The sequence below is a fragment of the Microcoleus sp. T2B6 genome (assembly GCF_036700475.1).
Taxonomy (GTDB): Bacteria; Cyanobacteriota; Cyanobacteriia; order Cyanobacteriales; family Microcoleaceae; genus Microcoleus.
Map to the genome: position 1 here is coordinate 124,337 of NZ_JAUBOZ010000001.1, position 57,671 is coordinate 182,007.

The 57,671-nt window shown below is 45.1% G+C and carries 39 protein-coding genes and 1 tRNA gene (1 of these 40 cut by a window edge); 31 read left to right on the plus strand and 9 right to left on the minus strand.

All coding sequences use genetic code 11. The features are described from left to right. Positions 1-12 precede the first annotated feature (12 nt). From QUA00_RS00560 to QUA00_RS00570, 3 genes are all read left to right on the plus strand, one after another. Complete coding sequence (locus QUA00_RS00560; protein WP_333408360.1) at positions 13-11,115, plus strand: peptidoglycan DD-metalloendopeptidase family protein; 11,103 nt, start codon at positions 13-15, stop codon at positions 11,113-11,115. A gap of 280 nt (positions 11,116-11,395) precedes the next feature. Beyond that, positions 11,396-12,235, plus strand: a complete 840-nt coding sequence (locus QUA00_RS00565; RefSeq protein WP_333408361.1) for a hypothetical protein — start codon at positions 11,396-11,398, stop codon at positions 12,233-12,235. After that, entirely contained in the window at positions 12,232-12,441 is a 210-nt protein-coding gene (locus tag QUA00_RS00570; RefSeq protein WP_333408362.1) for a hypothetical protein, read from the plus strand. Before QUA00_RS00565 ends, QUA00_RS00570 begins: the two co-directional genes overlap by 4 nt. A 136-nt stretch (positions 12,442-12,577) precedes the next feature. Here QUA00_RS00570 and QUA00_RS00575 read toward each other — a convergent pair whose 3' ends face one another. Continuing rightward, on the minus strand, positions 12,578-12,817 hold the full coding sequence (locus tag QUA00_RS00575; protein WP_333408363.1) for a hypothetical protein: 240 nt from the start codon (positions 12,815-12,817) through the stop codon (positions 12,578-12,580). 229 nt (positions 12,818-13,046) lie between these two features. Between QUA00_RS00575 and QUA00_RS00580 the strand changes: the two genes are divergently transcribed. Both QUA00_RS00580 and QUA00_RS00585 read left to right on the plus strand, forming a co-directional pair. Next, entirely contained in the window at positions 13,047-13,490 is a 444-nt protein-coding gene (locus tag QUA00_RS00580; RefSeq protein WP_333408364.1) for a retroviral-like aspartic protease family protein, read from the plus strand. A 319-nt stretch (positions 13,491-13,809) separates the two neighbouring features. Continuing rightward, complete coding sequence (locus tag QUA00_RS00585) at positions 13,810-14,859, plus strand: GNAT family N-acetyltransferase (protein ID WP_333308895.1); 1,050 nt, start codon at positions 13,810-13,812, stop codon at positions 14,857-14,859. 333 nt (positions 14,860-15,192) lie between these two features. Here QUA00_RS00585 and QUA00_RS00590 read toward each other — a convergent pair whose 3' ends face one another. After that, complete coding sequence (locus QUA00_RS00590) at positions 15,193-15,753, minus strand: type II toxin-antitoxin system Phd/YefM family antitoxin (protein ID WP_333408365.1); 561 nt, start codon at positions 15,751-15,753, stop codon at positions 15,193-15,195. Between the two features lie 90 nt (positions 15,754-15,843). On the opposite strand from QUA00_RS00590, the gene metH reads away from it, so the two are divergent. Beyond that, on the plus strand, positions 15,844-19,596 hold the full coding sequence (gene metH / locus QUA00_RS00595; protein WP_333408366.1) for a methionine synthase: 3,753 nt from the start codon (positions 15,844-15,846) through the stop codon (positions 19,594-19,596). Between the two features lie 185 nt (positions 19,597-19,781). Here the strand turns inward: metH and QUA00_RS00600 are convergent, their stop codons facing one another. Together QUA00_RS00600 and QUA00_RS00605 are read right to left on the minus strand one after the other, a co-directional pair. After that, positions 19,782-20,405, minus strand: a complete 624-nt coding sequence (locus QUA00_RS00600) for a hypothetical protein (RefSeq protein ID WP_333103096.1) — start codon at positions 20,403-20,405, stop codon at positions 19,782-19,784. Positions 20,406-20,674: 269 nt separating this feature from the next. Next, a complete protein-coding gene (locus tag QUA00_RS00605; RefSeq protein ID WP_172184303.1) occupies positions 20,675-21,001 on the minus strand; it encodes a YbjQ family protein in 327 nt (108 codons plus the stop codon). A gap of 150 nt (positions 21,002-21,151) precedes the next feature. Between QUA00_RS00605 and QUA00_RS00610 the strand changes: the two genes are divergently transcribed. The 5 genes from QUA00_RS00610 (at position 21,152) to QUA00_RS00630 (ending at position 25,983) form a co-directional block, all read left to right on the plus strand. After that, entirely contained in the window at positions 21,152-22,252 is a 1,101-nt protein-coding gene (locus QUA00_RS00610; RefSeq protein ID WP_333408367.1) for a tetratricopeptide repeat protein, read from the plus strand. Between the two features lie 461 nt (positions 22,253-22,713). Then, complete coding sequence (gene crtO / locus QUA00_RS00615; protein WP_333103099.1) at positions 22,714-24,411, plus strand: beta-carotene ketolase CrtO; 1,698 nt, start codon at positions 22,714-22,716, stop codon at positions 24,409-24,411. A 165-nt stretch (positions 24,412-24,576) separates the two neighbouring features. Then, entirely contained in the window at positions 24,577-24,768 is a 192-nt protein-coding gene (locus QUA00_RS00620; protein WP_333103100.1) for a hypothetical protein, read from the plus strand. Further along, positions 24,756-25,064, plus strand: coding sequence for a type II toxin-antitoxin system RelE/ParE family toxin (locus QUA00_RS00625; RefSeq protein ID WP_333103102.1), 309 nt, complete (start codon positions 24,756-24,758; stop codon positions 25,062-25,064). The genes QUA00_RS00620 and QUA00_RS00625 overlap by 13 nt, the downstream gene beginning before the upstream one ends. A 73-nt stretch (positions 25,065-25,137) precedes the next feature. After that, positions 25,138-25,983: a hypothetical protein gene (locus QUA00_RS00630; RefSeq protein WP_333103104.1), complete on the plus strand. Its 846-nt coding sequence runs from the start codon at positions 25,138-25,140 to the stop codon at positions 25,981-25,983. A gap of 40 nt (positions 25,984-26,023) precedes the next feature. Here the strand turns inward: QUA00_RS00630 and QUA00_RS00635 are convergent, their stop codons facing one another. Then, the gene (locus QUA00_RS00635; protein ID WP_333103105.1) at positions 26,024-26,818 is read right to left on the minus strand and encodes a HEAT repeat domain-containing protein; all 795 of its coding nucleotides are present in this window, start codon (positions 26,816-26,818) and stop codon (positions 26,024-26,026) included. Positions 26,819-26,845: 27 nt separating this feature from the next. Continuing rightward, positions 26,846-27,175 carry a polymorphic toxin type 34 domain-containing protein gene (locus QUA00_RS00640; RefSeq protein WP_333103129.1) on the minus strand — a complete coding sequence of 110 codons (330 nt, stop codon included), beginning with the start codon at positions 27,173-27,175 and terminating at the stop codon, positions 26,846-26,848. 215 nt (positions 27,176-27,390) lie between these two features. On the opposite strand from QUA00_RS00640, the gene QUA00_RS00645 reads away from it, so the two are divergent. From QUA00_RS00645 to QUA00_RS00660, 4 genes are all read left to right on the plus strand, one after another. After that, on the plus strand, positions 27,391-28,491 hold the full coding sequence (locus QUA00_RS00645; protein ID WP_333144194.1) for a saccharopine dehydrogenase NADP-binding domain-containing protein: 1,101 nt from the start codon (positions 27,391-27,393) through the stop codon (positions 28,489-28,491). 387 nt (positions 28,492-28,878) lie between these two features. Then, positions 28,879-29,229, plus strand: a complete 351-nt coding sequence (locus QUA00_RS00650; RefSeq protein WP_333308909.1) for a hypothetical protein — start codon at positions 28,879-28,881, stop codon at positions 29,227-29,229. Positions 29,230-29,516: 287 nt separating this feature from the next. Beyond that, positions 29,517-30,038 (plus strand): hypothetical protein, encoded by a 522-nt coding sequence (locus QUA00_RS00655; protein ID WP_333281901.1) that lies wholly within the window; start codon positions 29,517-29,519, stop codon positions 30,036-30,038. 699 nt (positions 30,039-30,737) lie between these two features. Beyond that, a complete protein-coding gene (locus QUA00_RS00660; protein ID WP_445252014.1) occupies positions 30,738-32,063 on the plus strand; it encodes a hypothetical protein in 1,326 nt (441 codons plus the stop codon). Between the two features lie 308 nt (positions 32,064-32,371). On the opposite strand, the gene QUA00_RS00665 is transcribed toward QUA00_RS00660, so the two are convergent. Then, positions 32,372-32,692 (minus strand): hypothetical protein, encoded by a 321-nt coding sequence (locus tag QUA00_RS00665; protein ID WP_333408368.1) that lies wholly within the window; start codon positions 32,690-32,692, stop codon positions 32,372-32,374. Between the two features lie 112 nt (positions 32,693-32,804). Between QUA00_RS00665 and QUA00_RS00670 the strand changes: the two genes are divergently transcribed. The 11 genes from QUA00_RS00670 to QUA00_RS00720 all read left to right on the plus strand — a co-directional run bounded on the left by QUA00_RS00670 (position 32,805) and on the right by QUA00_RS00720 (position 46,501). Further along, positions 32,805-33,698: an ion channel gene (locus QUA00_RS00670; RefSeq protein WP_333408369.1), complete on the plus strand. Its 894-nt coding sequence runs from the start codon at positions 32,805-32,807 to the stop codon at positions 33,696-33,698. A 58-nt stretch (positions 33,699-33,756) separates the two neighbouring features. Next, positions 33,757-34,104, plus strand: coding sequence for a DUF433 domain-containing protein (locus QUA00_RS00675; protein ID WP_333144188.1), 348 nt, complete (start codon positions 33,757-33,759; stop codon positions 34,102-34,104). A 3-nt stretch (positions 34,105-34,107) separates the two neighbouring features. After that, positions 34,108-34,449: a DUF5615 family PIN-like protein gene (locus tag QUA00_RS00680; RefSeq protein WP_333291079.1), complete on the plus strand. Its 342-nt coding sequence runs from the start codon at positions 34,108-34,110 to the stop codon at positions 34,447-34,449. 6 nt (positions 34,450-34,455) lie between these two features. After that, complete coding sequence (locus tag QUA00_RS00685) at positions 34,456-34,701, plus strand: DUF433 domain-containing protein (protein WP_445305711.1); 246 nt, start codon at positions 34,456-34,458, stop codon at positions 34,699-34,701. A gap of 45 nt (positions 34,702-34,746) precedes the next feature. Then, positions 34,747-35,922: an exonuclease SbcCD subunit D gene (locus QUA00_RS00690; RefSeq protein WP_333144186.1), complete on the plus strand. Its 1,176-nt coding sequence runs from the start codon at positions 34,747-34,749 to the stop codon at positions 35,920-35,922. A gap of 247 nt (positions 35,923-36,169) precedes the next feature. Beyond that, positions 36,170-39,211 carry an SMC family ATPase gene (locus tag QUA00_RS00695; RefSeq protein WP_333408370.1) on the plus strand — a complete coding sequence of 1,014 codons (3,042 nt, stop codon included), beginning with the start codon at positions 36,170-36,172 and terminating at the stop codon, positions 39,209-39,211. A gap of 157 nt (positions 39,212-39,368) precedes the next feature. Next, positions 39,369-39,788: a XisH family protein gene (locus QUA00_RS00700; protein WP_333240538.1), complete on the plus strand. Its 420-nt coding sequence runs from the start codon at positions 39,369-39,371 to the stop codon at positions 39,786-39,788. Continuing rightward, positions 39,776-40,108, plus strand: a complete 333-nt coding sequence (locus QUA00_RS00705) for a XisI protein (RefSeq protein WP_333103116.1) — start codon at positions 39,776-39,778, stop codon at positions 40,106-40,108. Before QUA00_RS00700 ends, QUA00_RS00705 begins: the two co-directional genes overlap by 13 nt. A 113-nt stretch (positions 40,109-40,221) precedes the next feature. After that, positions 40,222-41,391: a pyridoxal phosphate-dependent aminotransferase gene (locus QUA00_RS00710; protein WP_333408371.1), complete on the plus strand. Its 1,170-nt coding sequence runs from the start codon at positions 40,222-40,224 to the stop codon at positions 41,389-41,391. A gap of 16 nt (positions 41,392-41,407) precedes the next feature. Next, complete coding sequence (locus tag QUA00_RS00715; RefSeq protein ID WP_333408372.1) at positions 41,408-43,306, plus strand: aminopeptidase P family protein; 1,899 nt, start codon at positions 41,408-41,410, stop codon at positions 43,304-43,306. A gap of 363 nt (positions 43,307-43,669) precedes the next feature. Then, positions 43,670-46,501 (plus strand): hypothetical protein, encoded by a 2,832-nt coding sequence (locus QUA00_RS00720; protein WP_333408373.1) that lies wholly within the window; start codon positions 43,670-43,672, stop codon positions 46,499-46,501. Between the two features lie 525 nt (positions 46,502-47,026). Here QUA00_RS00720 and QUA00_RS00725 read toward each other — a convergent pair. Both QUA00_RS00725 and QUA00_RS00730 read right to left on the minus strand, forming a co-directional pair. Beyond that, positions 47,027-47,099 (minus strand) — tRNA-Thr (locus tag QUA00_RS00725). A 139-nt stretch (positions 47,100-47,238) separates the two neighbouring features. Continuing rightward, positions 47,239-49,395, minus strand: a complete 2,157-nt coding sequence (locus QUA00_RS00730; protein ID WP_333408374.1) for a WD40 domain-containing protein — start codon at positions 49,393-49,395, stop codon at positions 47,239-47,241. Positions 49,396-49,777: 382 nt separating this feature from the next. Here QUA00_RS00730 and QUA00_RS00735 point away from each other — a divergent pair, with 382 nt between their 5' ends. The 5 genes from QUA00_RS00735 to QUA00_RS00755 all read left to right on the plus strand — a co-directional run. Next, positions 49,778-50,935, plus strand: coding sequence for a sulfate ABC transporter substrate-binding protein (locus QUA00_RS00735; RefSeq protein WP_333408375.1), 1,158 nt, complete (start codon positions 49,778-49,780; stop codon positions 50,933-50,935). Between the two features lie 241 nt (positions 50,936-51,176). Beyond that, a complete protein-coding gene (gene cysT / locus QUA00_RS00740; RefSeq protein ID WP_333408376.1) occupies positions 51,177-52,037 on the plus strand; it encodes a sulfate ABC transporter permease subunit CysT in 861 nt (286 codons plus the stop codon). Beyond that, complete coding sequence (gene cysW / locus QUA00_RS00745; protein WP_333408377.1) at positions 52,027-52,905, plus strand: sulfate ABC transporter permease subunit CysW; 879 nt, start codon at positions 52,027-52,029, stop codon at positions 52,903-52,905. Before cysT ends, cysW begins: the two co-directional genes overlap by 11 nt. Before the next feature lie 194 nt (positions 52,906-53,099). After that, positions 53,100-53,459: an NIL domain-containing protein gene (locus QUA00_RS00750; RefSeq protein ID WP_333408378.1), complete on the plus strand. Its 360-nt coding sequence runs from the start codon at positions 53,100-53,102 to the stop codon at positions 53,457-53,459. Between the two features lie 992 nt (positions 53,460-54,451). After that, positions 54,452-57,671 carry the 5' portion of an SdrD B-like domain-containing protein gene (locus QUA00_RS00755; protein ID WP_333144178.1) on the plus strand. Its footprint extends 2,135 nt past the window's final position, so 3,220 of the gene's 5,355 nt are visible here — the first part of the coding sequence; the start codon lies at positions 54,452-54,454; the stop codon falls past the right edge of the window.

The following is a 57,671-nucleotide window of genomic DNA, read 5'->3' on the forward strand; positions in this document are numbered from 1 at the left end:
GTGACACCACTGGTGACAATTGAAGAGGAAAAAAAGGCGATCGCGCCGACAGCCGCGACTCACTCTGTTTCCGTTTCCGAACCGAAAGCCACGACAATTGAAAGTAAACAAGAGCCGATCGCAACTTCTGTTTCTCCCTCAATCAAAGATGCTGGGGCTTCAGAGCCTACTGTGATGACAGCCGTGGAAACTGAAACGAAAATAGAGGCGATCGCACCGACTTCCACTAATCATGAACTCAATATAAATAAAGATGCGACAACTTCAGAAACGAAGGCAACAGCATCAACTTTAATAGGACTTACCCACGGGAACCCAGAAACCGGGGTTTTCTACGAAAATACTTCGTTGCAGCCCGCAGATTTGATAAAAAACCCGGTTTCTTCGATCGAAGTGCCTAATTCATTTTTAACTGAACCTCAAACAAAAACTAATACAAATCTGTCAACTGTCGAAACTACTAACGCTCAAAATCCAGTTATTCTCCCAACTCAAGAAGTCGCTAAATCAGAATTAGATATTCCTACAACTAACTCATTGTCGAATATCACACCTGGAGTATGGACTGTTGGCGAAACGGGTCAAGTCAGCTTTGATTTCCTCGTTGATGGCGGTCTTTATGAGGGAGAAATTGCGATCGTTAATTTATCGGGAATGGAGCAATATCCGCCGAATTCTGATGCTTTTAGACAAGAAGCAGTTAAACGTGCTTTAAGCAGTTCAGAATTGGGTCATATTGCGATTCGCGATCGCCTGGAAGGTGCGAGATTTAGCGGTGAATTTGGCGAACCAAATGTTAATCATGGTCAATACCAAGGTATCAAAACTTTTGCGATGCCACCAGGGGCTAAATTTGCAGTGATGTTAGTTCCTAATGGCACTGTGCAAGAGATATCGGAATCTCCCAGTCTTTGGCAGGATAAAACTCCCCTGTTTTCGATTCCAGCAGCTAATGCCGACAGTCAAGTAATGCTGGCTGATTTCACTGGAAAAGGTAATACTTTTGCTTGGGAAGATATACCAGGAAACCAGGCCGATCGCGATTTTAATGACTTAATTTTTGCGATCTATGGCGCGACGACCAACGTACCAGAACTCGCAGGAAATGTCAATGCCAATACTCAATGGCTGGAGTCAAAAGTCGGCCAGGAAATTTTAACTCAGTCTTTAGTTAACGATCAGCCTCCTGCGATTAAACCCGTTGCAGATGTTGCCTTGACTCCCGCACAACCAACCCGCACAATTGACCTTAGTCAAGTATTTATTGACCAGGAAACTAGCACTTTAAAATATGAAGTAGTTGATGGTAATAGTGCCTCGTTAGCTGTCAGTTTAGATGTAGATAAATTGCAACTGACAGGATTGCCACAATCAGGTGTTACTGATGTCATAATTCGGGCAACGGATGCAACAGGTAATTCTGTCATTCACAACTTTTCAGTTACTAATAGCAATCTCAGTACGGATTCCATTGCTGCTGTCAATACTGCCCTGACAGATTTAACGAAAGTCATTAATCAAAATTCGGCAAATTTCAGCGAAGGTTTGATCAGCGAAGCAGCCACAGAATCCCTGATCAATCTCACAACTTTATTAGAGCAATATCCCGATGCCCTGCCGCTGTTCAATAAACCAGATTCTCTGGCTAAGCTTGGCATAAGCGACAGCAATATTCCCACTCTCCGACAATTACTGCAAAGTCCAGAGGTGGGAGCGGAATTCGGGCTATCAGTGTCTTTAGGGGAAGCTTTAAGCCAGCCTGATTCCAGGGGATTTGATGAGTTTTTGCTGAATGCTGATGAGGCTATTTCTCTGCTGCCCTCTGATGCTAAGCAGCCGAAAGTTGGATTTATTGACTTTACGGAGGGAGAACACGTTCAGCGAGTTACTTCTGCATTTTCCTCGATTAATTCTCTGGCTAAGTACGACACTTTTACCGTCAATCGGGGGGATTGGGCTGAGCAATTGAGGCGGTTTGTAGATGGGGTGAAAGCAAATGGTGAAAATCGGGCGATCGCCAATCTCAGTTTCGATTTATCCCAATTAGATGATATCGGCATTACCACTCGTTACGAACTCACTCCTGAAGAACAAGCAGCGATTCAATATGCCCGCGAAAATAATGTTTTGCTAGTTGTTTCAGCAGGCAATACGGGCGGGGTAATGTCGGCTTTGGGAGCGGCTAGCAAGATATTTGATAACATTATTACTGTCGGTGCTGTCAATCAATTTGAGTCTAAAACTGACTATTCTGCCTACGGTGACGGACTCGATTTAATGGCTCCTGGGGGCTCGTGGGCGAACGATCCTAATGCTTTTGTCGGCACTTCGCGATCGGCATCCTATGTCACAGCCGCAGCTTCTTTAGTTTGGGCGGCAAATCCAGCATTAAGTTTGACACAAGTCAAGCAATTGCTGATAGATACAGCAGCGGATTTGAATACACCTGGATGGGATAAAGAAACTGGGGCGGGTTTGGTAGATGTGAAAAGTGCGATCGATCGCGCTTTGTCAATGGAACCAACTCCAGCCCCCGTAAAATCAGGGGTTCAGGTAAGTTTATTCAGCGGGGAAGGTCGCGTAGAGACTTTAGCAAGAGCGGCATCTGAGCCAACTCAAAAGGCGATTTCTGACTTAGAAAAAGCTCAGCAAGATTTACTCGAACAGTGGCAAATCTTAGCAGATTTGGGTAATCCGTCTCTCAACTTGTCAGATTTAGAAGCTGACACGATCACGAAAATTGCTGATGCTTTGAATAAGTATCAACAAGTGAGCACTGATGCTGGGATTACTGATGCTCACAACCAACAAAGAGTCGAAGAATTAGCCCTCGCCACGAGTCACTATCAAATTGAAAACGAGCGACTACAAAATCTTTTGGCACAGCAAAAGGAACTTGAGGATAGGTTAGCTAAACTTGGGGCAAATAAATCTGCTTTAGAGACAGAAACTCAAAAAATGTTAGAGGGAATTCAAGCACAAGTTGCCAAAGCTGAGTCAGATTTGGCTAAAGCTAAAGCTAAATTGCTCAATCCTTTTGCGAATGTTGGTGATAATTTGCAGACAGATCCCGCACCTTGGCGCGAAGCTGCAAATAAACAAGAGGAATTTGCCTCTAATTTCCTAGAACAAGCTGCGATTCAAAATGCAGAAGCGACGAGATTTAGTGCGATTTCTAATAACATTAATCCCCTCCGCTGGCAACCTGTGGGTTCAGAAAAAGGCAGATGCGGCCGCCGGCGAGAAATTTGGGGTATGGCAAATGACCCGAACTTGTTAAAACAGAAAAATAAATCGCAATGGCTATCCCAAATTGCTACTCAAAATTCTCAAAATTTACAGCAGCTATCACAGCAAGCAACACAGCAGCAAGGTACTTTGAATGAGTACGCTCAATTCCTAGAAGAAAGACCGAACAATCTCGGTGAAGACGGTATTGAGAAAGCCGATAAAGTGCTGCAAATTTTGGAAGCACAAGCCGTACAACAAGCAAAAATTGCTGAAAATTATGCTAATTTAGCTGCTATTGCTGCATCGCGCCAACAACAAAATCAAATTCAAGCTAATTGGCACAATTCTCAAATTAATCGTTGGGAACAAGTAGGTACTAAACGGACTGGTCGTTCTGGAAAAAATACCCAACCTGTTTATGGATGGGTACACTATCCCGAACATATTGGGCCGCGAGATATGGCTCAACAATTAGCTAATCAAGCCGCTTCGGAGTCGCAAGCTTACGTACAGTTAGCGCAACAAGCACAGCAACAAGCAAGCGCGCTGCAAGAACAGGCAAGAAAGTTAGAAACTGGAATTAAAGATTGGCCATTTTTGAAACAGGGAATTGACTATGAAATTGCGGCGGATGCGTTACGGGTGCAAGCTGAAAAAGACTTGTTGGATTTGCACGATCCGGTACAGCGGCAAAAGTTAGAAACGCTACTTCAAGAAATCGATCTAGCTGAAAAAGAACTGCAAAGACTGGAAAATGAACAGATTCCCGCGCAACAGCAGTTAACCGATTTAACCGAAAATCGGTTGAAAGAAAGTCAGGCTAAGTTAGAGGCAATTCAAGCTGAGAAAGCTGAAGCTGCGAAGAATTTGCAAAACTTTTTAGAAACTGCTGGTTTCTTGTTGCCTTATCGCGAGAGGTTGTGGGCGGTTGACAAACAAATTGAGAAGTTAGAATCCGAACAACTGAATGCGTTCAAGACAATGCTGGAGTTGCAGAATCAATTGCAGAAAAATCCTAGCGATACTTTGCAGCAACAGTTGGATAACTGGGGAAGTTATTTGCAGAATTTAGAGCAAGAATTGGCTTGGGCTAAGTTGCAGCGCGACCAGTTAGCAATGGCTTTGGCTGATTCGCCGGAACGATTGGCGATCGCATCTTTAATCAAAAATCTCGAAACCGCACCCACATCTATCAATCCAAAATCCAAAATCCAAAATCTACAATCCTATGAGGGAAGTAGCGCGAATTTCCTCGCCGGGTTTGATAATTTAGATAGTCGTTTAACTCAAGGAAAAACTGAGCAAGCACAAACAGATAAAGCTCTGGCTGTACTCAAAAAAGAATATCGCGAATTGGGTTTGAAGAAAGCCGATTTAGAAGATGTTCAGATTCCGGCTAAACAAAAGCAAATTGTTGATAAAGACAAGGAAATTGAGGGGACGGAAAGTGCGATCGCCCAAACTATATCCCGTTTATCGACGGTTTCTGCCGCGCAACTGACGGATATTCCAAGTGCGATCGCCTCTACAGATGCCGCAATTCAGCAGCAAAAATCTGCGGTACAAGGCTATCAAAATCAAATCAATCAAGCCTTTGCTGCAGCTAACTTCTGGGAAAGGGAACGACAAGGGCAACAAGCAGCAGCAGATTGGTGGAATAGTCAGATTTGGCAACAAGGAATTGTCGGTTATGAGAAACAACGAAAAAAGACAGTTCCTAAGTATGGCCCGGTTTACAATCCCCAAGCAGAAGCTAACCGAAATGCGGCTCAAGCTGCTGCTAATAATGCTGCTTATCAGCGAGATTTAGCTAGCTCAAATGCACAACTACTCAATGGGACTTTCCAGCCTCAAATTGCGACGGCTCAAGAACAAATAGGCACATTGGAAACAGACAGGAACCTGTTAATTCAGCTATCAGGATTAAATGCTCAAATATCGCAGCAACAACAGCAGCGGGATACTCTTGTCCAAGATTTAGAAAAGCTGAATCAACTAAAAGCTGATACCGAACAAAAACTGATTGACAAATATCTAGAAATTGAACTTACCAGTCAATACTTGGAGCAAGTTGAAGGTGAAGTCGATCGCCTGCAAAGTCGCCTCGATGTTCTCAATCGCACTGGTGTTTTACAAACTAAGTATCAGCAGGATTGGAACGCATGGCAGCAAGCAAATCAAACTCAAGTAACTGCCACTGAATCTTTATTGGCAACTCGTCAAGCTGGAGCAGCAGACAGGCAACAATTGGCTGATTTGCAGTCACAATTAAAGCCGGTTCAAGATAATTTGCAAAAAGGTCGATCGCTCCAAACATCTCTTGCCGATACTCAACAAGCCCTCGCTTTTACCAACCTGCAAATCGGCAATCAAAATTTAGTGATTCAAAGTGCGATCGATAACGATGCTGGACTCGCAGCAGCGGAACGAGCTTACTTGAATTTAGCTGAAGCAAGTCGGCAAAAAACCTGGTATTGGAACGGCCGTGCTTGGGCTTACAATGCTGGCGAAGCTGCGGCCTATCGCAGTCATTTGCAAGCAGCTTCATTTATCGCAGATGAGCGGAACAAACTGTGGCAACGCCGTCAAGAAGCAGCTAAAAAAATTAACGAACTCACTCAGAAAGCCGCCGAACAACAGTCACAAATTGCCACTCTTAACTCCCAGTTACAAGCGCTGGGAGGAGTGCCACAACTGGAAGCGGAGTTTAATCGGGTACAAAGTGCGATCGCCACTGTGAATCAGCGCTTACAACCCCTGCAAGATCGAGAAAACCAACTAATTAAAACCATCCAAAATGCAGCATCTCAGGCCGCAAATCTGGCAGGAGAACTCGCCCAAACAACTCAATTAAAATCAACAGCACTGCGTCAGTTAATTGGTTTGGGAATGCTTGCTTCGGAATCAGATGTTGATTTCTTTGCTACACAAGTCGAGCCGCAAGTCAATACTCATCTGGAAAAATTGCGCGGTCAAGGCCAGGATTTGACAAATCAAATCAATAGCATTAATGACTTAGTTGCTGATTGGGAACAACAACTCGCCAATACAACAGATCCGGTGAGTCAGGAATATCTGAAGAATTTGATTCAACTGTCAAAATCTCAGCTTAGCAGTTTAGAAGCATTGCAAGCATCGAGTCAGACTGCCGCTGACGATTTAGAAAAATTGCTGAAACAAGCAACAGAAGCCCTGCTTCCCTTGCGGCAAAAGCAAGAATTAGAAATCCGCCAGAAGCTAGAAAGCAATGAAAATCGCCTCAATGCTTTGCAGTCTCAGGTCAATTCCGAAAACGCGGCTGAGGCGGCAATTAAAGATGACACGGTGCTAGCTCATGCCCAACTTACTGACCAAGTTCGCCAAGATTTAACTAATAGCGTCAACAACACAACTCAAGACCTATTAGAGGGCAACCCGATGACTAAAAAATTGGGTGATAACCAGCAAAAATTGTCTGAATCTGTTGACACTTTGATAGCTGAAATTAACGATCGATTTGCTGAACCATACGGTGACTATCAGCGGAGTGAGGCGAATCTGGAGGACGGGATTAAGACTCTGGGGGTGGTGGAAAATCTCGCCGATGCACTTGATGGTAGTGTTACTTCTACTGAGCAAGCAATTGAGAAAATTAAACTCCGCATTAAACAGGATGATGAGTTGTGGCAAGAAATTGCTCCTATTGCGATTCGTTACGGTGTTGAGTCGCAGGAATTGAAGGATTATCAAGCACAAATACAGGCAATTCTCGGTTCCAAAACATCTCATACAGAGATAGATGCAGCTACTAAAGAATTAAGAGCGCAATTCCTCAAAGACCATCCTGAAAACGGTACAGCGATTAATTTGTTGCAAGGAGCAACTTTAGAAGGACGTAGCCCAAATCAGCACATATCCAACTTGTTAAATTCAACAGTGGATACATTGCTAGCTGCTGATGCTGTCGAAGGGCGAAATCCAAATCAAGCGCTATTTGATAAAGCAAAAGCCGAACAAGCATCACACGAAGCGCAAGGTTATGCGGCTTTAGCACAAGCGGCTTGGTACGAACAACAAGCGGCTTATAATTGGGCGGTCAGTCGCAAAAATGGCCCTTACTGGTACGAGCAACGCTGGGTTAAAAGACGCTCTGGAAAAGGTCATTGGGAGACTGTTACCCATGTTGACCATAATTGGATTCTTTGGAGTCAATATTCCCAAATATTTCCCCAGTTGCGGCAACAGGGAATTGCACATCTCGCAGAAGCCGATAAATGGCGCAAGGAAAAAGAGCGAATCGAACCGCTGGCGAAGCAGTGGACTGAGGCAAATAATGCGGCAAATCAAGCCCAACCTCCTGTTAAAGAAGCCCGCGATTTCTTTGCACAATTAGAAGAGGCTCGCAAGTCGATTCCAGGTGACAAAATTCAATTAGAATTCTTAGAAAATCTGTTGCCAACGCTGAAGCAACAGTTAGAACAAGCCGAGGCTGAAGCCGCCGCTCAAAATGCTAAAGTGCAGCAACAATGGGAAGAATACGATACTAATTCTGAGGAGTATCGCGCTGCTGTTGCTGATATCCTGGCACGTCGCGGCGAACTGAACAAACAAGCCATAGAAACTCAGCAACAAATTGCTGATGTAGAAAAATGGGTTGAGCGGCAAAGTGTAGCCCTAGCACCGGAATTAGCAGGCACGAAAGCGCTAATTGATTCCCTGAAACAGCAACAGCAAGCAATTACTAATCAAATTGCCGAATTTGTCAATCAAGGTGTCACTGTAGACGGTTTGCAAGATTTATACAGCAAAGAAGCACAGTTAAAACAAACCTTGCAGCTACTGACAAATAAAGCTGCAATCCTCACCGCCCAGCAAACCGCCCTGACCCAAAAACGCACGCTGTTAACAGCACAAAACGAGGTAATTCTTGCCGAACAAAGGTTACTCGATGCTTACATCAAAGACCCCGATGCCGACACTAGCAATTTGCAGCAACAATTGCAAGATGCCCGCGCTGCTTTAGCCGAAGCCCAGCGCTTAGCAGAACAAGCTGAAGCTGCCAGCAAGATTCTCACCGCACCATTGCAACAATTGAAGGAAGATTTGTTGGTGCAAAATGACGAACATCTCAAGCTAGCGAGGGAAAATCAACAGATTCTGAAAGCGTTGGTAGAAGCAACTCAGGCGAATGCTAACTACACCCTGCAAGCTGCACAAAAACAGCAAGAAGTCAACAATTTAGAGTTCCAAATTTTGCAGCGATTGCAGCAAGCAACTGACGCGGGTTTCAAAGAAGCGAAAGCGCTGTTAGAAGTAGCTAAGCACAACGACATGGCGACGGCGGCAGAGATTTACTATCGCGATTACAGCGATTTAGCAGGCGATAAAGGCAATAGCTCTAGCCCCGGTTTAGCTAAGCCAGAAGACCGAATTTTAGCAGACAGATACTATCAGGAAATGCTGAATAACCGGGAGTTACAGCGCCGCGCTCGATCGCAAGCAGATGCCTTTGGTACGGCGAGAAGAACCGCAGAAGCGCATATAAAAACGCTGCAAGCACAGCAAGAAACGGCTGCTAAATTGTTGAGCGATTTAAATGACAAAATTGCCACTACCCAGGAGGAAAGGGAAAAGAAAGAACAGGAATTAGCCATTGCTCAAGCACGTCTCGATGGCATTACTCGCATCCGCGAACAAACGGAACAAACCTTTATTCAGTTAGTAACCATCGAAAAACTGAATTTAGCCCAAGCGCAATTAGAGCAAGAAATTGCCGAATCGCGCCAGCAGGGAATTGATGAAGCAGTGCAAGCCAGGATGGAACGAGACAGAGTAGAAACGGCACGTCAGAGAACAGAAACTGTTGCCAAAATCGAACTGTTGCGGCAATTGCAAGCGGAAGACAATCTGCGGCAGTCCTTAAATCAGGCGCGGGGAAATCTGGGAATGACTACCCTGGAAGCAACGGACGATCCGGTGCAATTGCAAACACAATTAGCGGGACTTCTCGCATCGCTGAAAGATTTGGAAACTCAGCAGGAATCTGATTTGCCGGCGGATTTGAAGGCGTTGTTAGCAGAAGCGCGCGGTGATATCCATGAAGCGCTGCAAGGGAAAGAAGCGGCGAATATTCAGGAAAATCTGCTGAAGGCAATGGACGGTTTGATCGGGCAAATTCAGCAGTACAAAACTGAGATAAGTCGCATCGATCTAGAGGAACAGTGGGATACTCAGTTGTTGCAAACTGCCGAGACTGATTTGCAAGGTGCTTCTCAACAATTGTTGAAAGAGTTGCAGCGTGCTGAGGAATTATCGGGTGAAAAGCTGGTGATTGAGCCGCTGTATATGGAGGCTTTGACTAAGGTTGCTTATGCGGAACAAGCGGTGAGTATTTCTGAGGATTTGGCTAAGCAGTCGAAGGAAATGCTCGACCAAATTATCAAGCAGCGAATCGAACAGCGGAAACTTCGCAAAAAGATGTTCTGGATGAAGTTGCTGGGAATTATCTCTACAGTTATTGGGATAATGGCAACCATTGCTACTATTGGAGGTTTCGCACCTTTAGCAATTGGTTTAGGTGCAGCGAGTGCGGGAATTAGTGCCATTCAATCAGCCATAAGTGGCGACTGGATGGGAGCAATTTTCAGTGTAGTGATGGCTGGGGTAAACGTCGTTACTGCTGGAATGGGCAATGTCATCTCTGCAACAGCAATGAAGACGATTCAAGGGTTACAAGCTGTAGCTACAGGTGCTTTCAATGGAGCACGTTCTATTATGTCTGGTGACAGTATTTTAGGTGCGTTGCAAATCCTCGGTGGCTTTGCTTCAGCAGTGACACCAGGACTGAAATCGCTGCTCGATAAATGCTCCCCAGCTATCCAGAAAGTGATGGTATCGATAATTGGTTCGCTCCAGAAAGCCCCAGAATTGATTTACAAAGGTGTCAAATCAATTCAAAAAGGCGACTGGTTTGCAGCAATTGGTAATATCTTCAACGCTGCTCTTGCGATCGGTAAGAGCTTTGCTGGCAATTTCAACAAGGCTGTGGAGGGTATTTTGAAGACAGTTGATAAAGTTGGTAATACTGCTTTGTACTTAGGTAATGCGATTAAGGATGGTGGGATTGAGGGTTGGTTGTCTGGTATTGATGGGATTTTGGGTCTTTGGAAAGATGATCTGATGGGGATGGTTAAGGATATCAAAGAAAAGGATAAATTTGTCCCTAGTGCTGATGGAAATACTGCTGAAGATTCTACAATCTTAGAAGACAATACAGAGCCTAACCAGCTAGATGGATATCCAGTTGAGGGAGAAGGTACAGACAACTATTCTTGGCTGGATGCAGAACAACCGTGGCAGGGACAGGTGAGCGAAATAGACAATCAAACAACGCTTATAATTCAACCTGTCGAAGGTTCGATACCGACCCAAGACTCTGGAGCAACTGGAAACTCTAGCACAAACTCAACTGGGAGCAGCCCATCTAATCGACCATTTAGATACCCAACTGATGTAACCACTATCAGGTCGCCGTTTGGTTACAGAATACATCCTGTTAATCATATTCCTGAAGGTCACAGAGGTGTTGATATAGCTGCACCAGCTAACGCCTCTGTAAATGCTGTGGCTGATGGAGTTGTCATTAGTGCAGGATCAGCAAGAGGTTTTGGAAATTGGGTCAGAATACAACACCAGAATGGATTAGTTTCTGTCTACGGTCACTTAGATCCAAGAATACCAGTAAATGTAAATCAAAGGGTAACACAAGGTCAACGCATAGGAACAGTGGGTGCAGGTCGGGTTGGAACATCCACAGGTCCTCATCTACATTTTGAGGTACGGGAGAATGTCTCAGTCAGCAATCCTTTGGGAACGCCAAGAAATCCCATAAATTATCTGCCTTAAGTCTATTGCCAAATTCGATTCTCCTATTCACACACCATGCGATCGCTTTCTAAAACCCCTCTCTTTCTCCAACCTACCCAAAGATTGATCGCCCTTCCCCACTCTATCGATCCCAAATCTCATCAAAAACTCAGAGGTAATTATGTCTTCTCAAAACATCCTGCAACAAATCAAAAACTCCCACTCCCTTTTACCAGCGAGTCGCGATTCGCCACCGACACCCTACGCGATCGCATCTTATTAGACTATCAGCACTCATATTTTTGGAGGAATTAATTCTATGGCTGGGATCAAGAAATTATCAATGACTATCGTAGGAGCGACAGTTTTTGCTCTGGGAACATCAAGCGCAGCGCAGGCAGCAATTTTTGTTTCTACTAGCAGTGAAAAAGTTGGAATAGTCGATCCATCAACTGGGTTATTTACACCAGTTGCCAGCAGCCCAGCTTTTCAGGATATAGCGTTTTCAAACGAGGGAACTTTTTTTGGCATCACGGTAAGCCAGTTGTACAGAGTCGATCTAAGTTCTGGCACAAGTTCGTTGATTGGCAACCTTGGAATCTCGACACTGAATGCTTTAGGTTTTTCGCCTGACAACGTACTCTATGGAGCAGGTTCGGATACGGGGTTATACAAGATTAATACCCTGACTGGCGCTGCCTCCTTAGTAGCTTATATTCCAGGCTTTGTTTCCGGTGGTGACATAGTATTCGATCCTGTCAATAATCGATTTTTAGGTGCAGCCATTTATGGAGCAAATACTAGCTTATTTTCCCTAGAAACGACTGGTGTGGCTGGCAAGATAGGTGATATTGGTTTCCATATAGTGGGTTTAGCTTTTGATAACGGGAATCTCTTCGGTTACACCGGTTCTGGTGACCAGATCGTTATCGATCCAGCAACAGGAAAAGGTACTTTTTCTAAAAAAGTTGTTGATGATAGTGGTAGTCAGGTGACGACTTGGGGAGCTGCTTCAGCACCATCAGCAGGCAACCCCACAACTTCTGTACCTGAACCCACTTCTGTCTTCGGTAGTTTATTGGCATTTAGTGCTTTTATTGCCAAAATGCGGATGAAACGCAAACGGCAACAAAAAACCCTGGCTTCCACTGGCAGTTGATAAAAAATCGCGCGATCGCTCCTCACAAACCCATCTTTTTCTCCAACCTACCCAAAGAGCGATCGCGCTTCCTCAACCCCGAAAATCTCATCAAAAACTCAGAGGTAATTATCTCTTATCAAAACATCCTGCAACAAATCAAAAACTCCCACTCCCTTTTACCAGCGAGTCGCGATCGCCTCCGATACCTACACGATCGCCCTTAGCAAAAATCTCAACAAACAGAAACCTGTGCGATCGCCCCTCTCCCAGAAACCGGGTTTCTGCGATCGCTTTTGCATTCCAACGAAATATTTAGGAAGAAACCCGGTTTCTCGATCCACGCGATCGCCCCATTCTCGATTATTTCCGCAGCACTGAAGTGATAATGACTGTAATAGTAGCACTACCAATTAAAGTAAAAGCAAGTTGCACCACCCACTGAGTTGTTTGCTGGTAATTAGAAAAGCGATCGTTGAACTTTTCAGAGTCATTCGATAGCCTATCCACACGATTAGATAGCTGGCTCACATCAGTCGATAGCTTGTCTAACTTTTCGATGACATCTCCCAGGGTTTGTTCTTTATTAATTGTACTTGTCATTGGTTGTGTTTTAACTCGCTCGATAATTCTATTGTACTCTATTGCCAGAGCGATCGCGTCGATGATATGAGGGCTATCGAGTACACCTAATTCCTACCATTTATCACCCCAAAAATCGCCTTGCCATGCAGTCTATGTTATATTCAAGAGTAAATATAAAAGCATCGCTGCTCAAAACAAGTTATAATTAAAGGACGTAATCAGTCCCACTATCCAGTAGGAGACAGCTATGCAAACTAAAACCAACAAAGCAATGGGAAAAGTTTTCGCCACTCTGAGAATCATCAATCGAGCCGACCAAATTCGGGCAGAAGATGGGACAATTTCACTAGAGCAAATTCGGTCGATAACCCTCAAAAATGTATTGGTAGATACGGGTGCAACTACCTTGTGTTTGCCGCAAGATACGATCGCCCAACTCGGACTGAAACTCCTGAAAGAAGTAGACGTAGCCACCGCAATGGGCATCGGCAAAGCCCGAATTTTCCGAGATGCCACCATATCCATGTTCGATCGCGAAGGCACTTTTGAGTGTTTGGAGTTACCCGGAGGTAAAGATGCTCTTTTGGGAGTCATACCTTTAGAAGCATTGGGGTTAGAAATTGACTTACAAAATCAAATTTTAAAACCATTGCCCATTAGTCCAACAGAAACTTATTTGACGATTTTGTAGCGAGATTCATCCAAGATTTACGCACTCCGATCGCAGAAACCGGGTTTTTGGCGGTTTTTGCCTGCTGTAACCAAGTATTTTCGTAAAAACCCGGTTTCTGGCCACCCCTCCACACGCCAACTAAAGAAACCGGGTTTTTCAGCAGATTCAAGGCTGTAACCAAGTATTTTCGTAAAAAGCCCCGTTTCTGGACTCCCATCGAAAGTCCTATATATTAACTTTTGTTACAAAAACTCGGCTTTTGCGTAAAAATACCCCGCGAAATCCCAATACACAATAGAAGGCTTTCACCTTTGATGCAAATTCACCCCCAAAAACTATGACAGCCGCAACTATGCCGATCGCCCCCATCGCCCCTTACAGCCACCGTCTAGCCACCGCAGAAGACGCAAAGGATCTCGCCCCCCTCTGGCAAGCATTCGCCGCAGAACGCGAATCCATCGACCCCTCAATGCTGGTCAAACCTAACTTTGACTTTGAAAAATACGTCACCAACCAACTCGAAAAACCACTTTCTTTCTGCTGGTTATTAGAACATAGCGACAGCATTATCGGCTGTCTATTTATCTACTATTACGACGAAGCCCCGCCCGCCAGTCTCCCCGAATACTTGATTCAACAACACAACATTGAAAATCCGTTTCAATCCCGCCGCGTCGGTTCCGTTTTGGGGATGTACGTCCAGCCAGAACATCGGAAACCCGAAGCAATTCAAATGCTAGCAAAAGCAGCGATCGCCCATGCTAAGACCATGAAAGTCAGCGATATAGACTTGCTAATTGCAGCCGACCAACCGGGCATTCAAGCCATGTTGCAACGCGCTGGATTTACCAAAGCTGCCGTACAATATACCCGCCATTACGATATGGCAATGGATGCTGAATTACCGAGTTTACACCCGCCCCATCCCGAATTGCCCGAGGTCGAATTGCCTGCACCGAAAGCAATTCCTCTACGCCATCCGCAAACTAACGAACTCCTTCGCAATTCTCAAGGAGAACCTGTTTTTTTGATGCCCTTAGCTGATGACAAAGGTGAATTGCTGAAGTCATCTAGCGGTCAAACTATTTACCCCGAATTGTTGCTAGACCCCGCAACTAATTCTTGGGTTATTGATGGGGAAGACAAATTAGTGGCTTGTCCGATTTTGCGGGATGAAAATGGACAAATTGTCGAGAATCAAGACATTGTTCAATTTTATCGTCCTGCTTACCAAATTATTGATGGAAAACCTGGTCTAATGCGAGATGCGACTGGTAATTATGTATTTTGTGATGTTGAACTGGACAAACAGGGGAAAATAGTGAAAAGTCCTGATGGCTTTCCCATTTTTAAACAGCCGCAAATCCAGATTAGGACTTACGCATAAATACCAAAGAAACCGGGTTTTTTACCAGTTTTGAAGGCTGGGATGCAAGATTTTTCTAAAAAACCCGGTTTCTGCGTCCAGGAATATCATGACTTATATCAAATCCGGTTGCATCGTCCTGGTACGGGCAGGGCGGGTTTATATAATTTGTCGATACTTATTAAATATCTCGGCGAACCCGCCCCTACAAAAATTTATATAATACTAGGACGAATCAAACGGAAATGATATTACGCACTCCGACGAAAGAAACCGGGTTTTTTACCAATTTTTAAGGCTGGGATGCAAGATTTTCGGAAAAAACCAGGTTTCTGCGTCCAAAACTATACTTATTCACATCAGGATCGCCTTTCGTTCAGCTATGACATAATCCGGCACCCAAAATCTATCTACAGACATCAGAATAGCTACAGGCATAAAAATATCAACATCGTCTCCCATCTCTTCCGTGGGCAGCAAGCCAAACAATTCATCATCTTGGTTAACGTAGGCTAAGATATTATCAAAATCCTCTAAAAGTTCGTCCGGGTAAATGCAGTGGATTCCTCCTTCATCTTCATAATATTCTTCTTCGTGAGGCAAGAATTGCGACGGTTTGAGTTCGGCAATCAGATAGCCTAGCTTGTGAAATTCTGCTTCAGGAACGATCGCACCTACATCTTCCCCCGCTTCCTGTAACAGAATCCGATCGCCCTTAAACATCACTCGTTTAATGATGGCGATCGCATTTTCCCGCAAATCCTCAACATTTAAACGAAAAAATCCCTCACCTGTGATCGCCCGTTTGTCCCCCGCAGCCCCACCCACAACATAATTTTGACAATTATCCAGGACGAGCGGTAAAATTACAGGTACGATCGAACTACTGTCAACAGCATTAAATCCTTCAGTCATTAGTCATTCCCCAAGATTCACATAACTGTTGAGAATATTGCACAATAGATAAAATTGTAAATATATAGCACCTAAGTTTTTTTACCGCCGATGAATAGCAGATTCCTCGATCGACTCCACCACCCCTCACGCCCCGTCATCGTCTTCGACGGCGCGATGGGAACCAACCTGCAAGTCCAAAACCTCACCGCAGAAGACTTTGGCGGCAAAGAATACGAAGGCTGCAACGAATATCTCGTCCACACCAAACCCGAAGCAGTCGCCAACGTGCACCGGGGATTCCTCGAAGCAGGGGCCGATGTCATCGAAACAGACACCTTCGGCGCTGCTTCCATCGTACTCGCTGAGTACGATTTGGCAGACAAAGCATATTATCTCAACAAAACTGCCGCCGAACTTGCCAAGGGTATCGCCGCCGAATTTTCCACACCCGAAAAACCTCGATTTGTCGCAGGATCGATCGGGCCAGGCACCAAATTGCCAACATTAGGACACATTGATTTCGACACACTCACCGCCGCTTTTGCCGAACAAGCAGAAGGACTTTATGACGGCGGCGTTGACTTATTTATTGTCGAAACTTGTCAAGATGTGCTGCAAATTAAATCAGCATTAAATGCCATTGAAGAAGTATTTAAGAAAAAAGGTGCGCGAATTCCGTTAATGGTATCAGTCACAATGGAAGCCACCGGCACAATGTTAGTCGGTTCCGATATCAGCGCCGCCCTAGCCATTTTGCAGCCGTACCCGATCGACATTTTAGGCCTGAACTGCGCCACCGGGCCCGATCGCATGGCAGAACACGTCAAATACCTTTCCGAACATTCGCCCTTCGTCGTTTCCTGCGTTCCCAACGCCGGTTTACCCGAAAACATCGGCGGCCACGCGCACTACAAACTCACGCCAATAGAATTAAAAATGGCCTTGATGCGCTTTGTCGAAGACTTAGGCGTGCAAGTCATCGGTGGCTGCTGCGGCACCCGCTACGATCACATCCGCGAACTAGCAGAAATTGGCAAAACTCTTAAACCCAAAATCCGCGAAATTACTTGGGAACCTTCCGCCGCTTCAATTTATAGCGCCCAACCCTACGAACAAGAGAATTCCTTCTTAATTGTCGGCGAAAGACTCAACGCCAGCGGTTCCAAAAAATGCCGCGATTTACTAAACGCCGAAGACTGGGACGGTTTAGTAGCAATGGCCAGGGAACAAGTGCGAGAAGGCGCGCACATTCTCGATGTCAACGTTGATTATGTCGGCCGCGACGGCGTGCGAGACATGAAAGAATTAGTCTCCCGCGTTGTGACTAATGCAACTCTCCCTTTAATGCTGGATTCCACCGAATGGGAAAAGATGGAAGCAGGATTAAAAGTTGCGGGCGGCAAATGTTTGCTGAATTCCACTAACTACGAAGACGGAGAACCGCGTTTTTATCAAGTTTTGGAGTTGGCGAAAAAATACGGCGCGGGCATAGTTATCGGTACAATTGACGAAGACGGGATGGCCAGAACTGCTGACCAAAAATTTGCGATCGCCCAACGCGCCTATAACGCCGCTGTCGCCTACGGAATTCCCCCCCAAGAAATCTTTTTTGACACCCTAGCATTGCCCATTTCCACCGGGATTGAAGAAGACAGAAAAAACGGCAAAGCTACCATCGAATCCATCCGCCGCATCCGCCAAGAATTGCCAGGATGTCACGTAATTTTAGGAGTTTCTAACATTTCCTTCGGCTTGAATCCGGCGGCGCGGCAAGTTTTAAATTCGATGTTTTTGCACGAAGCAATGCAAGCGGGGATGGACTCGGCAATTGTCAGCGCCAATAAGATTTTGCCCCTGGCTAAAATCGACCCCCAACACCAAGAAATTTGCCGTAAACTCATTTACGACGAACGGGAGTTTGACGGCGATATTTGCGTTTACGACCCCTTGGGCGACCTGACAACGGTGTTTGCGGGCAAAACTACCAAGCGCGATCGTACAGAAGACGCCAGCCTCCCGGTCGAAGAACGTCTCAAGCAGCACATCATCGACGGCGAACGCATTGGGCTCGACATCCAACTCGCCAAAGCATTAGAAACCTATCCGCCCCTCCACATTATCAATACCTTCTTGCTAGACGGCATGAAAGTAGTCGGAGAATTGTTCGGTTCGGGACAAATGCAACTGCCATTTGTATTGCAGTCAGCAGAAACCATGAAAGCGGCAGTTGCCTATTTAGAACCGCACATGGAAAAGTCCGAATCCGGGGACAACGCCAAAGGAACATTTATCATCGCTACTGTCAAAGGCGACGTTCACGACATCGGAAAAAACTTGGTTGATATTATTCTATCAAACAACGGGTACCGAGTGATTAACTTGGGAATTAAACAGTCGGTTGACAATATCATCGAAGCTTACGAAAAGCACAAAGCCGACTGTATAGCGATGAGTGGCTTGCTGGTAAAATCCACCGCCTTCATGAAAGAAAATCTGGAAGTATTCAACCAGAAAGGAATCACGGTTCCGGTAATTTTGGGCGGTGCGGCTTTGACTCCCAAGTTTGTACATGAAGACTGCCAAAATACTTATAAAGGTAAAGTCATTTACGGCAAAGATGCGTTTTCCGACTTGCACTTTATGGACAAACTCATGCCAGCCAAATCTGCTGGTAAATGGGAAGATTTGCAAGGATTTTTAGATGAAATAGGGCAGGATAATGGGGCGGTTAAAGAAGCTAAAGCGGCGTCCGAAACTTCTGTAGAAGATGCCAAGAAAGCAGACACTCCTGTGGTGATAGATACCAGGCGATCCGAAGCAGTTGCAGCAGATATCGATCGCCCGACTCCTCCTTTCTGGGGCACGAAACTGTTGCAGGGAGAAGACATCCCCTTTGAGGAGATTTTCTGGCACTTAGATTTGCAAGCTTTAGTTGCGGGCCAGTGGCAGTTCCGCAAGCCCAAAGACCAATCGCGGGAAGAATACGATGCTTTCTTAGCTGAGACAGTTTATCCGAAATTGGAAGAGTGGAAACACAAAATTATCGCCGAAAAGTTACTGCATCCGCAAGCAATTTACGGGTATTTTCCCTGTCAAGCTGAAGGCAATTCTTTGTATGTGTACGACCCGCAAATTATGAATGGCGGGCAAACAATAATCAGTGGCGGGCAAACAATAATCAGTGGCGGGCAAACAATAATCAGTGGCGGGCAAGATGCCCGCCCCACAACAGAAAGTGGCACAGGCATCTTGCCTGTGGCTGGAACAGAAAGTGGCACAGGCATCTTGCCTGTGACTGCAACAGAAAGTGGCACAGGCATCTTGCCTGTGACTGCAACAGAGAGTGGCACAGGCATCTTGCCTGTGACTGCAACATTCACATTTCCCCGGCAAAAATCGGCGCGCCGACTGTGCATTGCCGACTTCTTCGCGCCCAAAGAATCGGGTAAAATCGATGTATTTCCCATGCAAGTAGCGACAGTGGGAGAAATTGCTACAGAGTACGCGCAAAAGCTATTTGCTAACCATCAATATACCGACTATCTCTACTTTCACGGGTTAGCGGTACAGACAGCCGAAGCAATAGCAGAATGGACTCACGCGCGAATTCGTCGGGAATTGGGCTTTGGTAGCGAAGAACCGGACAACATTCGCGATATGCTAGCGCAAAGATATCGCGGTTCGCGGTACAGTTTTGGCTATCCCGCTTGTCCGAATATGGCGGATCAGTACAAGCAACTGGAATTGTTAAAGTGCGATCGTATCAACCTCTACATGGATGAAAGCGAACAACTTTATCCCGAACAATCAACAACCGCAATTATCACCTATCACCCAGCCGCCAAATACTTCACCGCTTAATTTCTAGGGTGCGCTATAAGCACCTTTCTCTCGTTTTTCTCGTTCCTTCTCCTCGTTCCCAGGCTGTGCCTGGGAACGAGAAACCTGGGAACGAGAAAAAAAATAGTTCACGAATTCAAGCAACAAAAAAGCACCTTAACAAAAGTGCTTTCATGAATATGAACTTTCCGTGTCGAACGAAACTTTTATGAGTAATTCCGGGGAGTGCGGGCGCCGGCAGATGCTCCTACCATCGAAGCAACTAAACCCAATAGTGAGCCGAACAAAAACGACCAACCAGCTTTCGCGGCATTACCAGCAATATTGCGAGCATCCTGAGCAGATACGTTAGGTGCTCGGTTCGGCAAATTCACCCCGCCCTGCTGCGCTTGATTAATTGCTTCTCCCGCATTCGCAGCTATGACGCCAAAAGTACCGGCCACGCCATTTGCTAACAGCCAAGAGCCAATTGTTAAGGTCGTTGCCCACAAAATTGCTCCGTTCAAAAGCGCTGTGTTGCGATTCATTGGGCCGCAAGCGCGAGCAGTTACCCAACCGCCAACGGCCAAGCTAATTAACAAACTGATAATTGACCAAATTCCGACGCCGGTACCCACGTCTCCTGAAATACTGCGCGGAGCTCCTGAATTAGCAATGTTGCTCAAGCCGATCGCAGCGCCCAATGCACTTAACACCAGTTGTGTGCCGATCGCAATTACCAAACCTGAAAAAATCGGGCCCCAACGTACTCGATCGTGGTATTCCATCACTGAATTTACGACCACGGGTTCGGTACCAACGTTATCTACAGGTCTATTTACGTATGACATAGGTTTTTTTTTCCTCTTAGAGTTGCTTTAATTTTTAACAATCTTTCACCTAAGCATTGATTGTGGCTGAGATTGATAGAAACTATATCTGCCTGGGGAAATAACCAGTATCTATGTCTGAAGAAATAAACGAAAAAGTCATCAGCCCTCAGCCAGCCGCTATTAGCTAATGACTGATGACTGATGACTGATGACTGATAACTATTTTATCCCGTTAGAAAAGTTCCCGGATGTATACAGGAAATGCGGACGTATACAGAAAATACAGCTTAACGCAATCTTACAGCCGTTCCCACGGCAGTAATCAGCAGCAAAGCCCCGCTGGAGTCTACATTAATCGTGCCGGTGTCAACTTCCACCCCGATTACGGCATTGGCGCCGAGGCGCTGGGCCCGTTTTTCCAGTTCCGCGAGGGCATCTCGCTGTCCTTTGAGAAACACTTCCTCGTAACTGCCGGTGCGCCCGCCGATGATGTCGCGAATGCCCGCGAAGAAGTCTCGCAGGGCATTGGTGCCGTAGACCACCTCAGCAGTTACAATTCCCAGGTAAGATTGAATTTCTGCTCCTTGGATGATATCAGTTGTTGTTACAATCATCAGTTGGCCTCAATCGCGAAAATTTTGAGTGTGTCTTGTTCTGTAGATTTACTACATCTAGCCGCTCAAACATTCCTGGTAAACCCTAAGCTGTCAGCTTAACAAGGTGACAGCCACTCGCTCTTCCATTCCACACACTCTTTGAAACAAATGGCCGTGTACAAACAAAGTCTCTTGGTATTCAGTACGTTGCTAGTAGCAGGATTGGCTGTCGCAGCGCCGCAGATAGCGCTCTCAGCAGAAACAGTCGTTCAAGTCAACCCTCAAAATGATTCAAATTTAGATGCTCTGCTGCGACAAGGGCGCGAGTTGGTAGATGTAGGAGACTACAGTAAGGCGATCGCCATTTATCAGGAAGCGGCGCGTTTAGATACGGAAAACCCCCGCATTTTTTCGGGTATTGGCTATTTAGAAGCGCGTCAGGGCAATTATCAAGCCTCAGTAGAATTTTACCAACAAGCGATCGGTCTCGAACCTAAGAATGCTGACTTCCAATACGCATTAGGATATGCTATGGCGAATTTGCAAAACTATCCCGCAGCAGCCACAGCTTACCGCCGCGCCGCTGCGCTCGATCGCAAAAATGTCAATGCCCGGATCGGTCTCGGAGTGGTACTCTTTCAGCAAAAAGATTACAACGGTGCTTTTAAAGCATACCAAGAGGCGATCGCCCTCGATCCGAAAAATTGGCAAGCTTATTCTTCAATGGGTTTAGTATTGATCCAGCAGGGAAATTTTGCCAGTGCTGTCACCGTGCTCCAACAAGCAGCCGAACTCGCTCCCAAACAAGCAGGTGTCCAGTTAAAATTAGGCACTGCTTTGCTGCGTGCCGGCTATACTTCCGAAGGGCTAGCAGCTTTTGAAGAAGCTGCCAAATTGGAGCCCCGGAATTCAGAAGTGCAGTTAGAAATTGGCGAACTTCTCAAGGCTCAAAACGACTTCGATGGAGCGCTTATAGCTTATCAGCGGGCTATTGCGGTGCGACCTAATTTAGTGGAAGCACACGCAGGAATTGGGGAAATTCAACTGAAAAAACAAGATTTTTTAGGAGCGATTACCACTTTTCGTCGAGTGATTAAGCTCGATCCAAACCGGGCAGAAGCTTATTACAATATGGGTACGGCACTCAAAGCGCGCGATCGCAAATCCGAAGCAATTGAAGCTTTTCAACAAGCCCTCGACACTTACCGCCAGCAAGGCAACAATGATGGTGCAAAAAAAGCTGAGGCGGCATTGCGGGAACTGAAGTAATATTTCTCAATGTACTAATTGGTAATTGGTAATTGGTAATTAGTTTTGAGTTTTGAGTAAGTAATTTTTGTTAGGCTTAACCCTTCCAATCCCAGGGTAGCCAGGAAGGAAACAATCTCAAAACTTTTTTTATTTCCTCTTACCTCTTGCCTCTTGCCTCTTCCTTCATTTAAAAAACTCGGCTCGATATGGCAGATATTGCTGATGCTTAAGTTTTGTGTTAATCGCAGAGAAACGCGACTAAATGGGGTATGATACTGGGGCCAGTTTTGACTCCGGCGATCGCTCTTAAAATCAGAGAGAAAATCAGGGCGATCGCAGTTAAAAATTTGCTACACGCTATCTCTTTTGTAAGATGCTCAAACTACTCTCTTAAGATGAATCTATTTCTATTGGTAGAGCCGACAAAGTTGTTAAGATTTGTAAAATGAGCAAAATATCCTATCCCCAGAGCTTCATCTATGCAAACGTATGACGTGATTATCATAGGAGCAGGTCACAACGGACTGGTCTGCGCCTCTTATCTGCTGAAAGCTGGATATACCGTCCTGTTGTTAGAAAAACGTTCGGTTCCCGGAGGCGCGGCCACTACTGAAGCTGCGATTCCCGAATTGCCGGATTTTAAATTCAATTTGTGCGCGATCGACCACGAATTTATCCATTTAGGGCCAGTTGTAGAAGAATTAGAGCTGGAAAAATACGGTTTAGAATATCTTTTCTGCGATCCAGTGGCCTTTTGTCCGCATCCCGATGGCAAATATTTCTTAGCGCACAAGTCCGTAGAAAAAACTTGTGCAGAAATTGCCCGCTACAACGAGCGCGATGCTAAAAAATATGCCGAATATACCGACTTTTGGCAGCGGGCTTTAGGGGCAATGGTTCCGATGTTTAATGCGCCACCAAAATCCATCATAGATATTTTGGGCAACTACGATATTTCAAAGATAAAAGATTTATTGTCAGTCATTGGTTCCCCCGACAAAACGCTGGACTTTATTCGCACGATGCTCACCAGCGCGGAAGACCTTCTCAACGAGTGGTTTGACGAGGAATTTATCAAAGCACCCCTAGCAAGATTAGCCGCAGAACTCGGCGCGCCTCCTTCGCAAAAAACCCTGGCGGTAGGCGCAATTATGCTAGCGATGAGGCACAATCCCGGCATGGCAAGACCGCGCGGCGGGACGGGTGCATTAGTGCAAGCGCTGCTCAATTTAGTGAAAAGCTATTCCGGTGTGGTACTTACCGACCAGCACGTCGAAAAAATATTAGTTGATGACGGTCGCGCTGTGGGAGTTCGAGTTGCCAACGGCACGGAATACCGCGCTACAAAAGGTGTCATTTCTAATATTGATGCTAAGCGCTTGTTTCTGCACTTAATGGACTCCAGCGATGTTGACAGTGCTGACCCGGATTTGCGGGAAAGATTGGAGCGCAAAATTGTTAACAACAACGAGACTATTCTCAAAATAGACTTAGCTCTCAATGAAATGCCCAAGTTCGATCGCTGGAACCATCGAGACGAGTATTTAATGGGGTCGGTTTTAATTGCCGACTCCGTGAGACACGTTGAAATTTCTCACAGCGAGCCTTCAATCGGCAGAATTCCTGACTCCGATCCGTCGATGTATGTGGTGTTTCCGACTGTACGAGACCCGTCAATGGCTCCTCCCGGACACCATACAGCTTGGATTGAATTTTTTGCTCCTTACATGATCGAAAATGCTGAAGGAACCGGCCAGCACGGTACGGGTTGGACGGATGAGCTGAAAAACAAAGTTGCCGATCGCTGCATTGATAAATTAGCAGAATACGCACCTAATATCAAGAATTCCATTATCGGCCGCCGGGTGGAAAGTCCGGCAGAATTGGGAGAGCGTTTGGGTGCTTTGAAGGGGAATTATTACCACGTTGACATGACGCTGGATCAGATGATATTTTTCCGTCCTTTGCCGGAGTTGGCGAATTACAAAACGCCGATCGACGGTTTGTTCCTGACGGGGGCGGGAACGCATCCGGGCGGCTCGATTTCGGGGATGCCGGGACGCAATACTGCTCGCGTTTTCATGCACTCGCAGCAGCCTTTCGCGCAGACTTTCGCAGATGCAGCTAATACTCTGAAAGCGAAGGGTAAGTCGATATTTCGGAGTAATGAGAAGTAAGATTTTTAGCAACCGCAGATGAGGGCAGATCGACGCAGATGAATTACATCTGCGTTTGTTTGTGGAGTCTGCGGTTTTTGCTTTTGGCTTGACTTTGGCGATCGCCCAACTCCAATCTCTGCTTGTGCTATATTCTGTAGATGATTCAATAGGAGAACGCCTGTTATGACAAATACCACAGTAAAACATAAAGTCCTAAAGGCGATCGAAGAAATGCCCCAAGACGTTACTTTTTCAGACGTGATGGAGCGCCTTTACTTCCTCTACAAGATTGACAGAGGCTTGAAGCAAGTCGAGGCTGGTGATACTATGTCCCACGAACAAGCTAAAAAGCAGATCAAAACGTGGCACAAATAAGGTGGACTTCTCAGGCCCTAGCCGATATTGAAGCGATCGGCGATTTTATTGCGCGAGATGCGCCCAGTTTCGCTGAGGTATTTGTGGCTCGGATATTTGGGGCTGTAGAGCGTTTAGGAGCTTTTCCGCGATCGGGGCGTGCAGTGCCCGAGATCGGTGAAGAAAATCTTAGGGAGATTATCTTTGGCAGTTACCGCATTGTATATTTGTTAAACAGCGATGAGGTAAGCATTTTAACGGTTTTCCATTCAGCGAGGCAACTCAGACCTTCTGACTTGACCGACTCTGGTGAATAGAAGCGATCGGCATCTAAACTAGCGTCTCGATATCTTCTTAGGAAATTTATAAAATCTCAAAATTTAAGCGGTCATGTCAATCCTTCTGGCTAGAGAATATCTAAAAGCAGGGCAACTAGAAACAGCCATGCAGGTTGCCGAAATGATAACCGAGAAAGAAGGCAAAGATTTGCTTTTGGCTGATATCGCTTATAAATATGCTGAAGCAGGAAAATCCGATCGCGCGCTTCAAATAGTTGAAAAAATAGATAACGATCGTAAAAACAGCGTGTTGATTAAAGTTGTAAAAAATTATGCGGCAGCCGGGGAAGTTGAACTTGCCAAGCAAATTGCAGGAATGATAAAAGACCCAGATGATGAGGATGATGATGATTGGAAATTGGAGGCAATGAGGGATATAGCTTACGGTTATGCTAAAGCGGGGCAATTTGACAAAGCAATTGAATTTGCTGAAAGCTTAGAGAACGAATATCACAAAGAAGATGCGTTGTGGGCAATTGCCTACTGCTACGCTGAAATCGGACAATTTGAGTTAATTATTAAAATCGCTCCGCCTTTTATGGAGTCAGGTGGCGATCCGTTAGGGGCGATCGCAGAATTGATGGTAAAACAAGAATTAGAAGTCGATCGAATTATAGAAATTACTAAAACCTTAGAAAACGAATCTGACCAAAAAGCGATGTTAAGGTCTATTGTTTATCAATATGCAAATACCGAAAACAATTCGGACAAACTTATCAAATTTGCTCGATGGGTAACAGACGAATCGGTCAAATATGCAGCATTGAAGCATTTAGCTAAAAGCTTTATTCAAGCGAAAGAATACGAGCGAGTGCTTCAGATTGCTAAAAGCATAGGGCTAGAGCAAGTCAGAGTTACTTCTTGGAGGTTGATTATTCCTCCAGATTCGTCAAGCTAGTACGGGTAACTAAATTAAAAACAGATTCTCTTTGTCGATCTTATTGCGTCAGTATTGCTTCTGCTTGATGTCGCATCAAAGGAAAACGAAGGGCGATCGCACTTAACACCCTTTCTAAATCGGGAGCATCTTTTGCAAGATTTGGCTGCGGTTCGCGTTCCGTCAAATCTGTTAAAATAGTCAAAATGTGCTGAGCAAAATCTTCATCAGCCTTATCCAACAAATCCACTAGCTTCGCCATATCTTCTTTCGCACCCAACCAGTACCTTGCACCCATTAACTCAGCTTTTACTGATAAAGGGAATTCCGAGTTTAGATAGTTTTCAAGTTTTGGCAATAGCTGGGGCGTACCTAAAAGCCCGATCGAGTTAGCAGCATAACATCTCACAGCTTCATCCTCATTAGGATCGAGCAGTGAAAGCTCCAGAGTTTCTATAGCTGATGCTTCTTCTAAATATCCAAGAGTTTCTGCTGCTGATGCGCGAACCAGTGCTGAAGGGTCATTTCTGAGAATATATTCTATAGGTACAACCGCAGGAGTATAATCAAGTTCTCCAAGGGCCTCCACGGCTTCAGACCTAACCAGTTCTTCTTCATCGTCCAGCAAGTTCATTAATGCAGGCCCCACCGTCTCTATTTCCTCACTTCCCAGATAACCCAATGCTTCTGCGGCGGTGAATCGAATAGCTGCATCTGGTGATTTCAGTAACCTTACTATTTTCGGTACAGCCTCATAAACTTCTGCATCAACTAAATCGAGAATTGCCCCAGCTTGTTTAGTCGGTTCATCTGAATCGCAACGATCCAGAAGCAGTTGAATACTTTGCTTGTTCATGATTCTTACCTGCTGTTATTTAATTTTTTATCTGTGACGACTGCGACGCTTTCTTTTAGCTTTTTGAGTAGCTTTTATTTTCTGAATTTTAACATTGTCATTATTGCGCTCAGCATTCTCCATAAGTATTTTCAGTGCTTCACCCATTGAGGTGGCTGACCCATCTTGCATAAGTTGCTGAGCTTCTTTTAAAATGCCGGTGTCGGCGACGTTGCCTTCGGAAGTCATGTTACTTTTCTTCCATAATGTTCTTCCATAATGTATGTTAAATTTATGTAAAGAAGGTTCCAAAAAATGCTGATTGGTGATATAGACCTGCTCAAGCTTAACACAATCAACTAACTTCCACTGTAGCACAACAGGCAAGTTCCTACTCTTTGAAAACTCACTCCGCTAACCTTGTTGAACCATCCACATCAGAAATCCCTGGATTTGTTCGGCTGGCGGCAGGGGATAATCGCTGAGGTCGATCGCCACATTCTCCTCAGCTCTAATAAATTCATACTTTATGTGGATGAAAAGACCGGCCCCAAGTTGAGAGACTGAAAGATGGCGTTACCCTTTTTTTAGCGATGGCAAACCGAGTTTTGATTGTCGGTGGGCGGGGACGAATTGGCAGCAGCGTTGCCCAAGACCTTGTTACCCATACCGACGCGGAAATTACTGTTACCGGACGCAACTCTGAAGCCTCTATTGGGCCGGGATTGCCGCCCGATCGGGTGCAGTACCAAACTTTTGATTTAGCGGACAGTGCAGCCCTGCAAAAAGCAGTTTCACAGTCTAATCTTGTTGTTCACTGTGCGGGGCCTTTTCACTACCGAGACGCGGGCGTGCTGAAAACTTGCATCGAAGCAGGTGTTAATTATACTGATGTCAGCGACAGCCGCAGTTTTACTCGCAGAGCTTTAGAATTGCGCGAAGTTGCTAAAAATGCTGGGGTTACTGCTATTATTAACACGGGCATTTTCCCCGGTGTGTCTAATAGCATGGTGCGCCGAGATGTGGAGCAATTAGATGAAGCAGAACACATCCATTTGAGTTATGTTGTCGGAGGTTCTGGCGGTGCTGGCGTTACCGTCATGAGAACTACTTTTTTAGGCTTGCAAACGCCTTTTGAGGTTTTGGCCGATCGCAAGTGGCAGCAAGTAAATCCCTACAGCGATCGCGAAACAATTGAATTTCCCGCACCCTACGGCAAAACAGGGGTTTACTGGTTTGATATGCCGGAAGCAATCACTTTGCCCGAAACTTTCCCCGTCAAATCAGTTGTGACTAAATTCGGTACATCTCCCGACCTTTACAATCACCTTACCTGGTTTGTTGCTAAGTATTGGCCGGCTAGCTGGCTCAAAAATAACTCCGTGATTGAATTTCTCTCCTACGTCAGTTATGGGATGACCAGTGTTACTAATAGTTTTAGTGGGGTTGGTGTGGCAGTGCGATCGCAAGTGACCGGTCTCAAAAACGGTCAACCCGCTAAAGTTTGCTCGACAGCGATACACCCCAGTGCTGCCGTCGCTACGGGCCTTGGTACTGGCAGCATAGCTCAGTTAATGTTAGAAGGAAAACTGGAAAAACCGGGAGTTTGGTCGGTAGAGCAAGCTCTTTCTACTAAGCTATTTGAAGGAGCTATGCAGAACAGAAACCTAGACATAGAGCAGGTTGTTTTGTAGTTCATTAGGTTATTTATAGCAATTTAAAATGTTGGAAAATGGGATGTTTTCCCGCTCGGCGAAGACGCGAAACACGCGCGAAAAAAGAAGAGTCAGGGGCTTCGTAATAGATGGGAAAACCCCTAGATAGGGTTCTTCGCAAGAATTGCGATCGCCCCTGATAGGAGAGGAGTTCCGCTTGTCTAACTAATCTATCTTTTGGTAGAAGTAATAGTAACAAGCAGGCGCTTAAGATATGGGATGTCACGGGAAACATCCCTTTTGGCTCGCTCTAGATGCGGTAGCTGCGACAAAGATTGCGCTTGAACCAAAATTGTAAATGTGCGATCGCAGTGAAGGGGCGACAAACACCATAATTTTTGCGGAAAAATACGAGGAGAAGTTGATATGAAGCGGGTTTTAAAAGCTCTCGGACAAACATTGAGCCAAAGCATTTTGCTGGTATGTACGCTGGCTTTCATTGGTCTGCTAAGTCTAGCGGTAGTACCCAGTCAGGCTGCTTACGCAGGTCAAGACAGAACTCAGGCGCCGCCAGAAGCTAAAATTACTGACCCCGCAGAAAGTTTCGAGGATCTCAATCCCCAAGCAGCTTACGAAGAAATAGTCAAAACCTCTCAAAATCCTGCAAACGTCGAGAAAGCTTACGACGAAAGCTTAAAGGAGTACAAGGGAGAACACCCGCAAGAAGGCATAGTTCAAAAAGCTGAAGATTTGATCGAAAAGGTCACGGGCAACTAATAAATCAAGAGATTTAGATATAACTCAAGTTGCTGGTAAATACACAGCTTCACTGAGTACACAATTGAGCCGATCTCAGAACTCAGTTGAACATAATTATCTAGGGTGCGCCTCGGCGCACCTTATTGCTTGAGAGTAGCGTATAAAACTCGTTTTTGAGTCGAGAAGTATGTTCTCATTTCCCTGCTTTTTAAGCTAGCAGATTCATCCTCAAGGCAGATGAATAGATATGAATTTAAAAGGTAAATTTAATAATAGTTACATTTAGATAAAAGGAAAAAAATATCATGAGCGATGACAAAAAAACGGTACATGAACCTGATGCTAACCTAGACCCGATTTCCGGGGAAAAGGGAGCTCATCCAGTCGCAACGGGTATTGGTGCGGCGAGTGCGGGTGCTGCGGGTGCGGCGATCGGCGGTGCGATCGGCGGGCCTGTAGGAGCAGTTGTGGGCGCTGTTGTGGGTTCGTTTAGCGGCGGTTTGGTGGGCAAAGGTGTGGGCGAGGCGATCGACCCCACGGTAGAAGATGCTTACTGGCAAAGCAACTACAGTTCCCGTCCTTACGCCGACACGAGCACAACTTACGAAGACTATCAGCCTGCATACCGCACTGGTTATGAGGGATACAGCCGCTATGGCGCTACTGGTAAGAAATACCACGAGATCGAACCGGATTTGCAGCGCGACTACGAAACAAATCGCGGTAAGTCTAATGTGAATTGGGAAAAAGCGAAGCACGCCACGCGCGACGCTTGGGATCGGGTGGAACGCGCTGTCCCTGGTGACATTGACAAAGACGGCCGCTAAGAGCGATCGCAAGTATTTTTCAGTCTTGGACGCACACAAACTAAAGCGTTTCGGTTATTTTTAGCCGGGTACCGGAATGCAGGGAAGTGTTTTGATAAAAAAACCCGGTTGCTGCGTCTTGGACTGTTGTTGATAGGTTGCACAGTTTTCAACGCGAGATTAGCGAAGTTTTTGGGGATTTTGAGCCTCTCTCTACATCGGAGAGGGGTATTTTTAGGTTAAGTTGAAATCGCATTTTTCAGCAAGATTTTTATTTCACAGGAGTGTTGGCTGTGAGATCGCGAAGGAATGAGAATTAAATAACTTACACTCTTGAAAGTGGGGAGTAGGGGTTGGGCGTCCCGCCCGCCATTTTTGGACGGGCGGGACGCCCATCCCACCATAACAATTAAAATTGTAAGTTATTTAATTCGGGCTCCTAAGCCAGATGTATAGGCAAAGCTTTGCGGGACGATCGCACTCGTAATAAACGCTTTTTACCAAATTGGGATGCTTCCGTTTGAGATTAACATTTTTTTTTGACTATTAGCCTTAAAATTAAACTAATTCAGGACTGAGGCATCATCGCATATTTTTGTCATTGTTCGCGATGCGCTTTCTTCAATCGCAGCCGGATCGTAAAGCGTCGGTGGCTTCAAGTCCGATAATTGTTAAAAATCTAAATCCTCTCATTCAAAATCGGTATTACTTGTGGATGAAATGTTGGAAAGAGCTTGGACACTCAAGCAAAATTTAATTGACTTTGTTCTAGATGCTGAGGGAGAGTTGGCGGTAGCTTTGGAAGCTTATGCTGCAGCTCGATCGACCGGCGAGCGCTACGATATTGCTCAGCAAAATCAAGTGATTGACAGTTTTACAGTCGAAGGTAAAGTCGGAGACAAAACGCCGATCGACCTATTTGTCGAAAGTCAGCCGGATTTAACCGAGAGCGATCGTAGCTTGCTGGAAAGTTGGGAGCACAGAAGCTTCGCTGGCTTATTTGAAATCACTCAACTTTTCCCCGACAGGTTTGAACTGATGAACTGGCTGACGGCAAAGCACTACGTTGTCAAGCCCAACAGTCCTAATTTTCTTGCAGAAATGTCTCGCTTTAAGTTAGGAGAAATCTTGCGAGCTCGGATTTCTCCCCTCACCGATGACTGGTGGATACTTTCGAGCTCTCCCATCCTCATGGGGAAATTGGGTAAGCCGAAGTTGGCGGTGGCGATCGGCAATTTCAAGCAAAATCAGAAAAATAACCTGTACAGCGATGCGCCGGAATTGTTAGAGCAAGCTTGGCAGTCGGTAGAACACTACCACGAAGATTTTACCGAATTTTTTGGCAGTGAGGAATTGACGCTATCGGGATATCACCTGAATAAACAGTTGGCCCAATTTCAGGAATTTATCACTAAAAAACGCCTAGCTGATATGGGCGTTGATGGAAGTAAATCTCTGGCGGATATCGTGGAAGATGCCGGAGTCGATCGAGAAGAAGTCAAAGCAGCAGCAATCGCGGCTGCAGGTGCTGATGCTAAAGCAGTTGAGGTAATGCTCGACAGCAATGCTAGTTCAAAAATGGTAATGCCGAAAGTCGAATTGCCCGATCGCTTCAAGAAAGCCGAACAGGTGACAGCACTTTCTCATCCTCGCTGGGGACAAACCTTTTTGTCTACTTACGCTCAATTTACTGCACTGCTAGCAGCCGAAGATTTTTCAACCGTTCCCGGTTACGAAAAGCTAGTGCGTAACTATCTCGAAGATACTGCAATTAATGTCTGGATTTGGCAACGGTTAGCTAAAGTTAATCCAGCGAAATTAGAACAAATTTTGCAAACTGTATTGCAACGTAAAGACTTTCAGCTCGATCGCGATTTAGATGCCTTGCTGCAAGAGTTTAAAAAACCCTTAGAACCCGAACTCCCGGAAATTGCCAGCGTTCCCGTGCATCTGCACAACTTATTTCAGGAAGCTTTAGGCGAAGTTAATAAGTCAAAGTCCAAGCCGCAGGAGAAAAAGAAAAGCTCTAAAGGCTTTAAATCCTAACCAGCTAAGTTCGTGGCATACTGCTATGCCCTAATGCGCCGGCTTCTTCGCCAACGGATACTCGTTGAGATGGCCACAGCCCACGGACAGCAGAAACAGAGTGGCAATTTCAAGTATGAGTGCGATCGACCCTAGCCATTTTGGGCGCGTTATGTTCGCATTCCTCGGATAATAAACCATTGAACAAGCTCACAGCTAGCTGTGAGCTTATTGCCCGGTAATATAACTCAAATAGCTTTGCAGTCAGGACTTTAGTTTTTCTTCACCGCGATCGAAAGAACTGAAGTCCTCACTACAAACACCTTTTGTTAATCTTCAACTCGTCGGACAGCCATGCGTTGCAGCGGCAGGCTGAGTATGCTAGAAGCAGTCAACAAGTAAGAAAGAACCGTAGTCAGCTTCAAACTGAGCAATAACCAGCTATCCTCTGGTAGGTGAAGTTTCAACCCGAAAACAGAGATGCAGTACACTATCCAGTAAGTAAAGCTCATCTTGATTAGGATTTCTTCGCTCAAAGTGCGAGCGTCCGTTGGCTGCGAGTTGCGATTATCACCCAGCAGGACTAGACCCGCAATAGAAGCCACAAAAGAAACCATAACGAGATAGTCATGCCAGTTAAGCTCAACCATTTCTAAACTCCGCTTTTATCCGAATTTTTGGAATCAGACATCAGTCTAAAGGATAAGTTTTCCCGGTCAAAGCAATAGTTACAAATTGAAACAGCCGCAGTTACAAATCGCAATGAAAATCAACCGCAACCACCAGCCACAGGCTCGTTTAGTCAGTCGCAAAGGACAATTGCCCTTAAATATTGTCAAGTTGGGAGTACCTCGCCTGCATTTTGCCGACCTCTACCACAGGCTGCTAACTCTTTCTTGGCCACGATTTTTCATACTGATTTGTCTCTCATATACCGTCACTAATTCTTTATTTGCCTTAGCTTACTTGGCGGGAGGAGATTGCATTGCTAACGCGCGGCCGGGTTCTTTCCCAGATGCCTTTTATTTCAGCGTGCAAACAATGGCGACGATCGGCTACGGCTCTATGTATCCGCGCACGGATTACGCTAATACTATAGTCGCGATCCAAGCGCTTTTTGGTTTGTGGGGAGTGGCGATGGTAACGGGACTGGCTTTTTCGAGATTTTCTCGACCAACAGCGAGAGTTATCTTCAGCCGGGTAGCTGTGATCGCTCCTTTCAACGGCGTTCCGACTCTGATGTACCGCACTGCAAATCAGCGTTTTAACCAAATTTTAGAAGCGCAGCAGCGAGCTACTTTGATCCGTGACGAGGTAACATCGGAAGGAGAATTTATGCGGCGTTTTTACGATTTGCAATTGATGCGGAGTCACTCTCCGGTTTTTGCATTAACTTGGACGGTTATGCACGCAATTGAGGAGAGCAGTCCTTTGTACCAACTTACTGCTCAAGATTTGATGGAACAGCAAGCGGAAATTGTAATTACGTTAACAGGAATTGACGAAACTGTTTCGCAAACTATTCATGCGCGACATTCTTTTGTGGCGTCTGAAATTATGTGGAATATGCGGTTTGTAGATATTCTTTTGAAATCGGCGACGGGAGGGCGGGTGGTTGATTATACTCGGTTTCACGATGTGAAGCCTGTTGAATGAAAGTTTGGATTTAGCCACCAGTGCTAGAATACCTGTATGGGAAAAAAAGTTAATATTTATGAACTCAATAACTACAAATACGACACTGAAAGAATTGCAACCGCAACTCTTGGCTTTAACTCCCGAAGAGAAGGCTCAAGCTATAGAATTACTAGCCCAAAGTTTAAGAAAATTTTGGTCTGGAATTCAAAAGACTCCCGGCGTGTGCGGCGGCGATGCTTGCATCAGACAAACGCGAATTCCTGTTTGGGTACTTGTGAATGCTCGCCGTTTAGGTATTTCTGAGGCTGAACTCCTAGAAGACTATCCGACTCTGCGTGCCGCTGACTTGGCGAATGCTTGGGCTTATGCTGAGGCATATTCTGATGAGATTGAAATAGCAATTCAAGACAATGAGGAAGATTAAAAAGTGGCGCGTTTCTATGCAGATGAACAATTTCCGAAGCGGGTTGTGGAATTATTGAGGACTTTAGGTCACGATGTCCTTACCGTACAGGAAGCAGGAAATGCTAATCAAAAAATTCCTGATGAAGAAGTGTTAGCTTTTGCAGTGAGTATTGACCGCGCTATTTTAACGCTCAATCGCCGTCATTTTATCAGGCTGCATACATTACAACCAGACCATGCTGGTATCATTGTTTGTAAAGATGATTCAAATAGGGATATGTTGGCTTTACGGATTAATGAAGCTATTGCGAATCGAGAATCTGTGAGAAGTTTACTGATTCGAGTTAACCGTCCTTCGGAGTGAGTAGAAATGATAGAATACCTTGGGTCTGGAATTCAAAAGACTCCCGGTGTCATGGGTGGTGCCGCCTGTATCCGAAAAACGCGGATTCCTGTTTGGCTGTTAATAAGTTATCGCCGTCAAGATGCCACCGATGCTCATATTTTAGAAGGTCATCCCTATCTCTGTGCAGCAGATTTGGTGAATGCTTTTAGTTATGCTGAGGCATATCCTGATGAGATTGAAACAGCAATTAAAGAAAATGAGGAAGATTGAAAAGTGGCGCGTTTCTATTAAAATAAACAAAATACTCCTCGTACTATGCGAATAATTCATACTGCTGACTGGCATTTAGGGCGGCGTTTCCGAGGGATCGATCGCACTTTTGAAATTGCGATCGCCCTCGAACAGATTTTGAAGCAAGCAAAAGCCTTGGATGTCGATGCTGTACTCGTTGCCGGCGACATTTTCGACGTGCCCAACCCTCCCGCTTACGCCGAACGCATTGCTTATAACTTTTTCTGCGAACTCCAAGCGGCAGGAATTCCCGCAATTGCGATCGCCGGTAATCACGATTCGGCCTCCCGCATCGACAGCATCGCGCAATTGCTTTCCCTCGCCGGTGTTCGCGCTTTAGGCAAACCCAGGCTTTCCGCCGACGGTGGCACAATTACTCTTAATACAAAAAGCGGTAAACTTTGTGTGGGAGCGATGCCTTTTGCTTCCGAACAAAGACTGTTAGATGCTAATTCTCTCTGGCAGTCTGGCGATGCCGATCGCCGAAAAGATTACCGCGAAATCGTAGCATATTTACTAGAAGATTTAACCAGGGAGTTTAGAGACAATACTGTCAATTTTCTCATGGGACACATGAGCATTGACGGCGCTCGATTGGCAAAATCCGAAGTCGCTTATTACACGCGAGAAAAATACCTGCTCTCATCGGAAACTCTGCCGCCGGAAGCTCAGTATGTTGCCCTCGGACACATCCACATTCACCAGCGAATTTCTGAGACTTCTCCCGCTTATTATTCCGGTTCTTTGATTCAGTTAGATTTTGGAGAAGCGGAACAGGAAAAAGGATTTTGCTTGATAGAAGTTGAGCCGGGAAGTCAGGCAAAGGTGGAATTTAAGCCTGTGGCTTGCCACAAGCCGTTAAAAGTGCTTAAATGTCATAACGACAATCTTGATGAAACTTTAGAAGCTCATCAGTATCATCCTGGTTTCTTGAAAGTAATTGTCGAACTGGACAGTCCGCAAATCGGACTTGCCGATCGAGTGCGCCAAATCTGTTCCCAAGCGCTGTTAATTGAACCGCGCTATCCAGATGCAGCGCTAGAAGCAACAGAAATAACTAATATCGATCCCAATAATTTCGATCCGGCAGCAGAGTTTTGTAACTATTATCAAAACCGCTTGGGAACGACACCGAAACCGGCAGTATTGGAGGAATTTCAAAACTTGTACAAGAAGTTTAAGGAAACAGTTAATAATTAAATGCGTAAAAAGATACAATAACTGGTTCCCAGGCTCCGTCTGGGAACCAATATCCAGAGGCTCTGCCTCGCGCTTAAATAGGAAAAGATACAATAACTGGTTCCCAGGCTCCGTCTGGGAACCAATATCCAGAGGCCCTGCCTCGCGCTTAAATAGGAAAATTCGAGGCAGAGCCTCCGGATCTGCTTTACCAGGCAGAGCCTGGTAAAGAGTAATAGAAATCCACCATCTAAAATCTAAAATCAGTATGCGTCCACTCGAACTTATTCTCGAAGGATTTACCAGCTTCCACCGCGAACAGCGTTTAGATTTTTCTCAACTCGATTTGTTTGCCATTACTGGTGCTACAGGTGCGGGCAAATCTTCACTGCTAGATGCCATGACTTACGCTCTTTTTGGCACTACTACTCGCAGTGGCAAACAAGTAAGTGATTTGGCGAGCCAAGGCAGCGAAAATTTAAAAGTGCAGTTGCGTTTTGCTGTGGGTTCGGCACAGTACCGGGTGACGCGAAGGTGGCGTTTCCGTCCGAAATCTCCTGAAAATAAGGTGATTTTGGACAACTGGCAAAATGGCCAATGGGAAACTTTGGGAACGAGTATTGTTGCTGTTCAAAATACCATTGAACAGATTTTAGGAATGGATTTTGATACTTTTACGCGAGCAATTGTTCTGCCTCAAGGCAAGTTTGATGAGTTTATTAAAGGGGATACTTCAAAACGCCGGGAAATTTTGCGACAGCTAGCAGGATTTGAGATTTTTGAGCAGATGCGGAAGGAAACAAATGAGCTGGCAAAGTTGCTGAAACAGGAACGGGAAATGGTGGAAAGGCAGCTAGGGGATTTGAGTGCGCCGACGGCGGATGAGGTGGATCAAAGACGATCGCAACTTTTGATTTTAGAGCAGCAGTTGCCTGAGTTCGATCGCGCTGTGATGAAAGCTCAGAAGGCTCTAGATGAAGAGGAACAGCTATTTTCGCAAATCGCTCGCTGGCAAGAGTTACAACAACAATTGGCCCAATTAAATGCTAATTCCGCTGAAATGGAAATTTTAGCACAGCGTTTAGAAAGAGCGCAAGCTGCCAATCATTTACAGGGAGATTGGGCTTTAGTGCGATCGGCTCGCAGTCAGTATGAAACTGCCGAAAGTGCCTCGGTGGCAGCGAGAAAGCAGTTAATTAAAGCTCGCTCTGAGCTGGCAGTAGAGCAGCAGCAACTTGACGCGGCAAAAGCGAAAGAAGAGGTGCTAGCGCCACAAATTAAGGCTCGCGAAGATGCTCTGGCGGCTGCTAAAGTATATGAAGAACAGCGCGCTCAATTAGAAAAAGAAGTGGCGCTTGCCCAAAAAATTCAACAGGAAAAACTCCGCTTTTTTATGGCAGCAGATAAAGACCTGCAAGCTGCTAACACTAAAATTCAAGGTGCGGGTTTTCGAGTTACTCAAGCAGCGGCACAGCTCGAACAGTATGCGCGGGGAGGAAAGCGTTTAGAGCAATTGCAGCAAATTTCACCCTTATTGATGGAACTTCAGCTAATTACCAAGCAGCAAAAGACTCAGCAAGAACAGTTGGATAAATCTCTGGCAGATAAGGAAAAAGCTCAACAAAATTATGTGAAGGCTACCACTAATTTAGAAGCCGTTGAACTCAGGCTAAAAGAGTGCGCCCGCGAGTTAGAAGTGGCGGAAACCGCTAATGCGGAAGCGGCACGTTTAGAGAGTGTTGCTGCTATCAGAATGTCACTGAATTCTGGCGATACTTGCCCGGTGTGCGGGGGGGTGCATCCTGAGAGCGAGAGCCTGCCTCCTTTGCCAGATTCTAATATTGTCGATGTCGCTGATTTGCGGCGTAAATTGGCGGCGGCAAATCAGCTTTTTCAAGATGCTCAAAGGTTGGCGGCTGAGGCGAAAAGTACAGCTTCAGCTTGCCAGCAAAAAGAGTCGGAAATTGCTCAAATGCTCGAATTAACTGCGAATAGAGTTGCCGAATTGCAGCAGCAAATCACTCAAGTTCTGGAAAATCCTCAGTGGGAAAGCTTGGGGTTGCAGCAGGAGTTGGCAATCCTTAAAGAGAGCGATCGCCAATACCGCGAAACCGAACAGCAGTTCCAACTGGCATCATTGGAATATGATAATTTTCAGGAAAGATTTAATTTGGCGGTGGCGACTCAAGCAGCTAAACAGCAGGAATATCAAGATGCGATCGCCGAATCAGACCGCCGCCAGCAGCAGTTCCAAAGTTGTGTAAATGCGCTTTATCAAATTACCGAATATCAACCTTATGCTAATTTAGCAAAAGTCTTAGAACAAGACAAGCAAGACTTGGCAAATCTGCTAAAAGTTGCCGAAAAATCCTATCAAACTGCTCAAAATAAGGTTATTCAAGCCGCAGAGAGAGAGCAACAAGCTGGAGAGGCTTTTGGGCAAGCCCAAGCCCAGAAACAGCAGCTAAACCTGGATTGGTCAGCAAAATTAACGGCGGCTGATTTCACAGAAGAGACATTTTTAGCAGCGGTTGCGACAGTTAAGGAACAATCAGAATGGGAAAATGCTATTCGCTCTCACCGCGAATCAAAAATTCAGTTAGAGACGCGGGCGAAAGATTTGAGCGAGGCGATCGCAGGCAGAACTACCGATGAAAATACTTTAGCACAAGTGCGATCGGCAAAACATACCGCCCAAGAAAACCTTAAACAAGCCAACAACAACCGCGCCGAACTTTTAGCTTGGATTCAAGTAGCAGCCCAAAATCTCGAACAAGCCGAAAGACTGTCACAGCAAATCACAAATTTCACAGAACAAGAGCAAACTTATCACACCTTAGCGCAGAATCTCAAATCCAACGAATTTCAATCCTACATTTTAGAACATTTAGAAGCAGAATTAGTCGGCAGCGCCACATTGATTTTGCAAGAATTAACCGAAAATCGCTACAAACTAAAAAACCAAGACGGCGAATACTGGGTAACAGATAATTGGAACGGCGGCGAAGCTAGACGAGTGCGAACCCTTTCCGGTGGCGAAACCTTTGCAACTTCCTTATCAATGGCTTTAGCTTTGTCAGAAAAACTGTCTCAAGGAGCTCACTTGGGCAGCTTGTTTCTCGATGAAGGATTTGGTACTTTAGATACGGAAACTCTCGAAAGCGTTACTCAAATTTTAGAATCTTTGCGGCAGCGAGACAGGCTGATTGGAGTGATTACCCACGTTCGAGAATTGGGCGAAAGGTTGCCAGCACAAGTTAAAGTGTCTAAATCCCCCCAAGGTTCTAAAATAGAAGTTGAAAGAGTCTAATTATACTATAATAAGACTTATGTCAAAAGTAGTTTTGCTCGCTATAAATAGCGCTCTCGGTGCGCCTTCCGCATTCTACAAACTACATATGTAGGCTGTGTAATACGCATCTGTTAACTAAGCTCTTTTGGGATCTAGTAAAACAGTTTTTAAAATCATGTCAGCCAAAGATATCTTTCACAACACAGTACGTGCGGCTTTGGAGAAAGATGGATGGACAATTACTCACGATCCTCTATTTCTAAAAGTAACTTCTCAAGTAAAAATGCAGATAGATTTGGGAGGAGAGAAATTACTTTCTGCCGAAAAGGGGAGGCAAAAAATAGCAGTAGAAGTAAAAAGTTTTGTGGGCTTGTCGGCGCTGTCAGAATTCCATACGGCTGTTGGTCAATTTCTTAATTATCGAGTAGCATTGGAAAAATTGGAATCAGAACGAGTGCTGTATTTGGCAGTGCCTACAGATATCTATCAAGATTTTTTTACAGACTCGTTTATTCAAACTGTGTTAGAACGATATCAAATAAAGATGCTGGTTTTTCATGTGAAGGGACAGGAGATAACATTATGGAAAGATTAGATTATCGCCAGTTAGTTCAGAAAGTCATACATCAACACGCGACAGAGCAGTCGGAGCAAGATGTAGAAACCACTGAAATTGTTTTCGATACGGAACGCGATCGCTATTTATTGTTGTATGTGGGATGGCGGGATGAAGAACGAATTCATGGATGTCCGATTCATGTTGATATCAAAGATGGAAAGATTTGGATTCAGCGCGATTTTACGGAAGTAGGAATTGCCAATCAATTTCTAGAATTTGGAGTCCCTAAAACAGATATTGTGTTGGGATTTCGAGCGCCTTATGTACGGCAATTTACTGGATTTGCGATAGCGTAAATCATTAAATAATCTCAAAAAAAAATCCCCACAACCCCGACTTCTCCAATAGTTCGGGGTTCTAATCTGTAAGTTCTGTCAATCTACTTAACGCCCCAAGAAACAAATATTATATGAAAAATTACCCCACTAGAATGCAATCGGTACAGTCGCCAATAATTCCCGTAGTTGGCGAACTGATTCGCCAAAATCCGGGAACGATATCATTAGGACAAGGCGTAGTTTACTACAATCCGCCACAAGAATCATTTGAAAAAATCCCCGAATTCTTCGCAAATCCCGACAATCACAAATACAAAGCCGTGGAAGGAATTCCACAATTACAGGATGCAATCGCAGCCAAACTCAAAACCGATAACGATATAGAAATTAATAACAAAAACTGCATTGTTGTTACCGCCGGTAGCAACATGGGATTTACCAACGCCATTCTCGCTATCACTTCGGCGGGAGACGAAGTTATTATCCAATCACCTTATTACTTTAACCACGAAATGGCGGCAATTATGGCAAATTGCCGACCAGTTATAGTAGAAACCGACGCAAAATATCAACTTAATATCGATGCTATAAAAAAAGCAATTACCGACAAAACGCGCGCCATAGTTACCATTTCCCCAAATAATCCCACTGGTGTTGTTTATTCGGTCGAAGCACTCCGAGAAGTTAACCAAATTTGTCGCCAGCACAACATCTATCACATCAGCGATGAAGCCTACGAATATTTTACTTATAACGGCGTCAAACACTGTTCGCCCGCCGCTTTTCCCAACAGCAGCGAACATACAATTTCTTTGTTTAGCCTCTCCAAAGCCTACGGTTTTGCGAGTTGGCGGATCGGGTATATGGTAATACCAGAACACTTGCTCGTTTCAGTGAGAAAGATTCAAGATACCATCTTAATTTGTCCGCCCGTAATTTCTCAATATGCAGCCCTGGGAGCCTTGCAAGTTGGTAGAGGTTACTGCGATAATTATGCAAGGGCGATCGCATCTGTGCGACAACTCGTATTAGACGAACTCAATACCATCCAAAACTTGTGTACAATTTCCCCTGCCTGCGGAGCATTTTACTTTTTCTTGAAAGTTGATACTGAAATCGATACAATGGAATTAGTAGAAAAATTAATTCGCGAATATCACGTAGCAGTGCTTCCCGGTACAACCTTCGGCATGGATAGCGGCTGCTATTTGCGGGTTGCTTATGGTGCTTTGGAAAAAGCAACTGCCACGGCAGGTATTAGGAGATTAGTTAAAGGTTTGAAGACAATTTTAAACAAGTAAAATAGGAAATTTAAAAATGGTTGCCACGAACTTGAAAGCAAATACAAATATCCAAGATACCTCCGCTGCAAGACTGGCAGACTTGCGCGATTTGATGGCAGATTATGAATTAGATTGCTATTACATCCCAGCGGTTGACGAACACTTAAATTTATCCGTTCCAGCAGCGAAGCAGCGGCGAGCTTGGATGTGCGGTTTTACGGGTTCCGCCGGCGATTTGTTGGTTGGCAAAAATTCCGCTTGGTTGTTTGTGGATTCCCGCTATTACGAACAAGCCGAATTGCAAGTCGATCCTGGAATTATTCAAATATCAAAACTTGGCTTAGAAGGAAATTTAACCTTAATTGAAACTTTAGAAAAACTGGCTGTAGAATCGGTCGAAAAATCAAGGAAAATTCGCATGGGTTTTGACCCGTTTACCGTAGCGACAGAGCAATATCAAAATTGGGTGAAAAAATTTGCAACGGCGGAGATTGAACTCATAGCAATCCGGGAGAATTTGACAGACAAAGTGCGATCGCAAAATTCTTGGCAAACAGCAGAGAGTTTACCCGCGATTGATGCAGAGCCCATATTTAGCTTACCTGTATCCCTGACAGGAGAAACCGCCGCCCAAAAATTAGCCAGAGTCAGGGAAGCGATGCAAAAAGCCAATATCGATGTGCTTCCGATTACCAACCTGAATCAAATAGCGTGGCTGTTCAATCTCCGAGGCTCGGATATTCCCCACATTCCCATTTTCATATCCTATGCCATTGTCACCACAGATTCAGCGTTTTTGTTTACAAATCCCGAACGAATTTCGCTAGAAATCAAGCAAGAATTGCGGGATGATGTAACTTTGCTTCCCTACGCCGACTATCCGCATACATTAGAAACTTGCGTAAATTTGCCACATAAAGTTCGGGTACTTTTAGACCCGAAACACAGCACAGCAGGCACGTACCAGTTAATATTAAACCATCAAGAAGCGCAGTTTTACAACATCGAAATAGTTTTTGATACTCATCCGGTAGAAGGGATGAAAGCTCGCAAAAATCCCGTAGAAATTGAGCAGATGAAATCAGCCAATTTCAAAGCAAGTCGAGCGAAAAGTTTGACTTTAAAGTGGTTGACAGAACAGCTAGAAAATGGTAATGTAGTGACCGAGTTTGATGTCAAAGAAAGCATCGAAAAATTTTACCAAGAAGAAGCAGATTTTCAGACTTTAACTTTTAGAACGATCGCCGGTGCGGGAGCCAATAGCTCGATCGTACATTACGGAACCCCCAGCCCAGAAATCACCTTAAAACCCGGAGAATTGCTGCTGCTGGATTCAGGCGCGCAATATTTAGCAGGTACAACCGACGATACGAGAACAATAAGTATCGGAGAACCGACGGCGCTACAAATAGAACACTACACAACAGTCTTAATCGCGCACATCAACTGTGCAATGCAGCAATTCCCCAAAGGAACAACGGGAGCGCAATTAGATGCGATCGCCCGTGCGGTATTATGGCAAGAACAGCTAGACTACGGACACGGTACAGGGCACGGAGTCGGCGCGTTTTTAGCCGGTCACGAAGGGCCAAACGGCATCAGCAAATCTGTGCAGTATCCCCTGGAAGCCGGAATGGTAACTAGCATCGAACCGGGATATTACGAACCGGGATGGGGCGGAATTCGCATAGAAAATCTTTATGTTGTCAGGGAAATGCCATCCAAAAACGGTACCGTTTGGTACGGATTTGAATCGCTGACGTATATTCCGTTTGAGCGCAAATTGATAAATGTCGATCGGCTGTCAAAGACTCAACTAGCATGGTTGAATAATTATCATGCTGCTGTAGTCGAGAAACTGGAACCCGTACTTGATGCAGGAACAATTGAATGGTTGAAAACAGCCTGCGCTGTGCTAGGTAAAGCCTTGTAATTTGTCGCACATTTAACTTGTACACCTATTTTTCGGGAAACTCTTGTGGGGTGGGCACGCGAGCCCGCCCCAAAGGTACAAAATAGCACATATCAGATAGGGACACGGCACTGCCATGTCCCTACTGTTACATAGTTACATAGTTACACTTCTCAGGATAAAATTACCTACTGATAAATAGCTAAAACTATTGCTATAGAATTTTAGGGCTTCAGACAATTAGGTGATTTTAGTCACAGTAGATGCAGAGGATTACTGTTAAGTTCATAGGTAATGCTGGGATAACTTTTAAATAATTACTAAAATTATTATAAGGTTCTATTTACTTAATGATAATTACCAAAAACAAGGGGGTTAAGTTTTATGAAAGCAGAATCAGAAGTAGCTATTTCTTGTGCAATATCTATTTTCTCTAATGAAAAATTTAAAGCCGATGATGATAGACTAAACTATCAATCCTATAAAGAGCTAGGTCTAATTTGTGGTCAATGTAGAGAACTTATTTTTTTTAAGAAAGGTACAGAGAGAGTTTCTCATTTTTCCCATTTCAAAACTACAGGAAAAGATTGTCAATGGAGAACCGGGAGCGATAGCAATACACTACATACTGATGCAGAGGGTAGAGAGCAAAGCTTAGAAAAGTTCCAGACTAAATTTAAATCGATTATTGAAGAAGGGATAATCAAACATCAGCAAATTTCATCCTCTCAGCTTCGCGAGCAAATAAAGGAAGGTCAAAGATTAGTTTCTACCTATAAGATAGATATCGACTCTTGGCTAAGGTGGTTTAATCAAAATAGAAAACCACTGAGAAATCTCGCTAAAAGTTTGTATCAAACTAATGAGTTAGTATCTCAGGAAAATCAGATAATTCTTTTAAATTTTGTTGATTATTTGTGTGTTCCTGCTAGTGAATATATTTTGAGAGATATCCTTTACTATGTATTTGGTTTATTGGATAAAGAGATATCTCTTAAGAAATATTTAGAAGAGCTTCCCTCTAAAGTCATTGAATTAATGAGTTATGCTGAGTGGGAAAAAGAGTATAAACGAGCAAAAGAAAGTGTGAATTTTTCTTCCTATCTAAAAGGAAAATCTAATACTGAGACGGAAGTTGCAGCAACAAAACCAACTGAAAAACTAGCCAACGAGTGTCTAGGGGAAACCGAAAATTCGTCTACTTTCAATACAGTATTCCTAGAGGAAGTAGCCAATCCTATAGGGTCCGATTCTATAGCTACAGAAGAAGATGTTGCCTCTAATAGTAATAGTAAGGACACATTAATACAGAAGTTGTCCAATCTTCGAGTAGAATCCGAGAAAGTCCTAGAGGATTCTCAAACTTCTAGTAATGCAGCTTTATCTCATAGTTCACGGGAGAAAGTCGTAGAGGAGAATACTACGTCTACTACTATCCCCGCCAATCTTATAGTAGAGACTCAAACTCCTATAACTTCTCCAGAATCTTCTAAGAGCTTTGAAAAAGTTATAGTAGATTCCGATCTTTCTCACAGATATTCGTCAGCTAAAGAACGTATTTTACTGGTTGAGAAAGAGGTTACTAAGGTTATAAACCTCTCAGACGTAAAAACAGTAGCTAAAAACAGCTTTGAATGGAGGGGGTTGTTAGGTACTGTACCATCTATCATCAAGTTAGTACCATCAGGAGATGCTTGGATTATACTAGCTTTACCAATTCCAACTCCTAAAACACCGCTGTACATTTTACTAGCGGATCAAGCTATCAAAAATCACTGGGATGGCGACAGATGTCAGATACGTATTCGGACGCCTATCTATTTTGAGGTAAATCGCCTGCAAAATAATTCAGCAGATGAAGAAAGTACGGAGAAACTGGAAGATCTCCACAAAAAAATAGTGCTTTTAGACAGAATTTCGGATGATGTCTTACATAAAAGACCTATCCCGGAAAATGCAGTGATGGACAGCAGTCAAAAGCTTCAAAGATGCCTCCAACAAGCTGAATTCAAAACTTTAGCTACCGATCCGTACTATTCTAAGTATTATTTAGGTAGTGTAAAGTTCATGGTAGAGGTAGAAACAGAAGAGTATCCCTATCTACTAGACGACTTTATGTCAAAAAAGAGGATAGCTTCTCCCGTTCTATTAGCGTTAAACTGGCTAAAGTTAGTCCCCCCAAATCTCAAACAACATTTTGGTACTAAAAAACCAACTGTAAAGGAGATTAACTCCTATCTACAGTCAAAGTTTGATTTTCGTAACGTAGATTTAGAAATCTACGAGAAAAACGGTCAAATCTTCTTAGAAATTCTTTATCTGGGAGAATCTCACGTAAAACAGTTACTCACCATCAAATCTCCTGAAAAAGGGTATAAGGCTCGGAAAAATGTCCCTGTAAAAGTTGCTAGCACGATATCTTTTGCAGAGAAAGTAGCGTTTAAGAACTTCCTTCAATCATCAGACAGTCTTCTCAGAACAGAAGTCCAAGGGCAATTGACTGAATTAGTAGAGAAATTCCTATCTGCTAATTACCAGATTCTAGTAGGACACAAAAAAGTAGCTCAGGCTAAGAAACCCACGGAAATAGTAGGATACGATCGGCAGAAAATTATCAATTTCTTACGTCCTTTCACTTTAGAGTCGGGAGTAAAAAATGGTCAGTTAATCTGGCTGAGGACTGGAAAAATTATTTCAGAAGTAGATATCGGTACGCTTCTCTCAGAGATTAATAAGAACTGGAAATACTGGGATAAAAAAGATAAATTATTCATTTCTATTGGGGGTTTTGATATTCATAACCAAAATCCAGGAGTATTAGTCCTGAAAGTATGCAAGCTACTAAGAAAACAACCACATTTAGACAAGCTAGTGTGGAAAGATTTGATCGAGGTCTTTTATCAACTAACAAGTCTAGCAATAGGTTTCAGAACATCTAAAGGAGTAATTCTCACACCAGACTCTCTTTACTCGTCTAATGTAGAACAGTGGATGCAGCGAATTAAAATTCAGTTGATTGCGGTTCTACTTTCTACCTCTAAAACAGGAAGTGTAGAAGCCTGGTTGCAGAAAGATATATCTTCTCTCTACGATGCTTTAGAAAAAGCGTACCCTAATTGGAAGTTTAAGGTGAGTAAAGATGTCTTAAAGCATTTAGAGGAATTACATAATGCTCTAGATATCTGTCTGCAAGTAGAAGAGCCTAAATTTGAGTAGATAATACATTCACTTTTAATAAGTGTGGTTAACTTCTTAGGGGTATTACACTATTTTTTTCGCAGATGCTCGTCAGCTAATTATCCATAAAGGTTAGGAAGTTGTGTAAATTTGATGATTTCTTTAGTTTAGTTTTGAAATAAAAATTTATTTCACTATTATTGCCCCGTGTTAGTTCTGTTCACAATTCCTACTTATCTCTAGAATTATTTTTCCCGATACTCCTATCTGGAAAGCACAAAGCTGGAGAGAAAATATTCAAACCTTTAAAAAATGTCAGCATTGAGACTCTTATAAAGAAATAAAATAGCTATACCCTACTAGCTAGCAAACCACTTCTAAATCCCTATCTAGCTTAGCTTTACTTCGCACTTTTTATACACTACTAAGATAGGACATTCTATCATAAAGCCAAGCTTTAAGAGCTTAGTTGGGTATGAAACGGGTATGGGGCTCTAGACCCACTTCATACCTAAAAATAAGACCAAGGCTCGAAGTCTCATCAAGCCTTGGTCTTATCAGTAAAGCTGGTGACAGGATTTGAACCTGCGACAGGCTGATTACAAATCAGCTACTCTACCAACTGAGTTACACCAGCAGTGAAACTTAATATAGCAAACTTATAGTCATTAGCGCAACCCCCCCAGCCAATTTTTTTTCAAATTCCCCCAAAAGCTCTCCCCGTAAGGGCAAAACCGGAATTGTCTGCCCGCTGCCCACAGCCCACTGCCAATTAACTAATCGCAGCGCCAAATCTTAATCGTCTGATCCGCACTGCCGCTGGCGAGCAAATTGCCCGAAGGTGCGATCGCCACCGAGTACACAGTACCCGAATGTCCCTTAAGACTGGTCAACAACTCCCCCGTCTGCAATTTCCAAATATTAATCGTATTATCATCGCACCCGCTAGCCAAAGTCAAACCGTCCCGACTGATAGCAACCGACTCGCCCCGACTCACATAATTCTGCAAAATATGCACCGCCTCATTCGTTCCTAAATTCGTTACACCCTTTCCGCTTCCAGAATTAGTATTTAAAATCCGCAACAAACTGCCCGTATGCAAATTCCGCAGCTTAATCGTATAATCATTGCTCACGCTAGCAAGAATCTGACCGTCCGGCGCGATCGCCACAGAATTCACCCCAACATTCAACCCCGAAAGAGTCCGCAGCAACTTGCCACTTTCCACATCCCAAACCTTACTCGTCGCATCCGAACTACCACTCGCCAATATTTTACCGTCCGGGCTAAAAACCACCGCATTCACATTATCAGAATGGCCCCTCAAAGTCCGCAGCAACTCACCACTCCGCAAATTCCACAGCTTAATCGTATTATCAGCCCCGCCGCAGCTAGCAATTACCAAGCCCTTCGGGTTAATCGCCACCGAATTCACCTCCATAGAATGTCCCGGAAAAGTACACAGCAAATCGCCGTTGTGCAAATTCCAAAACTTAATTGTTTCGTCCGAACTGCCGCTGACCAACATTTTTCCGTCATAGCTAATAGCCACTGAATTTACGCGATCGGAATGTCCCGTCAGAGTGCCAATTAATTCCGTGGTTTCTAAATCCCAAATCTTAATAGTTTTATCCCAACTACCGCTAGCCAGAATTTTACCGTCAGGGCTAATCGCCAGAGAATTGACAAACGATGAATGTCCCGGCAGCGTATATACACACCGCCATTTCTGATGTTTTAATTTGTGAGCTAATTCCTTCACCCGCTTAGCAGCAGCCTCAGCTTCCTCTCTGCGTTTGAGTTCAGCCTCCTCCAAACGCTGGCGTTCCGCCCTAGCTTTCGCCTCTCGCAGCGCCAGCCGCCGCATCTCTCCCTTATAGACTATTCGCTGCTGCTCCTGAATTTCTTTAAGAGTTTCAATATACGGTTTTGCCCAATCTTTAGAAAACCATTCCTGAGCAAATTCCGCCTCTAAATTAAATAGCTGAGGTTCGTGAGTAAAATCGATATTTAAATAATACAAATCCGCTAAAAAAGCCGCCAATAATTTGTGAATTGTCACAATTATTTGCCGAATAATCCGCAAGCTCAGCTTTCTATCTTTTCCCTCTGCCTCCAACTGGTTATAAACCTCTTCCCAATTCCAAGGCTGCATCGCCACTAGAGAAACGCTCTGATTGATGACTCCCCAAAAACCGACATGAAAATTAACTTCATAATCGCTGATATCGCTGTACAGTATAGCTGTCGGTACGGGAGACAACACAGTCTGCAACCGCTCCACATCAATATCAGAAATGGATTTTTTGAAATAATCTCCGTAAAACTGAACCGGACACAAATCTCCATGCGGGGGGTAGTGCTGGTTCAAAAAAGCTCTTAACTTAGCCGGCAGCTCGATATTCAGATTGTGGCGAAACGAATCCGGGCAATCTTCGCTAATTTTTGCGGGAGCAACTAACAGCAGCAATCGGTGCTGCTGCTGCTGCAAAATCTGTTCAGTTTCCTGCCTGCTCAAATTAGAAAACCAGTTGTCCCTGTCCCAAATTGTTTGAATTTCGCTCAGCTTAACTCGAATTGCTTCTGATTGAAACTCCCGCATTAAGTCGCGGCAAAGCCGACTAATTGCCCGCTTATCTCTTACTTCTTGTGCCTTAATTCGATTAGCCCGTTCTTCTTTTACCCTTTCTTCTGCGTCGGCGATCGCGATTAATTCTTGTTCTCTGGCCTGCTGCCGCTGCAAATATCTCACTTGTGCTTTAATCCAGCGGGGGTCTTTTTTGATTTGCTGGTTCAAAGCTGAAGAACCAGAGGGTTCAATTTCTGCATAGCGTTCGTTGACAGCGCTTGCTCCCAATCTTTCTCCCAATTCAGAGGCTACAGGCTTCAACAGTTCAATTAGAGTGTCTGAGACTGGGCGGGGTAAGGACATACCAGTTAAAACTTTTTCTTAGTTAAGGGCGATCGCGCGAGTCAGACATATCCCCCTGGGGCGGGGACTCTTGGCAGGGCTATTAGATTTGGGCGATCGGCCGATGCTATATGTAAGGCGTATCGTGCAGGCGAATCGTGCAGCCGCGCCAGCTTAGCACCTTAACTTAATAATAATATTTATTTATACACTTTACATTTTACCCCGAATCTGACTAGAAAACACCGACGGAAAAGACTTCAGGATATGCGATCGACCCTGAGTTCCCCCAATTTGTTTTTTTTGTTGCCATTTCACTCGCTCTTGTCTATAATCGTACTTCACAACCATAATTACGGTATTCCTACCTAAAAACCGTACTTTATCTAGAGGAACAAATATAATGAGCCCGTGGCAACGCCTAACTCAACACCTTCACTGGCCGCAACAGCCACCAGCCGGTACAAATAAATCATTGACTGGGCTGAAAAGATTTGTGTCACTATTTTTAGTGGGAATAACTTTAAGTCTAGCCGTTGCATCCTGCGGCCAGGGAACCACCAACAACCCCGCAGCCAGTCCCGGCAGCAGTCCAGGCGGTGCTAGCCCAGCAGCCAACAAAGGCAACGTAGAATTAACCCTAGTATCCTTCGCCGTCACCAAAGCCGCCCACGAAGCGATAATTCCCAAATTCGTAGAACAATGGCAAAAAGAAAAAGGCCAAACCGTCACCTTCAACCAAAGCTACGGCGGTTCCGGTTCCCAAACTCGCGCCGTAATTGACGGTTTAGAAGCAGACATCGTACACCTAGCCCTCGCCCTCGACACCGCAAAAATCGAAAAAGCCGGACTAATTCAACCTGGGTGGGAAAAAGAAGTTCCCAATGAAGGCATAGTCAGTAAATCCGTAGGAGCAATAGTTACCCGCGAAGGCAATCCCAAAGGCATCAAAACCTGGGAAGATTTAAGCAAAGACGGAGTAAAAGTGATTACTGCCGATCCCAAAACATCAGGCGTTGCCCGTTGGAATTTCCTCGCACTTTGGGGCTCTGTTGTTAAAACCGGAGGAGACGAAACCAAAGCATTAGACTTGACTACTAAAGTCTACAAAAACGTCCCGATTCTGACTAAAGATGCCCGCGAAGCCACCGACGTATTTTTCAAACAAGGCCAAGGCGACGCCTTAATTAACTACGAAAACGAGATTATTCTGGCTGGTGAGAAAGGCGAAAAACCAACTTATACTATTCCAGAAGTCAATGTTTCGATCGACAATCCGATTGCCATCGTCGATAAAAACGTTGATAAACACGGTACTCGCGAAGTCGCCGAAGCATTTGTCAAGTTTCTCTACACCCCAGAAGCTCAGCGAGAATTTGCCAAAGTAGGCTTCCGCCCAGTAGATGCGACAGTAGCGGCGGAACCAGAATTTGTCAAAAAATATGCCCCCATCAAAACCCTCTTTACAGCTCAAGACTTAGGAGGTTGGGGAGATATTCAGAAAAAATTCTTCGATGACGGAGCTGTTTTTGACAAAATCCAAGGTTCAATTAAACAGTAGTGGCCGGGGCGGGTTTACGAGTTGATTGGTTTTAGTCAAATACGATCGGTAAAACCCGTATCTGGTATGGCGCCTCGCTGCTAGATATGCGATCGCGCCTTGCAGATTGTAGGATGGCGACGCACCCTACATCTATCTAATGAGCCGGGGCGGGTTTACCAGATGATTGGTTTTAGGCAATTATTTTTGGTAAAACCCGCCCCTACAGCAATTATTCTTTCCAACTCAAAACTATTGACTTATGGCTGGATCATCTGCAATCAGTAACCCTCAATCTCCGATCGAAAATATCAAAAAGGGGCTGGGCAAAATAACATTACCTTGGGGAATCACCCTAGGCTACCTCAGCTTAATGCTATTCCTCCCAGTTACAGCAATGCTGCTGAAAGCCAGCACAGCAAACCCCGCCGAATTTTGGGCAATTGCCACCACTCCCATCGCCCTTTCCGCCTACGATGTCACCTTCTTTACGGCATTAATTGCGGCATTAATTAACGGAGTATTCGGCACATTAATTGCCTGGGTATTAGTCCGCTACGACTTTCCCTTAAAACGGATTGTCGATGCAGTCGTCGATTTACCTTTTGCACTGCCCACCTCCGTTGCCGGTTTAACCCTCGCCACAGTTTACAGCGATAACGGCTGGATTGGTTCGCTTTTTGCACCTTTGGGAATCAAGATATCCTTTACTCGCTTGGGCGTAGGTATAGCGATGATCTTTATTTCCTTGCCATTTATAGTTAGAACCGTACAGCCAGTTTTAAACGAGATGGAAAAAGATATCGAAGAAGCAGCTTGGTGCTTAGGTGCTTCTCAATTTGAAACTTTCTGGCGAGTAGTTTTGCCACCGCTATTTCCGTCTATTTTAACCGGAGTAGCACTCGGATTTTCGCGAGCGGTTGGCGAGTACGGATCTACTGTAATTGTAGCTTCTAACATACCGTTCAAAGATTTAATCGCGCCAGTATTAATTTTCCAACGGTTGGAACAGTACGACTATGCAGGAGCAACCGTTATCGGCACTGTCATGTTAGCTATTTCCCTGGCAATGCTGTTCGCCATTAATCTTTTACAAGCATGGAGAAGACGCTATGACGGCTAATATCAATTCACCCGCTGGTTACAAATTTCCGCCCGCAGGTTCTAGTCGGAGTCAGGAAAAAGCTTGGGTAAAACCAACTTTAATCGGAATTGCGATCGGCTATCTCGCTCTTGTCTTATTTATCCCCACACTCAACGTTTTTTACCAAGCTTTCCGAAAGGGATTTGAGCCATTTTTTTCTAACTTAACCTCCCCAGATTTTCTGCACGCAGCGCAACTAACCCTGGTAATTTCTCTGATAGTTGTGCCTGTAAATACAGTATTCGGTTTGTGTGCAGCCTGGGTAATTGGTCGCAACAAATTTCCGGGTCGGACGCTATTAATCAGCCTTTTAGATGTGCCTTTTGCCATCTCTCCCGTAGTTGCAGGTTTAATGATTGTACTGCTTTACGGTCGGCTAGGATGGTTCGGGTCGTGGCTGGAGGCGGCCAATATCAAGGTTATTTTTGCCTTCCCTGGAATGGTGCTAGCTACTGCTTTTGTTACCTTGCCTTTTGTGGCCCGCGAAGTAATTCCTGTTTTGGAAGAAGTAGGAACAGATCAAGAAGAGGCGGCGAAAACTTTGGGAGCAAATGACTGGCAAATTTTCTGGAATGTCACGCTTCCCAGTATTCGCTGGGGATTGCTTTACGGAGTAATTTTGACCAATGCTAGAGCAATGGGAGAATTTGGAGCTGTTTCTGTGGTGTCGGGAAATATTGCTAAGAAAACGCAAACTTTGCCTTTGTTTGTAGAGGATGCTTACAAGCAGTACGCGACGCAAGCGGCATTTTCGGCGGCGGTAGTTCTCGGTCTTTTAGCAGTTGTTACTCTCGTGCTTAAGGAGATTTTAGAACGCAAAACTAGGATAAAAGAAGTTGAAGAATAGTCATGAGTCATTAGTCATTAGTCATTAGTCATTAGGGATTTAGGGTGCGCGCTGTGAACCTCATCCCTCAAACGATTCATTAGTAAGGTGCGGCGCTATCGACAATCTGGTTGGAAGCTCGAAAATCTCACAGCGGCATATCCTACAAGATATTGGTGCAAAGTGTAAACTGAAACAAAAATTAGGAGTCCCAAATGTTAGCTAACAATACTAGCGAATCTGAATTTGAGGCGATCGGCGATTTTCACAGAACCCAAGAATCAGATATTCCCCACTCTGATAGTGGTGACAGCAGACCAACTCAAACCCGCATTCGCATTCGTGTTCCTAAAGAATACCATCAGGAACCTGTGATTTCTAACCTGATTTCTGAATACGGTTTGACTGTGAATTTTAATGCCGCTTTGTTGGGTGTTAAAACTTTAGATGACGGTTGGTTTGACTTGGAACTGAACGGTACAAGTAAACAGATTGAAACGGCTCTGATGTATCTCAATGATTTAGATGTGGAAATCTGGAGCAATTCCAATAATCCCGATGAAGAAACTTGGTAATTAGTGAGTATTGGATGCCCAAATGGAAGAGGAGTTAATATTCTGGACGGTCACGCCAAATTTTCTTTCCTCTTCCCGATCTATTGAGTATAATAGTGTCCATAAATATTAGTCATGAGTCAATCGATTTGAGATTTGAGATTTGAGATTTGAGATTTAAGCATTGGCCCCACGGATAAATTCGGCGGGCAAGTTTCATCGGATGCACGTTTTTTATTTCTGGACGGATGAATCCGGGGGCTTGTATCCTAGATGCTTTAGGTGAGGATTAATCAGTCCTATCTATTCCTGTAAAAGAACTTTTTTAACTTTTGTAGTGAGGAATGCAAGTCTTCATAAAACTCAGAGGACTTGCATTCCTCACTACAAACAAATTTGAGGGCGGTTGGTCGTTAGCGAAGCCCTCGAAGAGGATCGCACATACCGATAATTCAGCAGCTAACAACTACCAAATAACACCAGCTTACAGCTAATAACCGTGACTGATGACTCTTGACTAACAAATATATAGCGGTTCTCAAGCGTGGTGAGGTATGCCCTATACCCTATGCCCTATGCCCTATGCCCTATGCCCTATGCCCATGAGTACCTCATCTTTCTGAGAAAGGTTATAGATCGCCATCAGTTAACTATTCGATTGACAATTTTTATAAAATCTGGTTTTTTCTCCATCTCTGACATATCAATAAACAGCGCGCAAGTCTTCTCCAACATTATTGTTGTACCAGCCGGAACAATATCCCCCTTTAAGACTTCTAAACAATCAAACTAACTCAGTTAGGGCAGGGGAGCATATAAAAAAGTTTTTGTCAATATTCCATTTAGGTGAAAGTTAGGTTAGGTGAAATTAGGGGCGATCCTCTTCGTTGGCGTAGCCCCCGTAGGGGCGGGCTTCGCCAACGACTCTCATCCGCGCTGGAAAAAGCTCGATCGTTGCTGCGGTTGGTTTGTGATATGAATTTGATGTGTGCGTGTACCAGGAGAATTTGAACGTGGAAATCTATAAAGAACGGAAACACCAGATAGTTTTTGCTGATTCACAAGTTAAAGATTGTGAAAGTTTAACAGAAACGCTCAATCCCGATACAGAAATTGTTATTCTCAAAGCCGATCGCGACGGCATCGAGCAAATCGCCGAAACACTTAAACAGCGGAAAAACATTGCAGCCGTCCACATTTTGTCTCACGGTGCAGCAGCCAGCTTGCAACTGGGAGCAACAGAACTAAATCTGTGCAACATTGAAAGCTACCGCAATTATTTAGAAACATGGTTTGCTTTGCCAGCAGCCGAAACAAACTCGAACTCTTCAATTACAGCTAAACCCGAAATTCTACTTTACGGTTGCAACGTCGCCGCCACAGAAGCAGGTGTGGCTTTCGTGGAAAGGCTGAGCCAGCTCACCGGGGCAAATATTGCCGCGTCCGATAACTTGACCGGGAATGCGGCACTGGGTGGAGACTGGGAACTAGAAGTAACTACGGGCAACATAGAAACACCTTTAGCATTTTCAGCAGAGGCGAGGGAAGCTTACAGTGGCGTACTGGCTGACTTGAACCAAACGACTGGCGACTTTAACGGACTGGTAAATGCCATCAATGTTGCCAACATCAACAGCGGCACTGACACGATTACTCTCACTGCCGATATTACCCTCGCAGGGCAATTGCCGAGAATTACCGACACCACCACTATTGTTGGCGGTGGTTTCAAGATCAGCGGCAATAACAACCGTGCCTTCGTAGTTGATAACACAACATTTAACATCTCAAACCTCACCATTGATGCCGCAAAAGCAGTAGGCAACGCGGGAACCACCGGTGGTGGTGGCGCTGCGGGCTTAGGTGGCGCACTTTTTATCAACAACGGTACAGTCACAGTTGACAGAGTTACTTTTTCTAATAACTCTGCCGTTGGCGGTGCAGGTGTGGCTGGGAATGGTGGCAAGGGTGGTAGCGCCGATCTGGGTACTTTATTCGGAGGTACGGCAGGGACAAATGGCAGAGATGGTCGCACCGGTCTAGATAGCACTGGCCTGGCAGGTGGAATAGGTGAAAACGGCGAAGCAGGCACTTCTGGAAATGCAGGCGGTACAGGCGGTAAAGGTGGTACTGGTGGTACTGGTGCTACTGCTGGCGGGACAAACGGTGGGGCTGGTGGCATTGGCGGCACTGGTGGTGCTGGTAGCGTTGTCGGTAGTGGCGGCGGTGGTGGAGGTGCCGGTGGCCTTGGCGGTCCTGCTGGTAGTGGGACCCAGGGTAATGGTGGCAATGGCGGTGCTGGCGGTGCTGGCGCCTTTGGTGGCGGCGGTGGTGCTGGCGGTCTACTCGGCACTGGCAACATCAATGGCACTATCGGCGCTGGCGGTATTGGCGGCTTCGGCGGCGGTGGCGGTAGTGGCAATGGTGCAAGCGCTGGAGGCACTTTTGGCGGTGCAGGTGCTATTGGCTTTGGTGGCGGCGGTGCAGGTTTAGGCGGCGCGATTTTTGTTGGCGGTGGCACTTTGACCATGACCAACAGCACCTTATATAGCAACACAGTTACTGGTGGCAATGCTGGTAATGTGGCCGCAGGTGCGGGTACAGCAGCAGGTGGCGCAATTTTTGTCAACTTAGGTGCTACCGCTACTCTGACCAATAATACGATCGCCTATAACACTTCCACAGCAGCCACAGTTGGCATACCGGCTAGTCTGATTGCTAGTGCCGGAGGAATTTACAACAACGGCGGTACAGTTACAGTCAAAAACACGATCGTTGCTGGCAACGTTGCTACTACCGACACAGATGTTACAGGGGCATTCACAGGAAATAACAACCTGATTGGGGTTCTCGGCACTAGCACGGGTTTCACAGCTCAGGCATTAGCGGTTCCTTTGGCAAATGTATTAGCTCCAGCAGCCTCTGCCGGACTCAACGGTGCAACTACCGGCCCGTTCACCCTGGCCCTAGTTGACAACAGCCCCGTCACTACCAGCAGCAACCCTGCAATTGGTGGGGGCGACCCGACAATAACGGCAGTGGGCGCTACAGCTTTTGACCAACGAGGTACTGGCTTTCCTCGAAAAATTGACAATACTCTTGTCAGCAAACCGAATATTGACATCGGTGCTTACGAGTACGGGCCCGTGGTCGTGGGTCAGAAATTCAACGACCTTAACGGGGATAGCCTGCAAGGTGCCGCGGCAACTGAACCAGGTCTAGGCGGCTGGACTATTACCGCAGGTACGAAGACTAATGTAACATCTGCCGTTGCTGCCACTCTCGGCCAATACACTCTCACGGATACTAAGGCAAATACAGCGATCGAAGAAACGTTACAAACCGATTGGGTGCAGACTTTGGCACCAACGGTGACGACTGGTACTGCTGATGTTACCGGTGCTAACTTCGGCAATTTCAAAAAAACCTCGATCGCGGGCAAAACCTACACAGACCTCAAAGGCGACGGCTTCACGTCCGATGACACCACACAAAACGAGGTCACGGTCACTTTATACAAAGACACCAACGGCGACGGCATATTCCAAGCAGCCACAGATACGATCGTGGGTGCGCCGGTACCGACTGCCGGAGCCGGAGATTACACATTCTCCGATATAGGCCCGGGCAAATATTTAATACAAGCCACGGCCCCAGCCGGCTCTAGGATCTCTTTTCCCGCTGCCGCAATTCCCGTTACCGCCCTAAGCGGTACTCCGGTCATCAACACCGCAGCGACTCCCACCAACTTCGGTATCTTCAAAAACATCACCATTAGCGGTACCAAATTCGAGGACAAAAACGGCAACGGTGCCCTAGACGCGGGAGAGGTAGCACCGCCAACTCCTTTTGATATTCAGTTAGTTAACGCCGCCACCGGTACAGTGGCACAAACCAAAACTACAGATCCCACCGGCAACTACACCTTTACCGACGTTGGACCCGGCACCTACACCCTGCGGGAAGTGCCAAAGCCTGATTGGCAACCAACTCTTGCCCCCACTGGCAGCATCACTACCAACAGTGGCGTCAACATCACCAACACCGCAGCCACTCCCACCAACTTCGGCAACTTCCAACTAGGCAAAATCAGCGGGATCAAATTTAACGACCTCAACAAAAATGGCATCCAAGATGCGCCAGCAGAACAACCCCTAGGAGGCTGGACAATCTACCTGGATGCCAACGACAGCGGCAGCCAAGATGCAGTACCAGCCGAAACAGGCACCAACG

Coding starts and splice junctions, on each gene's coding strand:
- QUA00_RS00565 (WP_333408361.1), top strand. CDS start 11,396: ATGGCTGGGATCAAGAAATTATCAATGACTATCGTAGGAGCGACAGTT.
- QUA00_RS00575 (WP_333408363.1), bottom strand. CDS start 12,817: ATGACAAGTACAATTAATAAAGAACAAACCCTGGGAGATGTCATCGAA.
- QUA00_RS00580 (WP_333408364.1), top strand. CDS start 13,047: ATGCAAACTAAAACCAACAAAGCAATGGGAAAAGTTTTCGCCACTCTG.
- QUA00_RS00585 (WP_333308895.1), top strand. CDS start 13,810: ATGACAGCCGCAACTATGCCGATCGCCCCCATCGCCCCTTACAGCCAC.
- QUA00_RS00590 (WP_333408365.1), bottom strand. CDS start 15,753: ATGACTGAAGGATTTAATGCTGTTGACAGTAGTTCGATCGTACCTGTA.
- metH (WP_333408366.1), top strand. CDS start 15,844: ATGAATAGCAGATTCCTCGATCGACTCCACCACCCCTCACGCCCCGTC.
- QUA00_RS00600 (WP_333103096.1), bottom strand. CDS start 20,405: ATGTCATACGTAAATAGACCTGTAGATAACGTTGGTACCGAACCCGTG.
- QUA00_RS00605 (WP_172184303.1), bottom strand. CDS start 21,001: ATGATTGTAACAACAACTGATATCATCCAAGGAGCAGAAATTCAATCT.
- QUA00_RS00610 (WP_333408367.1), top strand. CDS start 21,152: ATGGCCGTGTACAAACAAAGTCTCTTGGTATTCAGTACGTTGCTAGTA.
- crtO (WP_333103099.1), top strand. CDS start 22,714: ATGCAAACGTATGACGTGATTATCATAGGAGCAGGTCACAACGGACTG.
- QUA00_RS00620 (WP_333103100.1), top strand. CDS start 24,577: ATGACAAATACCACAGTAAAACATAAAGTCCTAAAGGCGATCGAAGAA.
- QUA00_RS00630 (WP_333103104.1), top strand. CDS start 25,138: ATGTCAATCCTTCTGGCTAGAGAATATCTAAAAGCAGGGCAACTAGAA.
- QUA00_RS00635 (WP_333103105.1), bottom strand. CDS start 26,818: ATGAACAAGCAAAGTATTCAACTGCTTCTGGATCGTTGCGATTCAGAT.
- QUA00_RS00645 (WP_333144194.1), top strand. CDS start 27,391: ATGGCAAACCGAGTTTTGATTGTCGGTGGGCGGGGACGAATTGGCAGC.
- QUA00_RS00650 (WP_333308909.1), top strand. CDS start 28,879: ATGAAGCGGGTTTTAAAAGCTCTCGGACAAACATTGAGCCAAAGCATT.
- QUA00_RS00655 (WP_333281901.1), top strand. CDS start 29,517: ATGAGCGATGACAAAAAAACGGTACATGAACCTGATGCTAACCTAGAC.
- QUA00_RS00660 (WP_445252014.1), top strand. CDS start 30,738: ATGTTGGAAAGAGCTTGGACACTCAAGCAAAATTTAATTGACTTTGTT.
- QUA00_RS00665 (WP_333408368.1), bottom strand. CDS start 32,692: ATGGTTGAGCTTAACTGGCATGACTATCTCGTTATGGTTTCTTTTGTG.
- QUA00_RS00670 (WP_333408369.1), top strand. CDS start 32,805: ATGAAAATCAACCGCAACCACCAGCCACAGGCTCGTTTAGTCAGTCGC.
- QUA00_RS00675 (WP_333144188.1), top strand. CDS start 33,757: ATGAACTCAATAACTACAAATACGACACTGAAAGAATTGCAACCGCAA.
- QUA00_RS00685 (WP_445305711.1), top strand. CDS start 34,456: ATGATAGAATACCTTGGGTCTGGAATTCAAAAGACTCCCGGTGTCATG.
- QUA00_RS00690 (WP_333144186.1), top strand. CDS start 34,747: ATGCGAATAATTCATACTGCTGACTGGCATTTAGGGCGGCGTTTCCGA.
- QUA00_RS00695 (WP_333408370.1), top strand. CDS start 36,170: ATGCGTCCACTCGAACTTATTCTCGAAGGATTTACCAGCTTCCACCGC.
- QUA00_RS00700 (WP_333240538.1), top strand. CDS start 39,369: ATGTCAGCCAAAGATATCTTTCACAACACAGTACGTGCGGCTTTGGAG.
- QUA00_RS00705 (WP_333103116.1), top strand. CDS start 39,776: ATGGAAAGATTAGATTATCGCCAGTTAGTTCAGAAAGTCATACATCAA.
- QUA00_RS00710 (WP_333408371.1), top strand. CDS start 40,222: ATGAAAAATTACCCCACTAGAATGCAATCGGTACAGTCGCCAATAATT.
- QUA00_RS00715 (WP_333408372.1), top strand. CDS start 41,408: ATGGTTGCCACGAACTTGAAAGCAAATACAAATATCCAAGATACCTCC.
- QUA00_RS00720 (WP_333408373.1), top strand. CDS start 43,670: ATGAAAGCAGAATCAGAAGTAGCTATTTCTTGTGCAATATCTATTTTC.
- QUA00_RS00730 (WP_333408374.1), bottom strand. CDS start 49,395: ATGTCCTTACCCCGCCCAGTCTCAGACACTCTAATTGAACTGTTGAAG.
- QUA00_RS00735 (WP_333408375.1), top strand. CDS start 49,778: ATGAGCCCGTGGCAACGCCTAACTCAACACCTTCACTGGCCGCAACAG.
- cysT (WP_333408376.1), top strand. CDS start 51,177: ATGGCTGGATCATCTGCAATCAGTAACCCTCAATCTCCGATCGAAAAT.
- cysW (WP_333408377.1), top strand. CDS start 52,027: ATGACGGCTAATATCAATTCACCCGCTGGTTACAAATTTCCGCCCGCA.
- QUA00_RS00750 (WP_333408378.1), top strand. CDS start 53,100: ATGTTAGCTAACAATACTAGCGAATCTGAATTTGAGGCGATCGGCGAT.